Genomic DNA, 46,039 nt, shown 5'->3' on the forward strand with positions numbered 1-46,039 from the left:
TATTTATACATATATTATTGTAGTATTACGTTTTAATGGTGTTAAATGAAACTATATGGTGATATAAATATAAATGACTTACAACTATTAGGTAAAGGTACACAAGGAAAAGTATACAAAATAGATGAAAAAACATGTATTAAAGTTTTTAAAAGAAAAAATTATTGTGAAAATGAAGTATTTACTCTACTTATATCACAAAATGATAGTCATTTTCCTAGACTATATAGCTATGGAGATAATTATATTATAAGAGAATTAATAAATGGTATTGAATTAGATAGATATCTACTTAATAATTCACTTACACCTATATTATCTAATAAGATATTAGAATTATATGATTCTATGTATAGAATTGGATTTTCAAGATTAGATACAGCATTATTTCATATTTTTATAACTGATAATGACGAGATAAAACTTATAGACACAGCTAGAGCAATGAGTAAAAATGTAGTATACCCAACTTTAATTATTAATGGTCTAAATGATTTAGGATATAAAAATCAATTTTTAAACTATGTTAAAATTGTAAGACCTGATATTTTTAAAAAGTGGATTAATAATTTAAATAAGGAGAAATAATGAGATTTATTGTTTTTGGGGATTCAAAAGGTAAAGAAGATGGTATAAATAAAAAAATATTGCATTCATTGTTAAAGGAAAGCCGTAAGCTAATTCCTTCTGCTGATTTTATTGTTATATTAGGTGACTCTATAGCTGGTAGTACTGATTCTAATACTTTCTTAACTCAAGTTAATAATTTTAGAAATATAGTATCTAGTTATTATGAAAACACTCCCCTACTCCCTATAATAGTCAATCATGAAGAAAATGCTTGTTCAGAAAATAATAAAAGAAAATTAGTTTTGTCCATTCACCAGCTTTTCCTACAGGTGCTCACTTTGGCCATTGCCTTGATTTATACCCTGAATGTAGAAATTCTTTTTGGTCAATAGTTGACAAGTATGAAGTTAAAGTAGTCTTCTCATCTCATGAACATAATTATTCTCGTCGTATTATTTCTGGTAAAAATAATATTAATCAAATTATTTCTGGTGGTGGTGAAAAACTTAAAAGTAAGTATCATAGTAAAAATGGAGTTATTATACCTCCTATTGCTATACATCATTTTGTTGTAGTAGATTTGAATCCTAAATCTATTAAAATATCTGCCATTGATATAAAAAGGAAATTATTAGCTAAATTCATAATATAGAGACTTTAGTAATATAAAATCTTATTTAATTAATTTCTTCCTTTTCCCGTACTCATATTTCATAATTAACTTAAAATCGATATTTTAAAAAATTTTTCAATTTTTAAAATAAAGTAGCTAGAAAATTAAATTTTCTAGCTACTTTTATATCATTACTAGCGAACCAATTCTATTGCTACATCTTTATAAGCCCCTTCCCCTATGCATTCATCATTTTTATTTTCTTTTTAAATTAACTGCACAATATAAAGAAAATGCTACAATACAGCCAATTAAATATGAGCTATCATAAATCCATGCTAATCCACTAATGTATTTACAAATTAAAATAGCTAAAGATGTACAAATTAAGATACTTATAGCACGAATATTCCATCCATTATGGTAGTAATAATCTCCTTTATCTTGTATATAAAGATCCGCTACTTTTAATTTAGTTCTATATTGAACCCAATATGAGGCCATACATATACCTGTTATAGGCCCTAATAAAACAGCTAATGTTCCATTTATAAGATATACATAGCTATTCGGATTAGCTACAAGTTTCCATGGCATAAATACTAGCCCAATAAAACCTACAACAATTATTGCATTTTTATATTTTATATATTTACTAAATATAGTTGAAAAAATTACTCCAGCAGATGCAAGATTACAAGCAACATTAGTTGTTAAAGTTGCTAGTATTATAAATATTGAAAAAACAATAACAATAATTGGATTTGTAAATTGTGCTACTAATATGCTAGGATCCCAAAAAGCTTCACCAAAAGCAGCTTCTGACCCTGCTGTTCCACAAATACCTACAAATACTATAAATGCAGTCATAATAGGTGCTCCTATTAACTGTCCAATAGCTTGTGATTTTTGACTTTTTGCATGTCTAGTAAAATCTGAAAAATTTAATGCTATAGTTGAATCAAATGCTATCATAGCTGTTAATGATGGAAAGAATAACTTCCAAAACTCAGAAGTACTGCTTCCTGCAACCTCAGTGCTAAATATTCCGCTAAAACCTCCACAAACATATAAAGCCCATATAATAACTACTGCACTTAATATAATTAGTACTGGTGCTGAAAAATCTTCTAAATATTTAATAGCTTTTGAACCATGATATCCAATGTAAATATTAAATATCATAAAAATAACAAAACTTATAATTCCATGTATAGATAAATTACTCCACACTGGTACTATTACTCCAATAATTGAATCTAATGCAACTCCTCCTACCCAACTTTGAATTCCAAACCATAGACAACCCATGAATGCTCTTATTAAAGTAGGTATAGATGTTCCCTTCGGGCCAAATACCATTTTCGATAGTACAGGAAAACTAGCTCCATACTTTGTCCCAAAATGTCCTAATAGTATAGATGGAATCAACACTAATGTATGTCCAAAAACACAAACAAATAGTGCTTCATACCATGTCATTCCGATTGATAATAAGCTACTTGCCATCATATATACTGGAATTGATACTAAAATTCCAGTCCATAAATTTATATAATTTTTAGTAGACCAATCTCTTTCATTTTTAGGTATTGGTCTAGTATCATCTGTTAACATATTCTTAGATTGTTTTATTTTATTAATATCATTAGCATTTAATTCAACAAATTCAGTTTTGCTTCCAAAACTATTCTTTATATTCATTATACTCCTCCCCCTTAACCTAAATTATCAGAAAACTTTTTCTGATATTATAAATTTTTATTTAATTGCTCCTGTAATACCTTCTGCAAAATATTTTTGTAATACAAAGAAAATTATTATTGTTGGAATTGTACAAAGTAATACTCCCAGCATTAACATTCCATAGTCAGTAACATATCCTTCTGTAAGATTAGCTACTAACATTGGCATTGTAATACTATTTTTGTTAGTCATAATAACTTTAGGCCATAAATAACTATTCCATGCATTCATAAATGTAATTGTAAATGCTGCTGCATATGTTGATTTCATAGTAGGAAGAAACATTTTAAAAAATATTTGAATCTCATTTAATCCATCTAATCTAGCAGCCTCAATTATATCATGGGGAAATGAACGTGAACTTTGCCTAAATAACATAATTAAAAACGGTGTTGATATAGTAGGTAAAATAAAACCTAACGTAGAATTTAGTAATTTTGCTTTAGAAAACATTTGAAATAAAGGAATCATAATTGCAGCAAATGGAACCATCATTGCTAATAAGATTATACTCATAACTATATCTTTACCTTTATCATGATAAATTTCAAAACCATATCCAGCTAATGAGCATACTAATAAAGATAAAAATGTAAGGATTAGTGCATATTTGAATGAATTTATCATTGCAGAACTAACATCCTGAGATGCCAACAAATTTTTAAAATTTTCAAAAAAAGCACTGCCAGGTAATAATTTTCCTCTTGTAATATCTACACTTTTATTTGTTGATGCATTTATCATCCAGTACAATGGGAATACTGAAATTATTGACATTATTATTAAGAAAAAATATTGAAAAAACTTTTTAGTTTTACTAATCACGTTTATCACCTACTTTCATTTGGAAAAATGCTAATATTGCTACTAATATTAATATTAAATATGCCATTGCAGCTGAATATCCAAAATTAGGAACATATTTAAATGAAACATTATAGATATAATGGGACATTGTTATTGTGGCATTAGCAGGCCCTCCACCTGTCAAATTAACTGATTCATCAAATAACTGAAGAGTACCATTAGTAGACATAATTGCCGTAAGAAGTATAACTGGTTTAAGTAATGGAACTGTTATTTTCCAAAAAGATTGGAAAGGTGATGCCCCGTCTATTTTAGCAGCTTCGTAGACATTATAATCAATATTTTGTAATCCGGCTAAATAAAATACCATATTATAACCAGTCCATCTCCATATTAGTGCAATAATAATTATCGCACGTGCACTAGTAGGATTTGTCAAAAAATTATATCCAGTTTCTAAAATTCCAAACTTTATTAGAACTTGATTAACAAATCCATCTACAGCAAATAATGAACGAAAAATGATAGCATAAGAAACTAAAGATGTAGCACAAGGTAAAAATATTGCGGTTCTAAACAAGCCCTTAAATTTAAGATTTTTATTATTTAACATAGAAGCTAATATTAAAGCTAATATAAGCATAATAGGAACTTGTATAATCAAGTATATAAAATTATTACCTAAAGCTTGAATAAAAATTTTATCTTTAAACATTCTAGCATAATTGCTCAATCCAACCCATTTAATACTACTTCCTACTCCTGATTGAAAAGATAAAATTAAAGCTTTTATCATTGGATAAAAACTCATTATTACAATTAAAATTACTGCTGGAGTTAAAAATGCCCATCCAATTAAATTTTGTTTTTTACTAAGTTTAATTTTTTTTGATTTACTTATCAATATTCATTTCCCTCCCTTTTCACTTTGTAATTGCTATGTAGAAATAATACTTTATAATTTGGCTACATGAATATATTACCAATATTTTCATATAGCCACTTTAATTTTTATAATAAAAGTACTATTAATAACTACATATTTTTAATCTTTGTATATATTATTCTCCCATTGCAAATTTAACTGTATCTTCTGCATTGGCTAACTCTGAATCAATATCTGCACCAGATACAACATTAGTTATAGCCGTTGCAACAGCATCACGAGCTTCATAGTAATAAACCCCAGTATTATTGCTTGGAGTTTTAGCTGCAAAATCTAGAATAGTTGAATATATTTTTTGATTATTAAAGAAAGGCTGCTCTTCATCATAAACAGCAGAATCACCTGCTGGTAGATATGTTGCCATAGCTCCTGAACTTGGTAAAATAGTTTCATAGAAATCAACACTTCCAGCAAATGTTTTTGATAAGAAATCAACAGCTAAATCTATATTTTTGCAGTTTGATGTAATTGCCCAACTTGATCCACCATTATTAGAATAATTTGTTGCATCAGAAGTGCTTTCTAATTTAGGCATATTTGTAATTTCCCATAAAGAAGATTGATCTTCAGCTGTTTGAATAGATGCTAAAATCCAACAACCATTAATTGTACTTGCAACAGTATTATTAGTTAATGTTCCTATATATTGATCCCAATCATTAACTTGAATAAGTACACCACTATCAATTAAATCTCTATAAGTAGTAACAACTTCCTTTAAAACTTCATTATTCTTAATATTAGGTTGTCCATCTTCATTAAATAAACTTGCACCTGCAGATTGAAGCATCATCATAATTAAATCTGACTCCCCTGCTTGCATTGATAATAAAGGTTTTCCTGTCTTTTCTAAAACAACTTTACCTTTTTCAATATATTCTGACCAAGTGATATCAGTAAAATCATCAATAGTAAATCCAGCCTCTTCCAAAATATCAGTTCTCATGCAATTTACTACAGTTCCATTATCAAATGGTACACCATAATTTTTGTCATCAATTACTGAATAAGCTACTTTTGAATCACTGAAATCGTTATAATTTATGTTATAGTTAGTTAAATCAACAAATGCATCTGGATAAACCATAACATTTTTTTGAAAAGCATTGTCTTGCATTAACAATATATCTGGTAAAGTACTCAAATCACCTGATGTAGCTGCTGTAGTTAACTTCGTTTGAACATCTGCCCAAGGTGTTTCTACTATATTTAATACGAAATCTGGATTTTCTTTTTGATATTCCTTTTCAGCCTCTTCCATTGCGTAAATATTAAATGCTGGGTCCCAACACCAAACTGTAAGCTTATTACTATTGGAATCTGATGAAGTATTTTCTGTATTTGTAGATGTAGTATCTTTTGAATCTTCTGTAGTAGAACTACTACCACAAGATATAAGTGTGAAACTCATTATTGTTGAAAGAATAATTGATAATAATTTTTTTTTCATAAAAGACCTCCTAAAATAACTTATTAGCCTGCGTAATAAAAAATTATACAGACTAACATCTTCGGTATACGTTTTCAAAACTGTTTTGATTTTTCCTTAAAGGTAATTACCATAAATATAAACTTATTTATAATTACGTTTTTTCTAACATTAATATTCCAAAAAAATTATAAATTTACAATAAATATAGATAAATTATTTAAATTATTTAAATTATATACTATACATCATAGTAAGTTAAGAACATATAAATAAAATCCAAGTAGTAACAGTATTTTTTACTCTACTTGGATTTCTAATTACTATTTCTCTCTGTATTTTGATGGCGTACAACCATATATATTACGGAATGTTTTTGCAAAATAACTCATATCTTGAAAACCACAAATTATACCAATATCTACTATTTTCATATCTGTATTTGTCAATAACTCAGCAGCTTTTTTAATACGAAAAGATTTTAAATATTGTATCGGTGTAGTTCCAATAGTACTATGAAAACAACGAAGGCATTCACTTACACTTAAAGATACACTTTCAGCAATTTCATTAATAGTAATATTATCTGAATAGTGTTCTTCAATATATTGAAGCATATTTTTCATACGATGACTGTCTCGTAACTTCTTTGTTGAAGTATTTGATTCTATACAATCTAAATGTTTAGACATAAGATAAATGATTTTTGATAAAACATTACGAACTTCAAATTCATGTCCCTCCTCTTCATTAACACAAAGAAACCATGCTTCATCAATACTAGATAGTAAATCTTTTTGCCATTGTATTGAACAATCTAAAAACAATCCTTTAAAAGAAATATTATTTAAAATTGGATTTAAATATTTTGTCCAAAATATACTATTAGGACTACCACCAACTAAACGAGGATGAAATACAATAGAATGAAATCTACAGGTAGGACTTTCATAAATCCAACCACCATGAAGAACTCCTGTATTAATAAAAAAACCATTTCCTTCATTTACAATATATTTTTCACCATCTACTGCAATAATGGCACTACCTTCTGAAACAACAATCAATTCTAATTCTTCATGCCAATGCCAATCAACAGATTCTCTCTGTAAATCATCATGGTAACATGCTATAGGAAAGCTAGTAATTCCATGTTCAATTAATTCAAGACCTGTTTTATCTATTTTTGATATACATTCTGATAACGCCATAACTACTCCTTTTTGAAGATATTATCATATAAAAATGACTATTTTGTTTTAACAATTTTATTTTTTTGATGATATAATCATATCAAGATATAAAGGGGGAAGGCAATATGTTTAGTTTATTATTAGCAGTCATATATTTAGCTTTTATTAGTCTAGGACTGCCAGATTCATTATTAGGCTCTGTTTGGCCTACAATCTATCAGGAATTTAATGTACCTGTATCTTATGCAGGTGCAATTTTTATGATTATTTCTGCTGGTACAATTTTTTCTAGTTTACAAAGTGATCGTCTTACAAAATCATTAGGCACAGGTAAAGTTACAGCATTTAGTGTTCTAATGACAGCAGTAGCCTTGTTTGGCTTTTCCATAAGTCATTCTTATTGGATGTTAGTTTTATGGGCAATACCTTATGGACTTGGTGCAGGTAGTGTTGATGCTTCCTTAAATAATTATGTAGCACTCCATTATAAGAGTCATCATATGAGTTGGCTTCATTGCATGTGGGGTGTTGGTGCTAGTATAGGTCCATATATTATGAGTTTCGCATTAGTTAATGGACAAACTTGGAATATGGGATATCGTTATATATCTCTAATTCAAGTTGCTCTAACTATCATAATTATGTTAAGTTTGCCTCTTTGGAAAAAACGTCCTGTTATAAGTGATATACAAGAAGCTGAAAATGGAAAAGATAAAGTACTTACATTGAAAGAGATATTTAATATTCCTGGAGCTAAACAATTAATGCTTATGTTTTTCTGTTACTGTGCATTAGAACAAACAGCTGGGTTATGGGCTAGTAGTTACTTGGTATTACAACATGGATTTGATTTAGAAGTAGCAACAAGTTATGGAAGTCTATTTTTTATAGGTATTACAGTAGGACGAGCTATTAGTGGATTTATTACAATGAAGCTCAATGATAAACAAATGATTTATTTAGGACAAGGTTTAATTTTAATTGGTATTATACTTATGTGTTTACCACTTGGGCATCAAGTAGCTTTAATAGGCTTAGTTACTATTGGGCTTGGTTGCGCTCCAATATACCCATGCATTATTCATTCTACACCTAGCAATTTTGGAAAAGATAAGTCACAAGCAATTATAGGTGTACAAATGGCAAGTGCCTATGTTGGAAATTTATTAATGCCACCACTATTTGGTATTATTGCAAATCATATAAGTGCAATAGTTTTCCCAATATATTTACTATTAATTTTGATAGTTATGGTGGTAATGCATATTAAATTAAATAAAAGTGTATCGGAAAATATCTTAATAAATTAAAAAAAGATATACCTGGAGATGGATATTATGAAAGTTGCATAATTGGAATTGAAGGAAATCAAATTGAAATAACAATATAATTTAATTAAAAAAGTGCTAGATATATTAAAATATAAATACCTAGCACTTTTTATCTAATTATTATCTTATAGCATTTAATATAATACAGAAACTATACAGTTTGTGGAGATACATATTGTCTTTTTTGCAGTTCATCATCAAGTAAATACAATGCTGCTTGGTTATCTCCAACTCTTCTTACTTTTTTAAGTAAAGCATTAAAGTTATTTTCTTCTTCTACTTGTTCATCAATAAACCACTTAAGTAAACTAATTGTAGAATGTTCCCTCTCTTCATAAGCTATATCTGTTAATAAATATATTTTCTTTGTAACTAATTGCTCATGCTCATATCCCTTTTGGAACACATCAATGATTCCATCATATTCTATTTGTGGCTTATTTACTTGTTCTAATTCAATTGATCCATTTTTTTGATATACATAATCATATAATTTCATAGCATGATCTAATTCTTCTTTAGCTTGAACTCTAAAGAAATTAGCAAATCCACTTAAATCAATAGATTCACAATATCCAGCCATTGCAAGATATGTATAAGAAGAATAAAATTCAAAGTTAACTTGTTCATTAAGAGCTTTTAATAATTTTTCACTAAGCATTTCCTTAACTCCTCCTATATTAATATATAATTATATAATATATTAAATATTATGTTAATGGCAATAATTTGTTATTAATTTCATCAAAAATTTCCACTAATTGAATTTAATATTTTTAATTATTTACAAGAAATTTAGAATTAAATTAAGCTATTCTTTACTAAATAAATTTGTTAATTAATATTATTTTTATAATATTAATGGTAAAATATAAATAAATAGTAAATTATTGAGGTATATTATATTGAATGAAAATTATATATTAGAAATGAAAAATTTAAAGAAAAATTATGGTAGTAATGAAGTTCTTAAAGGTATAAACCTTAAGGTAAAAAAAGGCGAAATTATTGGATATATAGGTGCAAATGGTGCTGGCAAAAGTACTACTGTAAAAATTATATTAGGTCTAATTGAAGATTATGAAGGCGATGTAATATTATTTGGTGAAAATATAAAGGATGGAGATGGAGAATATAAAAAAAGAATAGGCTATGTCCCTGAAATTGCAGATCTTTATGAAAGCTTAACAGCTATGGAATATTTAACTTTCATTGGTCAGTTATATGGGGTAGAGGTAAATTCTCTTGAAAAAAGAGCAAAATCACTTATGGAGTTATTAGGAATATCACAATGTATTAATACAAGAATATCAGCTTGTTCTAAAGGTATGAAACAAAAGATACTCCTTATATCTAGCTTAATTCACAATCCTGATATTTTATTTTTGGACGAGCCTTTAAGTGGATTAGATGCAAATACAGTTATGATAGTTAAAGAGCTTATGTCATCTCTTGTAGCACAAGGGAAAACGATCTTTTACTCATCTCACATCATGGACGTAGTTGAGAAACTAAGTAATCGAATTGTACTTCTTAATAAGGGATCTATAGTTGCAGATGGTACCTTTGAAGAATTACAAAAAAGTAGTGATGAAGGAACTTTAGAAGAAATATTTAATCAATTAACAGGATTTAATAACCATAAAGAAATAGCTAATAAAATTACATCTTTAATTAGTGAGGTGTAGTTTTATGAATGAACATATATTTTTAAGAATATTAGATAAAATAAAATTACTATATATATCTATGGGTGTAGATTATGAAAAAATGAGGTTAATTTTGAAATATAAATTAACTATGGATAGTAGAAGAACTTCAACTTTAGTAAATGGAAATATTAATGAAGGAAAAGAAAAAAACTACTTTCTTATATCATTAATTATGTATGCTTTCATGGGACTGTTTATTGGACTAATAACTTTTATACCAATAAATAAAATGTATGTATATACAATAATTTTGGCTTTGTTTATGTTTTTAGTCTTAACTGTTTTTATTGCAGATTTTTCTACTGTATTACTTGATGTAAGAGATAGCAATTTAATTAAAATTACTGGGGTTAATAATAAAACATTAAATGCAGCAAAAATAACACATATTGTATATTATGTACTTATGATTTCAGTGGCTTTAGGATGGCTTGCTATAATAGGTGCTTTCGTTAATGGAATAGCAATAGGAATATTATTCTTATTAGATATTATAATAATTGATATATTTATGATAGTTATTACAGCCTTAGTATATTATTTTATACTTAAACACTTCAATGGAGAAAAGGTAAAAGACATCATAAATTTCGTACAAATAATATTAACGTCAACCATGGTTATAGGATATCAACTTATTCCAAGAATATTTGAATTTACTGATTTAAATATTTCATATACAGAAAAACTTTGGAACTTATTAGTTCCTCCAATGTGGTTTGCAGCCCCAATATATGCTTTAGATCAAGGTCAATTAACAAGTATATCATTATCATTGTTAGCTTTTTCTATATTTATACCATTAATTGCAATAGTAACTTATGTAAAGAAGAGTAAGCAATTTGAAAATTATCTATCAAAACTAAACGCCAATGATGGAAAAGAAAATAAAAAGAAAAAAGGATTGCTATATAAACTAGGATATATATTTTGTAAGAATAATGAAGAAAAAGCTATTTATAGCTTTAGTAGTTCACTAATAAAAAATGAAAGAGATTTTAAACTAAAATTATATCCCAATTTAGGATTTTCTCTTATTATGCCTTTCTTATTTATGTTCATAATTAATGATAGTCATAATATAGGAAGTTTCTCAGAGTGGAAAAATAGTATAGCAAACTCAAACTCTTATTTATATATTTACTTTTTTATTTTAATGTTTGGCAATACATTATCGCTTCTCCAATTTTCTAGTGATTATAAAGCTTCATGGTTATATATAAGTACACCTATTAAAAATAAATCTATAATATATAAAGGATGCTATAAAGCTGTTTTTATAAATTTATTATTACCACTATTTATGGTTCAATCAATAGCTTTTATATGGTTATTTGGTTTAAAAGTAATACCACATCTAATAGTTATACTTGCTTTTGCAACCTTAGTTATTCCAGTAGAACACTTTATTAGTAATTTTAAATTACCATTTAGTGTACAAGCAAATGTAGTAGATTCATCACAAAATCTTATTGTTTTCTTTATATCTTTTTGCATAGTTGGTTTAGGTGCATTAATACACTTTTTATTAAGTAAAAATACTTTTGCAATAGTAATATATAGTTTAATTTTAATTGTTTTGAATTTAGTTATTTGGAATAAGGCTATAATAGTTAAAGATAAAATATAGTTTAAGTATATACAAAATAGAAGTGAAGTTTCTTTCTTAATGAGGCTTCACTTCTTATATTTTATATTAAACAAAAGACATCAGAATTATCAAAATTTATTTAATAACCATTAATAACTATATATCATATTTAAATTTTAATTTACAGAAACTCTCATTTACTCTTTAATAGAAATTCCTTATGTAGCTTCCAAGTATTATCTTCCCATTTATAAATACAAATATTATCAAAGCTACAATTAAAATAACATGGTATTTTATTTACATATTCCCAAAGAGAATTAAAAATCTTCTGTATTCTTTTTGATGATAAAGTAACATGAAAAATTTTATCTTTCCCATCAGTTTCACTAAAATCTATATATGGTAACTTATTAAGTTCTTCTATCAATTTATCATGTATCTCTTTGGCTTTACTAGACATTATAACCTTCATATATATAACTCTATCATCAAAATGATCATATCCATCAATTATATAATTTGTAGAACTTTCATTACTACAAATATTTTTAATAACGTTTTCTAAATCACTAATATTACCATCATACTCAAAAGGTGATTTAATAGTAAAATGTGCTGGTAATTTAGATGATTTAGCTTTAATCATTTAATAAGAACTTTCTTAAAGTTCTTATTAGTATTTTCTTCTTATTTTTTACTTATATCTTTTAATAAAATATCTTGCTCTACCTAAGAAAATTAAAAAAGAGATATAATTCAACATTAGTATACCTATTAAAGTTAGATATACATAATTACAGTTAAATTATATCTCTCAATTTATATTAAATTTCTATTTCCTAAATATAACTATTTAAGCTTCTTCATTCATAATTCCAAGTTTATCAAAGATTATAAATGCTAAATTTAAAACAATTCCAACTACAGTTGCTAATCCCATTCCTGTTAACTCTATAACACCTATACTTAATTTTATACCACTTAATCCTACCATAAATATAACTGATGTAAGTATTAAATTTCTTGATTTTGAAAAGTCTACTTTGGCTTCTATAAAAGTTCTAAGCCCTGATGTTGCAATAGTTCCAAATAATAATAAGCTCACACCACCTATTACTGGAGTTGGTATTGTACTTATTATAGCTGAAAGCTTACCTGAAAATCCTAATATCATTGAAAATATTCCAGCACCACATATTACATATACACTATATACTTTTGTTAGTGCCATAACACCTATATTTTCACCATAAGTAGTTGTTGGTACTGAACCAAACATACCAGAAATCATAGTTGATAATCCATCTCCTAAAAGTGATCTATGAAGTCCTGGATCTTTTGATAAATCTCTACCTACTATACTACTAGTAACTTTTAAATGTCCTATATGTTCAGCTATTACTACAAATGTAGCTGGAAGTATAGTTAATATAGCTGTAATATCAAACTTAGCTATTTTTATTTGTGGTACTGTAAAAAATGATGCACTTCCTATAGCCCCAAAATCAACAAGCCCCATAAAGCAAGCTGTTATATATCCAACAACAACTCCTATTAAAATAGGTATTACTTTTAAAAATCCTCTTAATAATACACTACTTAATATAACTGATATAAGAGTAACCATTGATACTATAACCCAAGTTTTATTAAGCTCTGGTGAATTTGATCCTCCCACAGGAAAACCTGCCATATCAGCTGCTGTAGTTGCAAGTTCTAACCCTATAATAGTAACTATTGCTCCCATTGCTGCAGGTGGGAATAATTTATTAATCCAGCCTGTCCCTGTATAACCTACAATAATTGCTACTATTGAAAACACAAGTCCTGAAGCTACAAATCCTCCTTGTACAGTTTGAAAGTTATATCCTTCACTAAACAATAAAAATGTTGGGGTTAAAAAAGCAAAACTAGATCCCAAATATGATGGTATACCTTTCTTTGTAATAAATGCATAAAGCAAAGTACCTATTCCGTTAAAAAATAACACTGTTGTTGGGTCAATATTAAATAAAATAGGAACCAAAACAGATGATCCAAACATTGCAAATAAATGTTGTATACTTAATGGAATTGCTCTCTTCATTGGTACTTTCTCATTAACATCTACCATTAATACTTCATTTTCTGATATCTTTTCCATATTCCATTCTCCTTCTTAGTTTCTCTGAACTAAATTTAAAGTATTTTTTATACAATATATCATCTTTTATACCAAAATACAACATTTTTCTCTTAATTTATTAATTCAGAATAAATAAGTTATCTTTACTAACATATACCTTAATATTTTAAAATAATTTTACAAATTATTAATAATATTGTTATATTATTTATTAAAATATAATATTATTAGCTTCAATAAAAAACCTAATTACATTCTCATTGCAAGATGAGCTATACCTAATATTCCAGCATTATTACCTACTTTTGCCCTTTCAAATTTAATATCCCTATAATTAGGCATTATAAACTTACAAATATTCTCTTTAATATATTCTACTATATATTCTTGTTCCATAATTCCTCCACCTAATACTATAAGTGATGGATTAAATATATGAACTAAATTTACTAAACCAAATATTATTTCAAGAATCCATTGATCAACTATGTTTTTAACTTTTTCATTCTCATTAATAAGATCAAAAATTAATCTACCATCTACTTCAGTTAACCCTAATTCTTTTTTTACTTTTTCAACTAATGCTGTAGTAGATGCATAAGCTTCATAACATCCATTAGCCCCACAAGTACATACTTTGCCATGTGCATGAGTAATTATATGTCCAAATTCACCAGCAGAACCGTAGCCCCCTCTGTATATTTCTCCTTTTTCTACAATAGCACCGCCAATTCCAGTACCATATGCAATACATAAAAAACTTTTATTATTTAAGCCAGCTCCATAATAAGCTTCACCTATAGCTGCTGCATTTACATCATTTTCTACAACAGTTGGTATATTAAATTTTTCTTCTATTCTTTTTTTTATTTCCATTCCTGTCCATCCTGGAATATTATCTGAAGCAAATATTATTTTACCTTTAACATGATCTACTTGCCCTGCTGTACTTATCCCTATTCTATCTATATTTTCATATTGACTAATAATATTAAAAACTCTATTTATTAATGCTTGTCCCCCTTCCTGTGCCATAGTGGGTACTTCACTTTTATCAATAATTTCTCCTTTTTCATTGATAATACCTATTTTTATAGCTGTTCCTCCAATATCTAAAGCTAAAATTCTCATTTTTAACACCTCATATATACTTAAATACCAAAACAATTTTATAAATATAAAATATAGGTATAGACTTATCTATACCTATACCTTTATTTAAAGAGTATATTTTTCTATTGCACTAATAATTTTTTCATAAAGTGCCCTTACTCTTGGCATTTCACATTCATCTACAGGCTCTAATGGAAGTCTTGTTGTACCTATGTCAATACCCCTTAATTTAATAATCTCTTTTGCAACACCATAAAGAGATGGAAATGAAAGAAGTTCCTCTATTATTTCATTAATTGTAAATTGTACCTCTTTCGCTTTTTCTATGTCATTATTTGAAAAATATTCTTCAGCTTTCAAGAAAAGTTCTGGCATCACTCCATAAGTTCCTCCTATTCCTGAATCTGCTCCCATAATTCTTCCTGATATATATTGCTCATCAGGTCCGTTGAAAACTATTAGTCTTTCTCCCCCAATAGCTTTAAACCTTTGAATGTCATAAGTACTCATACTACTATTTTTTACTCCTATAACACTTGGGCAAGATAACATTTTCTTCAATAAATTATTTGATAATGAATATCCTGTAGTTTGAGGTATATTATAAATTATAAATGGAAGGTTTGTACTATTAATTATATTTTTCCAATGTAATTCAATACTTCTTTCTGGAAGTCCATAATAAACATTAGGAACCGCTGATAAGGCATGAGCTCCTTTTTCTTCTGCATGTTTAGCAAGTTCAACACTATCTCTAGTTGCTGCTGCTCCTACATGAACAATAATAGTTAGTTCCTTTCCTACCTCATCTATTACTGCTTCAAGTAGCTTTTTTCTTTCATCTACAGTTAATAAGAATCCTTCTCCTGAACTTCCACCAACATATAAACCCTTTACTCCTTTATTAGCATAAAATCTTGCTAACTTTTTAGTAGCATCTATACTTATATTTCCATCCTCATTAAAACAAGTATAAAATGCTATAAATATTCCCTTAAAATCTTCTTTACAAAAATCCATATTTCTACACCTTCTTCTTTTTTTTATCTCTATCCTTTTACAGCTCCCATAGCTATACCTTGAGTGAAATATTTTTGGAATGCTATAAATATTATTATCATAGGCAATGATGCTAGAGTTGCACCAGCCATAATTGATCCATAATTTGTTGTAAACTCTGATTGTAATAAGGCAACTCCTAAAGGTAAAGTAACCATATCCTTACTTCTTATAAGTATAAGTTGCATAAAATAATCATTCCAAGAGCTTATAAACGTAAATATAGCAAGTGCACCAATACCTGGTTTTACAAGGGGAATTACTATGTTACAAAAAATTCTAATTTCTGAACATCCATCTATTTTTGCAGCTTCTAAAAGTTCTCCTGGAATTCCTTGTGAAAATTGTTTCATCAAAAATACTCCAAATGGCCAAGCCACAGCTGGAAGTATTAATGCTTTATAGGAGTTAATCCAATTTAATTTAGCTAGTATTGTAAATAAAGGTATTAAAACAGCTTGTTTAGGTAATGCCATAGCTATTATAAATAACCAAAATATTATTCTTCTTCCTGGGAATCTTTTTTTTGCTAATACATATCCTCCCATAGTTGATGTTAAACATACTAATAACATTGTACAAAAAGAAATGAAAAAACTATTAAATGTCCACTTTAATAATGGTGACTTAGCTAAATCTATGAAGTTTTGGAAAGTAGCAGGTTTTGGAAACCATTGAGGTGGTATTTGTATTGTAGCACTTTGATTCTTAAAAGCACCTGTTAATATCCAATAAAATGGGAAAAGAAATAAGATACTTAATATTATTATAATTGTCATAAAAATTATATCTTTAGGTGATATTTTTTTTAGCTTATTCATAGATTTTCAACTCCTTTCTTTTAATAATCAACTTCTTCTCCAAAGAACTTGTATTGTACTATTGAAATTATCATTATTATTATTGCAAGAATAACTCCCATTGCTGAAGCTAAACCATATTTATTTAATGTAAATGCTCTTTCATATACTAAATACATAATAGTTGATGTAGAATATGCAGGACCACCTGAAGTTAAAAGTTGTATTATTGCAAATGTTTGGAATGAATTTATTGTTGAGATTATTACAATGTATAATGTAGTTGGCATTAAAAGAGGCCATGTAATTTTTCTAAACATCTGCCAAGATGTTGCTCCATCAATTTGAGCTGCTTCTAAATAAGATGTTGGAATATTTCCAAGTGATGCTACATATAAAATTATAGGTTGTCCTATTGATAAAGTTACTAAAACTACTATAATACATATCAATGCATACTTTGGATCTCCAAGCCATGTTTGTGGTTCAGCTCCAAAAAGACCAGTTATATAATTTAATATTCCATAATTAGGATGTAATATCCATCCCCAAACTACAGTTATACTAACTATTGATGAAACTGCTGGAAGATAGAATATCCCTCTAAATAATGATCTTAAAAAGGGATTTTTCTTATAGATTACTAATGATATAAACAATGACAAAACAATTACTACTGGTACTGTTCCAAGTACTATAACTAAGGTGTTTACTAATGATTTTATAAATATTTCATCAGATAATAAACTTTTATAATTACTTAGCCCTATAAAATCAAAGTTTCTAAGAGAGTAATCAAAGAAACTTATATATATACCTTTAATCATTGGGTAAATGACAAAATAGCCGAAAATAACTAAAATTGGCGCTAGAAATAAGTAAGCAGAAATCCATTCTTTTAACGCTAATTTATTAACTTTTTTACGCTTTTTTACTAAATTAGCCTCTATCTTCTGAGTATTTTGCATAATAAAACCTCCACTATTATTTATAAAAAATTAAATATAGTATGGAGTGATTTATCACTCCATACGTAATCCTATACATTCACTACTTATTTAAAGTTTCATTTGCCTTTTGAACAAAATCATCTAACCCATCTTTTGCAGTTGTATTTCCAAGTAAAACATTTTGAAGAGTTGGGAACCAATAAGTTCTCATTTCTGTAAAGCCTGGAACTGCATTATAATATGTGCCTATATATTTAATCATATTTTCGGCATACTTAAATTCTTCATTATCATATAAGTCTGTAACTGAATTTCTTACTGATAATCCTCCAGTAGCTATTAAATTAATTTTAAATGTATCTGGATCATTAGCTATAAAGTCAACTAATTTTTTAGCTGCATCAATCTTATCTGGATCATTATTATCAAATATAGCCATACCACCTATAAAAGCTTCTAATTTTGGTTCTACAGATGTACTTGGAGTTGGGAATGGAACTAACACCTCTTCAAAATCTCCAGCTTTCTTTGTAGAATTAGTTTTCATTAACACTGTTGAATAGATTATAGTTGATGCTGATTTTCCTTGTAGATACATATCCATAGCATCATTACTTGTTAAAGCTTCTGAACCTTTTGCTATATATCCTTCTTTAACTCCATTAACAACCCATTCAAGAGCCTTTACAGCCTCTGGACTATTTAGTGTATATTCTGTTAAATCATCTGATATTGTTTCTCCACCATATATATTAGATATTAAGGCTCTTGTAGCTTGGTCTCCACCACTTGATTTACTGAATAATGTCATAGGTGCAACATCTGGAATCTTCTCTTGTATTGCTTTTAAAAGAGCTGTCATATCATCAATTGTCCATAATCTATCTGGATTATCTAATGGAAGCATATCTGCAATACCAGCTTCTTCTAACATAGTTTTGTTAAATGACATCATAAAAGGTGCTGTATTTATAGGATACATATAGTAATTATCATCTAATTTGCAGGAATCTAAAATCGTTGAATTTACATCATCTTTAAAAGAATCTGTAAACATATCATCTAATGGTGCTAATACTCCACTTCTTGCATATTCAATAATTCTTCCTGGATAATCATAAATTAAATCTGGTGCAGAGTTAGATGCTATAGCTGTATTTATTTTTTGTGGTCCACTATTAAAGTCAATCATCTCTACATTTACTTTTATATTGGGATATTTTTTATTAAAGTCATCAATAATTTGTTGCTCAAATTTTCCAGGAGTATTGTCAATTGTGTCATAATTAGGATAATTCCACCATGTTATTTCAACTACTTTATCAGAGCCTTCTGATTTCTCATTTTTTGTTACTTCACTTTTTCCACATCCAACAAAAGCACTTGAAAATATTAATGTAGCAAGGCTTAAAGCCACTAAATTTTTAACTTTTCTCATTATTCTTCCCCCTATACTTATAAAATTTATTCTATTGTTTTATAAACGTTTTCATTAAATAGAACTTTTGATATATTCTACAAATTTTTTGGTAATTAATTGTGGTCTAGTTATAGCTCCCCCCACAACAATTGCCCAAGCTCCTGCTTCTAAACATTTCATAGCATTTTCAGGACTATCTATATTTCCTTCAGCAATAATAGGAATTTTTATAGACTCCCTTAAACTTTTAATTAATTCAATATCAGGTTTGGATCTATCTAATGTATAATCAGTATATCCACTAAGTGTTGTTGACACCATATCAAATCCTATTTTTTCAGCTTTTATTCCCTCTTCTAAATCAGATATATCAGCTAAAAGTAATCCATCATAGACTTCTCTTATTTCTTTAAAAAATTCTTCAAGTGATTTTCCATCTGGTCTTTCCCTTCTTGTAGCATCTACAGCAATTATCTCTGGTTTTATAGGTAAAAGCTCTTTTACTTCATTAATTGTAGGTGTTATATACACATTGCTTGTACCATAAACCCTCTTATAAATTGATATCATTGGTAAATTAACATTGTTTTTAATTTCTTTGCAATCTTCTGGTGAATTAGCTCTTATCCCTATTGCCCCACCCTCTAATGCAGCCTTAGCCATTCGCATCATTATATACGAACTATGTAAAGGCTCATCTTCAAGAGCTTGACAAGATACAATTAATCCTCCCTTAATTGCTTTTAGTACTTTCTCTGAATTATACACCTTATCCCTCCATCTTTTTAAAAATTAAATAAATACTTATTCGAAAACATTTTATATACATACTGTACCATATCTTCCAAATATTGTCTATACTTATTTATACTGTCTATACAATATTTATTTATTAAATTAAAAAATTATATTTAAAATAAAATTAAAGTGTATTTCTATTTATATATTTAGAATTACACTTTTACTTTTTTGTTAATCATTATTATTATTATTAAATAACACCATATTAAAGGTATATCTTTCAGAGTGATAAATTGTCTTAGTAAATTCAATAGGAGCTCCATCAATATTATACATAAGTCTTTCAGATACTAACCCTACACCTTTAGGCTTTCCTAATAACATTTCAGCCTGCTTTTTATTAAGAGGCATTGCCTTTAAACTTTGCTTCATATAATTAAAATGCATATTATACTCTTCTTTCATTATCTTATATAAGGAACAATGAACCATATTATACTTTATAAGATCTGGAAAAAACTTTTCAGGTAGATAACAATATTCTATTGCTATTGGTTCATTATCAGCTAGTCTAAGTCTATTTAAAAAATATATTTCTTCATTATCTTCTAATTCAAGTTTCTCTTTTATTTCATCAGTATTCTTAATTTTTTCAAATTTTATTAATATACTTCCTGGAGTAAAACCTCTTTTCATCATATCTTGACTAAAACTTTCAATATCAAGTTTTTTTTCTATTACTTCTTTTGATACAAAAGCTCCTTTTCCACGAATCTTATAAAGAACGCCCTTATTTACAAGATTAGATATAGCTTGTCTTATTGTCATTCTACTTACTCCATATAATTCAGTAAGTTCTCTTTCTGTTGGTAATGCCTCTCCTGGCAAATATTCTTTATTTTTAATTTTTTCCTTTATTGACTCTTCTAATTGAATATAAATCGGGACTGTTGAATTCTTATCCATAAATTAGAATACCTCCTATTTTTTAGCATTATATAATTATTATATATAACTATCTATAAATTATCTATACAATTAATTATTTATATATACAGTTTTTAAAATTTCTGTAAGTGGTACATTTTCAATACCTTATCCTAAACATAAAAATAGAGAGAAGCTTATACTCTTATATAAGCTTCTCTCTATATTCTAATTTTTTATTAAATACTAATTTATCAGCTAAAAGAGCTAATATAATTCCTACACATATATAACCCACTCTTTCTATAGCTGTTGTAATAGTTCCATTAGTTAATGAAACAGAAGCAACTACTGACATAGTTACACATATAATTTTATCTCTGTAGTTAGTTGTGTATGTATCTAAATAACCACCTAACAATACTATCAAACCTCTTATAGCACTATCTTTAATAACTGTAAATAATAACATTATTATAATTATTCCTATAACAGTTCCTTGTAAACGCTGTTTTGATCTTATTCTACAATGTTCCGAATATAATTCTGTTAATGAAAATATTGTATATACTATCCAACGTCCTTGAGCTAAATTAAAGTAATCTACTAGGAACACTGCTATAGTAGTAAGTAATGCTATTCTAATTGCATAAGCACCTCTTACATGATGAATATTAAATTTATTAAACAGCTTTACATATTCATTTTCTGTTTTATCTTCATTAAAGGAATTACTTTCATTATCTATAGTATTTTCTATCTTGCTATCTTCAACTTTATTATTCTTACTACCTTTATAAATTATAAGTTGAACTAACATTATTAAAAGAGCACCTGTTGCTAATCCTACTAATCTTTTTGTAAAATCACTACCAGTTACAGGAGTATATAACATGAATAAATATTGTAAACCAAATGGTACAACCATTACTTTATTTAATTTAGAAGTTAAAGAATAACCAATTAACAATAAAATACTAAAATTTAGAATTAAACCTAAATACATATTATGAGTTGCTATATTAGAAAAAACTCCAGAAATTAAATTAATAAAAAGTAACTTTATTAAATTACTAGATAAATTTTTAGTTAAATCCTCTTGCATTAATACTAATATAGATATTATTATAGTAACTCCAACTAGACTATTATTTGATCCAAATATAAATTTAAATCCATTAACAAACAATAAAATTACTAAAAATATTATAGTATTAGATATAATCTTCTTTTTCATAAAACGCCCTCCTTCTTTCTTTCGTTTTTCTAATTATTATTTAATAAATTTCTAAATATTTAATCTTAAACAACGAACAATATTATCATAAAAAAATAATAAAGGCAAATATAAAATTATTGTTAAAAATAATAAAAACCTATTGTCTTTTTTTGATTTTTCTTTACATTAATACTAATATCTCCAGGAATTCTTCCTACAATATACAAAAACCTCAAGGCCCCTATAATGGCTACTTGAGGTTTTAATTTATCTATTCTAAACTAAAATCTTTAATAAAAAACTTTTAATCTAAGAAATCATTTGAAATCATACGATTCTTGAAGTAATATTTTTTATCATGTTCATTAACTTCACGAAGTACTTTACATGGATTTCCTACAGCAACTACATTAGAAGGAATATCCTTTGTTACAATACTTCCTGCCCCAATTACAACATTATCACCGATTGTAATTCCTGGCAAAATAATTGCTCCAGCTCCAATCCAACAATTCTTCCCTATAGTAATAGACGCATTATATTGATAACCTTCTTTTCTAAGCTCTGGCAATATGGGATGTCCTGCTGTAGCTACAGTTACATTTGGTCCAAACATAGTATAATCTCCTACATAAATATGTGTATCATCTACTAATGTAAGATTAAAATTTGCATAAATATTCTTTCCAAAATGAACATGCTTACCACCAAAATTTGCATGAAATGGCGGTTCAATATAGCATCCTTCACCAATTTCAGCAAACATTTCTTTTAACATAGCTTTTCGCTTTTCTAATTCTGTAGGACGTGTCATATTAAAATCATATAATCGATCCAAATAACCTAATTGCTCTTTCATTAATTCTTCATTTCCTGGCAAATACAATTCTGTATTATGCATTTTTTCTTTTATATCCATTTTCTCTCTCCCTAATATGTTTCTTTAAAAAATTTCTTTTTTATACTATTAATTTAACATTGTTTTTTCTATAAAGCTATAACATAAAGATATATTTTTCTTTTAAACTAAAATAAAATCTAATTTTTTGCATAAAAAGAGACTTAGAATTACTCCTAAGCCTCTATTATCTTTATACTCTATACTAATTTTTGTTCAAATATATTATCTAAATTAACCTTCTTAATTCTATCATTAATTTCATCCTTATCAGTACTATAAAGACCTAACTCTTGCATTCTCTTAAAATAGCTAGCTCCAGCAAAAGTATATCTATCCTTTCTACCTTCCCTAGTTTCAACTTTTTCATTAGCAAAAGAAATTAAATCACCTATTGCTATTGATGATGGTAAAATTAATAATGGCATTCCCATCATTAACCTTACAGCATTATGACCTGCTAAGCTACCTGTACATATAGCTTCAGTATGACCAACAAATAATCCCGCTTTTTCACCTGCGCATAAAAGATTATCTACTCCAATAACTTTCATATCATTAGTCCTTGGTGCCACAGATAAATATCTTATAGAGTTTCCCTTACTTCCTGCATAAGGATCAACATACTTAGCATATTCAAGTCCTGGAACCTTTCTAAGCTTTTCAAGTGGATAATAAGTTGTCATAAGCTTAGCATGACCAGTATCAAGTAAAACTATATTCTCCGCAAATTCCTTAAGTGCATATTGTTGACATACCTTTGTGCTAAGTTTACCATAGTTTACATCTTCCTCAGGAACCTTTAAAACAACAACACCTGTTTTGTCTAATTGCTCTCTGATTTCATTAGATAAACTTTCCTTGGCAAGCTTACAAGATCCTGAAAATGCTCCAAGTGCATCTCCATTTCTTTCACCTTGAATATCTGAAACTCCACACCTTGCACTTATACTTAACCTTGGTCCAAAAGCAGGACAACGCAAGATACACATAGAACATCCGTTACCATATCTTAAACAATTACCCATAGGTCCTGTTGAACCAGTTGTCTCAATAAACACATCACCTTTAACGTAAGTGTCATCACTTAATAAAATTCCCCTTATTTTATTATTTTCAACATCAACATCTTTAACACGACTCTCTAAATGAAGGTGTATTCCTAATGATTTCAAATGATCTCTTACTACACCTTCAATAATATTAACATCATAAAGAGTTGCATGTTTATGACCAGGGAATTCTATATTAGCATGCCTTGCACATTTATCTGTTATTTCAATTAAGTCTCCTCCACCTAAAGCTATAAGTTCTTCTGATGCAGTATAACGTCCATTATTTCTCATTATACCGCCAACATTACCAAGCCCAAGTAAAAGGTCAGTCTTTTCATAGATATGGACATCTGCTCCAGCTTTCTTTGCTGTTATTGCAGCTGCACAGCCTGACCATCCTCCACCAACAACTACTACCTTCATATTAATCTCCTCCCCTCAAAAATACCTCTTGGACTAGCTTGTACTTTACAAAATCTCTTTACTCTATGCCCTGAGAATCTAGCTGTACAACTTCCACATACACCTTCTCCACAGCACATCTTAAAATTATTACAACATGATAAATCTATATCTTTTCTATCCAAAGAATCTAAAAAATCAATAACACTATAAGTTAATATATCTGCTCCAGCTATATGGATTAAAGATATATTATTATATTTAACAATAGATTTTATAGCAACCTTTCCCTCAGGTGATAACTCTCCTTTTTCTATTAAATTCATCTCCTGAGGTACTATATTTAATTTATCTAACCACTCCGAAACATATATTTCCTTAAAGGGTTGCTTATCTAATATAAGTGTTACTGTATTACCATTTTCGACCAATCTCTCAATTACCGGCATCATAGGGGCCATACCAATACCTCTGGCAATAACTAAAGCCTCATTATTTTTTTGTTTTCTTATGTTTTTTAATCCAAATACTCCGTTCCAATAAGGTCCTCTTATTGTTATATTTCCTCCAGACTCAATATTTAATAATTGCTTAGTCTTAATTCCTCTTATTTCTATCATGATAGAAATTATATCTTTTTCAATATCTGACTCTAAAATTGAAATAGGAACATCAAAATATACATTTTCTTCGCTTCTGATAAAAATGAAGCTACCAGGTCTTGCTAAATCTATTACAAGCTTATGTGGCGCTTCAAATTTAATTAATAATACATCATCTGGATATAATATCTTTTCACATACTCTACAAGTATACATTTTTCTTTGCTCTTTTGCCTTGTTTCCATTATCATGAAGTTCTTGATATATACATACTCCCTTCCAATTTAAACAATCGCAAAAATGACTTCCTTGCAATTGTGAACATAAAATACATTCACCACTCTCAGCTAAATGACATGGGCAAAATTCTGTCCCTGCATCTATACAATCAATTGTCTCCTTAAACATTTAGACTCCTAAAGTAATACTATACACTATATAGATTATTTCAAAAATTTCTTTTTGTTACTATAAGTCGTCTAATATATAAAATATTCTACTATTTTTTAATCAATAAATTTATTATATATTTAATAAACAATTATTCAGCTATTGAATATAATATATACATATAAAAAGTCACAACATATATAAAATAGTTTCCTATCTTATATATGTTGTGACTAAAATATATTTTTAATCTTCAGCTAATTTTCCGCTAACTACTCTTTCTTTGCTTTTCCAGAATAATATCGCTGATATTATTACTAATAAACAGAATCCTGCATATACCCAGAATAACTGATTACCCATACTACCAAATAAAATTATTAATGATCCTATTATAGCTAATATTGGATTTATTTTAGAATTCCAAATTCCTTTTATTTCACCATTTCTACCTAGTTGGAATACCTTAACGTATAAAATAATATATAAAGTATAACTCATTGTAATTGATATTTCTGATATATCTGAATTTGGAAGAATTCCAAATTTAGTTGTTATATAATGAACACCAAACCATACTAAAGATACTAAAAATGCAACTAAAGCAGAATTTACAGGCATTAATACTTTTTCATTTACTTTAGAAACAACCTCTGAATTAGGGAACATATTTCTTTTTGCTAAAGAATGTGGTAATCTTATCATTCCTAAAGTTAATCCATTAATTGTTCCCATTATAGATATTATTACAAACACTAATACTATTTTAGCTCCCCATGGCCCTAATAAACTATTAGCTGCTAAATCAACATGGGCATCACCAAGAGCCATAATTGTTTCTGGTCCTATGTAAATACTTATTCCAACAAAATATAATACATACATAGCTAAAATAAATATTGGTGCTATTATTAAAGCTTTTGGTAAATTTCTTTTTGAATCTTTTATTTCATGTCCTATAGATGTAGCAACTACCCATCCATCAAATGAAAAGGCAATTGGTGCTATAGCTGAAATCCATCCAACTGATTTCATTGATGTTACATGACTTAATGAAATGTTACTTACATCACCAAAAATTAACCCTGCAATTGCAATTAAAACTAATGGTACTAATTTTATGATAGTAGAAGCATTTTGAAATAATCCACCTAACTTTGCAGATAAGGTATTTATTATAAATAAGAATGCCATAATAGCAAATCCTATTAACATTTGTATCTCTAAGGTACCTTCTACCCCAAATAACATACATATATATATTCCTGCTACCCAAGAAACAACTGCTATTAAAGTAGGAAAATATAAAAATGTTTGGAACCATCCAAATGCACATGCTAATGATTTATTATAATTTTCTTCAGCATATGCTATTACTCCTCCTGATTGTGAGCTTCTAGATGCAAGTTGTGATATTGTTAAACTTCCAAATATTATTGCAATAGCCGCTATGCAAAATACTAATACTCCTAAAGCAATACTTCCCCCAGTAGCGACTAATATATTATCGCTTTTAAAGAATATCCCAGATCCTATAACTATACCAACTATCATAGTTATGGCTGTAAACAATCCATATTCGTTTTTCTTCATGTTTTTCCCCCCATTGTTCTTTCATAACTTTTCTTAAGAATAAATTTTTCACCTTTTATTTTCTATGAAAATAAAGGCGAATTCTTCTATTATTTTCTAGGTTTCTATAAATATATCATGAATTCGTTATTTAGTAAATATTGCATTGTATTTTTTTTATTTTGTTAATTTTATTTTAACATTTTTAACAAATTATTGAAATATTACTTAAAAATCTCCTCTCCCATTTGAACAAAACTTTGTAAGGCCATAAAGAATTTTATATCACATCTTTCACCACTATTTAGTATTTTTATAGCATCTTCTTTAGATAATAACATTGTTTCTATATCCTCATCTTCTTCTAAATTTTCGTCAGATATTTTCCCAGAACATGTACAATAAACTAAAGAAACTGATTCATCTGTCATTCCTGGTGATAAATATAATTTTTGTCCCATTTTATTTTCTATAACTTCTTCTAAATCTAATCCTGTTTCTTCCTTTAACTCTCTTTTTACTGTTGATATAATATCATCATTATTATCTATTAAACCCGCTGGTAATTCATAAACATAATTGTTTAAAGGAATTCTAAATTGTCTTATTGCAACTAATTTCTTTTCTTCCTTATGATAAGCTAATATAACAACTGCATCAACTTTATCCTCCTTCCCATTAAAGAATTGATCCTCTAATACTTCTTTACTTTTTCTAGTAGCAATAGTCCAAGTCTTTTTATTTCCACCTTTATTAATATAATTAGCATTATAAAGACTTAAAAATTTAGTTTGTGCTAATGCCTCTATATTTTGTACTTTATTTTTCATTTTAACATTCTCCTCCACTTTATCCTATAGCTATATTTTTTATATAATATTATTTAAAACTACTTTATCATTATAACTTATATATTTATATTTTATAATATAAATTTATACAATAAAAGAAAAAAGCACTAATAATTAGTGCTTCCTTTATTAACTATTTCTTCAAACTCATTTTCTGTTATGTCCTTATCACAAATCAATGCCTTTTTTAATAACTCTTCTCCCTGATTATTTAAGGCTACTTTTCCAATTATATCTCCAGAATTTTTATTTATTGTGTTGAAAACTTCTACTTCTATAGCGCCTTCACCTTTAAATCCATATTCAAAATCACAATCTTCAATAACACTTCCTAAGCTAATAAATTCTGATGATTTTGTAATATCCTTTATATTGTCATTCTTAAAACAATAGTTATCTGCAACATATTTATATATCTTTTCTGTAACATTCCATCTATCACTACAATTTAAGACAACTATAATTATATTTCTTCCTTCATGTTTCACTGAAGATACTAAGCATTTTCCTGCTTGACCTGTATATCCTGTTTTAACTCCATTTGCTTCTGGAATTTTGTATAAAATCTTGTTTATATTATTATAATCTCTTGTAAAATTTGAAGTATCTCTAGTTATGCTTTTTGTTCCACAAATTTGACAAAACAAATCACTTTCCATAGCTTTTGTAGTTAAAAGAGCTAAATCATATGCACATGTATAATGTTTAGGACTATCTAATCCATGAGGACTTTCAAAGTGTGAATTTATTAATCCTAAGCTAATAGCATAATCATTCATTATCTTAGAAAAACCTTCAATACTTCCTCCTATATCTTCAGCAATTGCTATAGCTGCATCATTACCTGATTTATACATCAATCCGTATAGCAACTCTCTTAATCTTATTTTTTCTCCTGCTACATATCCTACTTTTGACCCTCTAATAGATGCTGCATTTTTACTTATAGTAACTTCTCTATCTAAGTCTCCATGAGTTATTGCAACTAAAGCTGTAAGGATTTTTGTTGTGCTGGCCATTGGTACTATTTCGTCAGCATTTTGTTCAAATAAAACTTGCTTTGTTTTGCTATCTAACGCTATTGCGTTTCTTGCTGAGACTCTAATACTATTTAGTATATTGTTCATATCTACATCATCTATTTCATCATCTTCAAGTATCGCTATTTCATTATCATCTTCATCGTCAAAACATTGAGCATATACACAATTATTTAATAATTGAGAAATTATTAAAAATAAACTCAAAGTTATTCCTATAATTTTAAATTTCATCATTAGTATCACTCCTATTTTCTCCTTACACATGTAGTATTTTCATTTATAAAAATTTTAAACCTAAATAATAAATTTTTATGATTTATATTTTATTTTTGTGGCAATACTATAAAAAGCTAGGGGAGGTTAATTATGCTTTTTTTTATAATTATTGTTGTTTTAATATTAATTCTATTTATACCTATCCCTTTAAAGTTTAAGCTTCATTATTCTAAAGATAGGTATTACGTAAAATTTTATAATATTAATATAATATCTAATGATGGTGGTATACTAAAAAAAATTTTAGATAAAAAAGAAAAAAGAGAGAAAACTATAAAAGAACCAAAAACAAATAATTCGAAACCTAAAGATAATATAGATGTTGATTCTAAGGAAAAAAAATTAAATTTAAAACAACTTATAAAAACTCTTTATGTTGATCTAAAAAGAAATAAATTCAAACCATCAATAAAGTTTTCTACTGATACTATTTACTCTCTAGGAGATGCAAGCAGAACTGCTATATGTTTGGGTTTATTTTATAATATTAACCCAATTTTACTTTATATTTTTTCTATATTATTTAAAGTCAAATTATTAAAGAATGATTTTAAGCCAATATTTAAAGATGAAATACTATTTGAGTTTACAATAAGTAGTATAATTACCTTTAATTTAGCTCAAATTATTTATATATTCTTTATTATTTATAAATCTATTCGTAAAAATAGGAGGTGACTCCCTAAATATAGGGATTATTATGACTGATAAACATGAATTAGAAAACTTAATGAGAAGCACTATGGAAAACTTACGTGATATGATAGATGTTAATACTGTAATTGGAGATGTTGTAGAAACTAGCGATGGTACTTCAATCGTTCCAATTTCTAAAGTTTCTTTTGGTTTTGCATCTGGAGGAAGTGAGTTTGGTAATCATACTTCATTAAGAAGAGAAGATGAAAAATATCCTTTTGGTGGTGGATCTGGTGCTGGAGTTAGTGTTAAACCAATTGCTTTTTTAATTGTTAAGGATGGAATGGTAAGATTACAACCTGTTGATTATGATAACAGTGTTGATAGACTAGTTGATTCTATCCCACAAGTTCTTGAGATGGTAAAGGGATTCTTTACTGATAAAAAAGTCGATAACATCGATAATAACGATATATTATAAAAAAATATAGCTACTGAAAATTATTCAGTAGCTATATTTTTTATACTTCTTTATCTGATGCGACTTCTGCATCATTTATATAATTTTCATTATTTTCATCTTTTATTTCATCATTAACATCTTCAGAATTCATCTCTTTAAGAGCTTGATTTAAAACATCCATAGAACTTTTAGCCTCTTCATCACTATATAAATCAAGCGATGGCAACTCTTTTAATGTTTCTAATCCAAATTGTCTTAAAAATTCATCTGTAGTTCCATAAAGTATAGGTCTACCTGGAACTTCTAATCTTCCTATATCCTTTATCAGTCCCTTTTCAACAAGCTTTTGAATAGCTGATTCTGACTTAACACCTCTTATTTCATCTATATCAATACGTGTGATTGGTTGCTTATATGCTATAATTGCTAAACTTTCTATAGATGCTTGTGAAAGTGAATGTCTTTTATTCTTCTTTAATAACTTTTGAATATAATCTGAATTTTCACTTTTAGTAACTAGTTGATAAGCTCCATTTATGCTTATTAACCTAATTCCTCTACTTTCTTCTTCATATTCACTCATCATTTCTTTGATTATTTCTTCAACAACCTTATCTTTAATCTCTAAATTATTACTTAAATCCCTTAATGATAAAGGTTCCCCACTTACAAATAGCATTGATTCTATAGCTGATTTTATATTGGCTTTTCTAGATAGCTCTTTAAATTCATACTGCTTAACATCAATGTTACTCACTATCTCTCCTCCTCTTGATAAGTATATTTCCGAAACTCTCATCTTGATAAACGTTAATAGTTCTTATTTTTATAAGCTCAAGCAGTGCTAAAAATGTAACTACAGTTTCAAGTTTACAAGAGCTTTCTTTCATTAAGTCTTCGAATTCAATTACTTTATTGCAATTAACTCTCTCTAAGAGCTCGTTCATTTTATCTTCAACTTTATACTTATCTACGTATATTTTCTTTTGTACTACATTAAATTTATTTTGCTTTTCTCTATAATTTTCTAATATTTTATTATAAATATTATACAAATCTAATAATGTTATATTCTTAAATATGTCAACATTATTAACTGGTTCACTTTTAACTTCCTCAATTATTTCTGGCTTCTTACTATAAACATCGCCTTGATTTATATATCGCTCTTTAAAGAATTCAGATACTGATTTTATCTTCTTATACTCAATTAATTTTTCCATTAATCTCTTTTCAATATCTTCTTCATTTTCTTCCTCTTCTACTTTTATCTTAGGAAGAAGATTTTTTGATTTTATCTCTATTAATGTAGCTGCAACAACAATAAATTCTGATGTTATCTCAAGATCCATAACTTTTCTTGTATTAAGATACTCTAAATATTGATTTGTAACTTTATATATTTCTACATTATATATATCCATCTTATTCTTCTTTATAAGATGTAATAATAAATCAAAAGGTCCTTCAAAATCTGCCACTTTAATCTTTGGCAATTCCATTAATTCATCCCGCCTTTGTGTTTTTATTATGCTACTTTTAAGGGTTTCATAACTTATATAATAACAATTTTCTTTTAAAAGAACAAGCCTTAAAGATGCTCATGAAAATATATATCTTTAGGCTCATCTTGTAGTGTGTAATCCTCTACTAAAACGTAAAAATCATTATCAAAACATATCTTACCATAAATATTAATCCATTGCCCTTCTTCTAAATTAGATTCTATACCCTTTACTTTTATTTGTAGCTTTTCCTTATCAGCTTGACAACATTTTATCATTTGTCTAGTTATAATCTTAAAATCTGAACTATTTTCATCTTTATCAATATATCCTAAAAATAATATATTTTTTCCTTCATATTCATCTCTATGTTCTTCAATTTTATTTAATATATCATAATTTTCACTATTTATAATTATTGCATCAGTATGATTTTTAAGTAATAAATTCTCATTTATATCTTCATTTCCTTTTAACAATGGGAAAAGGTATAATAATATTACTCCAATACATAATGTAAATGTTAAAGGAATAAATTTATTTGTAGTTTCTACTCTCCTTTTTATTGTAAAAATTCTTCCAAATTGAAATACAGTAAAAACACTTAATATTATTATGCTCAAATAGAAATAAATAATCATATCACTACTTACAAAGTTAGTTATATTTCCACTTCTTATTAAAAATACTATAGATAAGTCTAATAATATTAATATAATAAACCATATTAACTCATCAATATTAAATTTCTTCATACACACCTCTTATATTAGTTAAAAACAAAAACTTAATCATCCAAATTTTTTAAATTATACTACTGCTAGACATATTCCAAATACAACTATGCAAATTATTAAAAGTAATTGTAATACAAACCTCTTTTTAAAAAAAACAAAAGATAATATTAAATTCTTTAAATCCATCATTGGTCCTAATATCAAAAATGCTATCACTCCTGCCACTCCAAAATTGTCCATAAATCCTTTTGCAACAAAGGCATCTGCTTCTGAACATAAAGATAATAAAAATCCTAATATCATCATTATTCCTATTCCAACTATCTTTCCTGATGTCATATTATTAATTAAACTGTCTTGAAGAAATACTACAAAAATACTTGAAAGAAGTGCACCAAAAATGAAATAAACACTAATATTTAAAAACTCATTAGAGGCATTTAAAACTAAATTTTTGATTTTTCCTTTTAATGAAATATAATAATTATTACTAAAAGTACAACAATCACAGTAAAGAGCAACCTCTTCACTTTTTAAAACTTCTGTATTTTTCTTTTTATCATAAATGAATCCAACAATCATTCCAACTATTAAAGCTCCTATTACTCCACCTATAGTTCTATATATAACAATATTAATATCATTAGGAAATGCATAATATGTAGACATAATTACAACAGGATTAACTATAGGAACTGATAACATAAATGTTATTCCAACTCCTATTGGTAATCCTTTTTTTATTAAACTTCTTGTAATTGGAACTATTGCACATTCACATACAGGAAAAAGTATTCCTGATATAGCTGCTATAAAATATGCTATGATACTATTTTTAGGAATTATTTTTTTTATTACTTCATCTGATACGTAAATTTGAATTAAAGCTGATAATACTGCTCCTATTAGTAGAAACGGTAATGCTTCAACAATAATCCCTAGGTAACTCCACATCCATGATTCAAATTTACTTATACTCACTTTCTCACCCGCTATCTTACTTTCTCATATACTCTATTAATTTTACCCTCATATTTCTTACTAACTTTTCTTCTAATAACTTACTATTTTCTAATGCTAAATTAAAACCATTATTGCTTTCTGCTTTTATTATTTGTGCCTTATGATTCAAACTCTCCAATAGTTTAATACCTTTTTCCAACTCTAAACTTTTTTCTATATTATAATTATTAATTACAATTACATCACTATTTTGTATAAATGGTAATAATATTTCTCCCATATTCATAACATAAAATTCAATGTTTCTTCCATCACAAACAAAATAAATAGTAGAAAGCTTTATCAGTTTCCCTGTTTCATTATCAAATACACACTTGTACAAATTCTCTAATGTATCAGTTCCGTTATATTCTATAATTATTCTATGGGGTTTATATTTTTTTACTATTTCATAAATTTCATTGTTAAGTCCTAAACTATCCCCCATAAAACTAATATGTTTTACACTTTGTCCATTTTCATTAAACTCATTTATTTGAGTCTTTCCACTTTCACAAGTAACAACAACTATTTTTTCTTTATCTGCAATAGTTTTATTTATTAACGAATTAATAAAGGCTGACTTACCAGCCCCTAAAAATCCAGTAACTACATCTATGCCAACCTTCATATCTCTACCTTCTTAACTAATTAAAATTTAAACTTTTACTTATAAGAAAAACTTCTTAATTTTCTCTTTATTTAAGTTAGTTCCTATAAATGAAATAACAGTTTCTCCTCTATACGCTATCTTTTGCATATTTATTTCAGATAAGGTGTAATCAAATTGTTCTTTACCATTTTTAGTATTAACAATCCCCTTTGCTCTAATTATTTCACCAAATTCAAAACTATTTTTTATAAAATTAAACTTACTTAGTAATTCTTCTCTAGATACATCTCTGTCTATTTTTAAAGCAAAGCTTTCAAATAAATTGTCTTCACTTTTTTCTTTTTTAATATTTCCAATATTAAGATTGCTCTTTCTAAAATTAACTTTTTCTTTTACATTAACTTTATCCTTAGACAGAAATACCTTTGGAATTAACTCCTCTGATTTTGTATTATCCCATTGTCTTCCCATTATTATTGCCCTAGAATTTAATTTATTGATTTCAATTTCTAATCTTCTCACTTCTTCATTACTAATATTTTGAGTTCTACTTAAAATTATAATATCTGCATTTTTTATTTGGTTAAGAAAAAAATTCTTAAAGTTAGTTAAGTACAAATCAAATTTTTCTGCATCTACTACAGTTATAGCTTTCTCTACTTCTGCTATACCCTTTAATTCTTTTTCAGTAAATACTTTTTTTATGTCACTTAATTTTGCAACTCCTGTTGGTTCAACTAATAATCTGTCTACATTGCAATTCTCCACAACATCTAATATTGATTCTTTGAAATCTCCAGTAACTTGACAACAAATACATCCTGCATTTATCTCTTTTACTAAAGTATTTGTTCTTTTTAAAACTGCACTATCAATACTTACTTCACCAAATTCATTTTCAATGATGGCAATTTTCTCTTTATAATATCCTTCTTCTATAAGCTTTTTAATTAATTGTGTTTTCCCAGCTCCAAGAAACCCTGAAAAAATCTCTACTTTAACACTCATAACTTATTACTTTCCCTTATTATTGTTCTCAAAAAATTCTATGATTTATATTTAATATTTATGCAAGTTTTATTTCCTAAGGAATGTTGAATATTAGATCTATTTTATACATATAATAATATTGTAAACGTATCACTCTCCTGTGAACGTTATACAATAAAAAGGAGCTGCTATTTAGCAACTCCTTTTTAATTTTATTTCATTATTCTTATTTGTGTAAAGCATCTAAAACTAATTGAGCTGTAGAAACATTGGTTGCAAGTGGTATTGCATATACATCACATAATCTTAGTAATGCATTAACATCTGGTTCATGTGGTTGTGATGTTAATGGATCTCTTAAGAATATAACTAAATCTAACTTTTGTTCTGAAACTAATGCTCCTATTTGTTGATCCCCACCAAGTGGACCACTTTTTAATCTATGAATCTCTAAATTAGTGTTTTCCATTATTCTTAAACCAGTAGTTCCTGTTGCATAAAGTTCTAATTTAGATAACCTTTCTTCATTTGCTTTTGCAAAATTAACCATTTCATCTTTTTTCTTATCATGTGCAATTAATGCTACTCTCATTTGTACTCTCTCCCTCTTCTATTAAACTTTATATAAATTTTAATTTATAAACTAATTATTTTTTTGAAACATATATATTATCTTTTATATAAAATCTCCATAAGAAATCTTTTGCCTCTTCAGCATAATCTATTCCTATTCTCTTACTTTCAACAATTTCAAAAGTTTCATTATTATCATCAGTAATATATACAGCTCCCTTTTCATAAAGCTTCACTGCATTTAAATCCTTATTTAGTAAATACGCTAAACATAACTTTGATGGACCATTGGTTAAATTTTTTGATTGAGCTTTTGTAAGTTTATCATATTTCTTATTATACCTAATATTTGAAATATAATCTAGTTCATTAATTGGTTCAATAGCTCGAATTAAAACAGCTTCAGCCACATCCTTTTTATTAGTAACAACATTAAAGCAATGATATAATCCATATATAAAATAAATATATGAAACCCCTGCATCTTCATATAATATTTCTGTACGCTTAGTTCTACGCCCATTATATGCATGGCAAGCTTTATCTATTGCTCCTATATAAGCTTCTGTTTCAACTATCTTTCCTTTTAAAACTTTCCCATCAACTTCTCTAACTAGTACTTTCCCAAGTAAATCTTGTGCAACATCTAGAGCACTTCTATTATAAAACTCTTTACTTATAATCATTTGTATCTCCTAAATTTAAATAAAGCTATATTATAATTAATAGTATTTCTTATAATAGCTATTAAAATACTTCTTTATTTAACCTTTGCACCACATTCACCACAGAATTTTGAATCACTTGCAATTGTTGCACCGCATTCACTACAGAATTTATTTTTCTTTTCTGTATTTTCAATAGTTATAACCTTTGTTCCGCAATTACTACAGAATTTTGCTCCTTCACTTAAGCTTTCACCACAATTTTTACAAGTATTCTTATTATTATTTACTGATGGACTTGATGTCATATTTTTCTTCATTTCATTCATCATTTGCATTCCCATTTGCATTCCCATACCAGCTTGAGCCATACTAGCCATACTGCTATTAGGATTTTTCTCCATAGCTTCAGTCATAGCTACATTTTGATAATGACCTATATTACCAACCATTCCATAAGCAGCATTTTTATTAATCATATTTTGTACTGAATCAGGATAGCTAAAGTTTTCAATATTTAATGTTGTTACAGTTAGACCTATCTTAATCATTTCCATATCTAAATCTGTTTTTATACCTTTTGCTATTTCAAAGGAGTTTGCTTGTAAATTAAACATATCCTTTCCTTCTTTAACAATCCACTTCATTAAAAGCTGATCAACTACAGCTAAAGCTCTTTGTTTTACATCATCTACAGTAAATTGACTTTTGATTCCTGCAATTTTATCAATTAAAACCATATGGTCACTTATTTTAACATTAAATGAACCAAAAGCTCTTATTGGAATTCCTCCTGGCATTCCTGGAGCTTGAATATTAATTGGACTTTTAGTACCCCACTTTACTAAAAACTCTTTAGTATTTATAAATAAAACCTCAGCCTTAAGCCCTGATTTAAAACCAAACTTAAATCCCTTTAATGTTGATAAAAATGGAATTATTTCTGTTTCAATTTCGTAATTACCCTCTTCAGTAAAAACACCTTCAACCTTTCCATTATGCATAAATATAGCATCTTGACCTGGTCTTATAATTAATCTACTATTCTTCTTTATTTCGTTATTTTTCCATTTCCAAAAAATAACGTCATTTCTAGTTTCATTCCATTCAATTACATCTAAAAACTGGTTACTAAATAAACCCATTACTCTTCCTCCTGCTATTTTGATAGCACTGTTTTATTATTTGTTTTCTTTTAATTTAGCTAATTCATCTTCAATTGCACTACTATTAGCACTCTTTAATGCCGCTAACTCATCTTCTACTGAAGAATTGTTAGTATTATATTTATTCATTAAATCATCTATGCTATCTGTTGGTTTTGAATTTAATTCAGCCATTGCATTAGCTTCATCTAACATTCTATTAGCCTTTTCTTCCATTCTACTAAAGGAATCTATACTTGAAGCAGAATTATTAATTGAAGAACCCATTTTATTTATTCTTTCTTGCATTTTTGCTGTTGCCATTTTTGCTTTAATAGTACTTCTTCTTTCATTAAGCTCTTCTATTTGCATATTTAACTTATTATACATTTGCTTCATCTTTTCGGAGTTAGCTTTTGCTGCTTCATATTTAGTATTAAGTGCTGTTAATTTTTCTGTTAATGATGCCTTTTTAGATAAAAATTGTCTTGCATCATCATCATTTCCTGCCTCTACAGCTCTTTTTGCATAATCTAACATCTTGTTTACATCACTTTGACATTCATCAACTTCTCTTTTTGCTCTAGTTTCTTCTGCCATAATAGATGCAGTTTCTGCTTTAACCTTATTTAAATCATCATTTAAATTCCTCATTAATTGATCTATCATTTTCACCGGATCTTCCGCCTTATCTAATAAAGCATTAATGTTAGATGACATTATGTCAGTAAATCTTTTTAATATTGACATATATACTCCTCCTAAATTCATTACCATTATTTATACAAATATATTTTATCATTATTTAATTCAAAACGAAATCCATTATTTTTTATTATATATAATTTTTAACTGTATATTAATAGAAAAAATGAGCTATTTTTTTATAGCTCTTATAATATTGCCCCATATAATTTATCTTCTTTTGTATATACTGTAACAGTAAATGTTCCTAATGGTCTAAAGTTTCCATTAGTAGCTGATAAATATCCTCTAAACTCTAATGTTACTTGATCCTCCAATTTTTCTTGTAAAATCACTTTATCTATTTTAAAGTAAATAGGATCATCTGTACCTACTGCAAATTGCTCTCCTAAAAATTGTACATTTTCCATAATTCTTTCTTTTTCTTCCCCTGAAATGAGTTCAACGTCATCACTTGTACTATCCCACTCACTTACAATAAAATCATATACACCTTGATTTTTAGCTAAATATTCTGTTAATAAATTTAATCCAAAATCTACTTCTTTATATTCACCTTCAACATATGGAATATCTCCATAATCATGATATATTAAATCTCCATCATTTAGCATATTTATATCTTTACTAGATTTATATATTTTTCCAAGTGCAGTAAATTGTGTATATACTTTAGGCTCTTCTACTACACTTTCAACTTCTACAACTTCATTATTTGTATTATCATTGCTATTTACATTATTGTTATTATTACTTGAACAACCAGTTAATAATCCTAACATAATAATGACGCATATTATTTTTTTATTCAAAATACTCACCTTCCCCCTTCCATTTTAATATAAAAAAAGAGATTAATCCATTATATAAATGTTTTAATCTCTTTAAATATGTTAATTTTCTTTAAACACCTTTTTTAAATAAATTTTTCATATTATCCTTTAAGTTATCTATGAATCCACCCTTTTCAACATCTCTATCACAGTATAGCTCAACTTCTCCAACCTTTTGATCATCTAGATATACTTCACATTTTCCTATAACTTCACCTTCTGTGTAGCTATCTTTCATTTCATCTAATACTATTTTGTTTATTGGTTCTCCATCGCTACCTTTTAAAGTGACAATGATTAAATCATCCTTTGCTTTTGCTATAAAGAATCTATCATTACTCTTTCCTAAATAAACAGTTTCTACATCATCATCTTTGTTAAATAATTTCTTTCCTTCATATTTAGAGAATCCATAGTTCATAAGCATACTTGCATCACGGTTTCTAACTTTGTATGTTGGAGCTCCCATTATTACTGCAAGCATTCTAACATTATTCCTAACTGCTGTAGCACTTATACAATATTTAGCTTCTTGTGTAAATCCAGTTTTTAATCCATCACATCCATCAAAGAAACGAACTAATTTATTATGATTTACTAGCTCTATTGGACTTTTTCTTCCTTCAGATATAGTTTCCATATATGTACCACTATATTTTAATATTGTAGGATGTTTTAGTAACTCTAATGACATTATAGAAATATCTCTTGCAGTTGTTACATGTCCTTCCTCTGGCAAGCCATTACAATTTTTAAATGTTGTATTTGTCATACCTAATTCTTTAGCACGTTCATTCATAGCCTTTACAAACTCATCTGTTGAACCGCTTAAAAATTCTGCCATAGCAACAGCAGCATCATTTCCTGATGCAATAGCTATACCTTTTAGTATTTCTTCTACTGTTCTAACTTCACCAACATCAAGAAGCATAGTGCTTCCACCCATTTTCTTTGCATTTTCACTACAAATAATCTTGTCATCCAAACTTATTTTTCCACTATCTACAGCTTCCATTGCAAGTAACATTGTCATTATCTTTGTAACAGATGCTGGTGCAAATTTTTCGTCTGGATTCTTTTCATACAATACTGCTCCACTTATAGGCTCAATAAGTAATGCAGATTTTGCATCTACATTCATTCCTTCCTCTAAACATGCAGTATAAACATCATTTGGATATTCTTCCTCTGAAGTTTCCTTAACTGCAGCAATTGGAATAACTGTATTTAAACATAATAAACATAAAAGAATAATAGAGATTTTGTTAAATATTTTCTTTTTCATTTGTTCTCCTCCTTTTAAGCTTATTATTTCCTAAAAAAATAAAAATATGATAAAAAGAATTTAACATTCTTTTTATCATATTTTATAAACATTACATTATTATAAAACTTATTTAGATTACCGGAATCCCCTCCAATAATTCTAACTTCAGCATAAAATCATTTAATAAAACTATCTTACTATATCATATATTAATGGTATATTTAAATCATAGCTATCTTCAATAACTATATTTTCTAAGATGCTTTTTCTAGCCTTTTCAATTTTATCCTCATTATTTGAATGTATGTATGCTAGAACATCTCCTTTATTAACCTTTTCGCCTCTTTTCTTATTTAAAACAATTCCTACAGCTAAATCAATTTCACTTTCTTTAGTTGCACGACCTGCTCCTAATTCCATTGCTATAAGACCAAATGCTTCCGCATGAATTTTTGTTATATAACCATCTACAGGTGAAGTAACTTTCTCTACATATTTTGCTTGAGGGAATTTGCTATAATCATCAATTGGGCTAATATCCCCACCTTGTGCCTTAACAAAGTCCTTAAGCTTTTCTAGACCTTTTCCATTTTCTATATTTTCCATAAGCATTTTTCTTGCTTCTTCTTCACTTTCTGCCATCTTAGCACAAAGTAACATATTTGAACCAATTGTTAATGTTAACTCTAAAAGATCTTTAGGCCCATTGCCTTTTAATAATTCTATAGCTTCTATAACTTCTAAGCTATTTCCAATAGCATATCCTAAAGGTTGATCCATATCAGATATAACTCCAATAGTTTCTCTTCCTAAATGTTTTCCTATATCAACCATTTCTTGTGCTAGTTCTTTAGCTGTTTCTGGTGTTTTCATAAATGCACCATCACCAACTTTAACATCTAAAACTATTGCATCTGCACCTGAAGCTAATTTCTTACTCATTATACTTGATGCAATTAATGACATATTATCAACTGTTGCAGTAACATCTCTTAATGCATATAATTTTTTATCTGCAGGAACTAAGTTTCCACTTTGTCCCATTATAGCAATATTTATTTTATTTACATTTTCCATAAACTGTTCTTCTGTTAGTTCAACTGAAAATCCTTTAAATGTTTCTAGCTTATCAATAGTTCCTCCAGTATGACCAAGTCCTCTTCCTGACATTTTTGCAACTGGAATTCCAAATGATGCTACTAAAGGAGTTAAACAAATTGAAGTTTTATCTCCAACTCCACCTGTAGAGTGCTTATCTACCTTTACACCTTTTATATTACTTAAATCTATTTTATCTCCAGACTCAACCATAGCATTAGTTAAATCTGCTGTTTCTCTCTTATTCATCTTATTGAAGAAAATTGCCATAAGCATTGCTGATGCTTGATAATCTGGGATTTCCCCTTTAGTAAATCCATCAACAAAAAAGTTTATTTCTTCTGTTGTTAATTCTTCACCTTTTCTTTTCTTCATAATTAAATCATACATTCTCATAAGTCTTTCCTCCTCTAGCTACTTTACTATATCATCCAAGAAACTTTTACCTACTAATTCATTTTGTACATTAAAGAAATCTAATATAGTTTTTCCTATATCCGCAAATGTTTCTCTTGTTCCAATGTTAACACCTGCTTTAACATTTTTACCATATACAAGAACTGGTATGTGTTCTCTTGAGTGATCTGTACTGCTAGTAGTTGGGTCGCAGCCGTGGTCTGCTGTAATTATAAGGATATCTTCTTCGCCCATTTTACTATAGATTTCTTGTAATCTATTATCAAAATCTTCAAGTGCTTTTCCATATCCAGCTGGATCATTTCTATGTCCATACAACATATCAAAGTCAACTAAATTTGTAAAGATAAGCCCTTCTTTTACAGTGTCCATATATTCTAAAGTCTTATCTACACCATCCATATTGCTCTTTGTATGAACTGCACTTGTAATACCCTTTTTATTATAAATATCTTCTATTTTACCAACAGCTGCAACTTCATAGTTTGCATCCTTTAAATATTCAAGCATAGTTTTATTAAATGGATCTAATGCATAATCCCTTCTGTTAGAAGTTCTTTTAAAGTTTGGAGCTTCACCAATGAAAGGTCTTGCAATAACTCTTCCTACTGCCCACTTATCAACAAGCATATTTCTCGCTATTTCACACATTTCATATAGCTTTTCAACTGGAATAACATCCTCATGTGCAGCAATTTGGAATACGCTATCTGCAGAAGTATATATAATAGGATATCCAGTTTTTACATGTTCTTCTCCTAGATCTTCAATTATTTGAGTTCCTGAAGCTACTATATTACCTAATATCCCTTCAACATTTGCTCTTTTCTTAAATTCATTTATTATATCATCAGAAAATCCTTGTGGATAAGTATTTAAAGGTTCTTCAAGTATAACTCCACTTATCTCCCAATGTCCTGTTACTGTATCTTTTCCTTTAGATGCTTCTTCACATCTACCAAATGCTCCTATTGCATTATCACATTTTTTAGGACCATTTACACCTTCTATATTACCTATTCCTAATTTCTCTAATTCATTTATTTCAAGACCGTTGCATGTTTTATATACATTGTCTAATGTATGACTTCCTTCATCACCATAACTTTTGGCATCTTTTAATTCTCCAACTCCAACACTATCTAATACTATTAATATAGCTCTTTTCATATTGTTTTCTCCTTTCGTATACAAAGCCCCTTTTCAAAGCCCTTAAGCTCTTGGATGGGAGTTCTTATAAACTAAGTTTATTTTATCATTATTTATTATCTCATAGTAAGTATCCATATAAGTTAATACTTGATTTCCTAAAAGCTTTTGAACTGCTCTTACATTTGCTCCATTTTGTAATAAATGTACAGCAAAAGAATGTCTAAAGGTATTTAAATTAACATCTTTATTTATTCCAGCTTTATGAGAATACTCTTTTACTATTCTCCAAACACCTTGCCTAGTTAATTGATTACCATTTAAATTTACAAATAAATTTGGTACTCCAGCTGAAGCAATTATATCTCTTATAGATAAATATTCCTTTAATGCAGCTTCTGCACTTCTACCTATTGGTATAAGTCTTTCATAATTTTTATTATCATGACATCTAACATAGAGTAAATCAAGGTTTACATCCTCTACTGATAGATTTATTATTTCAGAAACTTTCATACCAGTTGCATACATTAACTCTAATAAAGCATTGTCTCTTATGCCCTTATTACAATCTTTATCAACTATCTTAATTATCTTATCTACTTCTTCAACAGTTAATATTTCTGGAAGTTTTTTAGATTGGTCCGTACTCTTATAATATATCTTTGGTATATCTCTAATTATTTTTTGATCCTTTAAATAATTATAAAAACTTCTTAAACTAATAACAATTCTACTTATAGACCTTTCAGATTTTCCTTCTTCTAAAAGATGATCTATATAATTTTTAACTGTTACATTATCAGTTTCATCTAAATATATATCTTTACTATTTAGATATTTAATATACAAATTAACATCCGTTACATAAGCATAAACAGTATTATCACTTTTATGACTTTCAAGTAATGACTCCCTATATTCATTTACTATTTCTTTCATAATTCTCCCCATTCCCACCTTATTTATTATTATTCGACACTTGCTTTTAATTTCCTTTTATAATTATCTATTTATTAAACAACTTTATAAACATTTGTTACTACGAATTTAATGATATTTGGACAAATATATGCTTCAATAAAAGTACCGATAATAAATACACATGCAAATACCCCTATCTTTAAAATTAGTTCTCTCTCTACTATTGTATTTACTTTACCTTTATTAAAGAACCTTTCTTTAAGTTTTGTTGAAGAAAATTCAATTCCAACTATACTTAATGCAATAAAACAAGGAATATAAATAATATTCTGTGGTATTGTGGAGGCTAAAGCGAGCCATAATCCTTTTCCTTCAAAAGTTGAAATCAAAAAACTGAAAGTATATCCTAATGTAAACCCTTTAACAAGATCTACAAGTAAAATTATTGGCGTACCAAATATAGTAAATGATAATGCTATTATTATTGTTATAAGTATCAAATTTTTCTTAAGAACATTTAATAATAAAACCTTACTATTAACTGGTTCCTTAACAATACTTTCTGTAAATGTAGAAAAATAGCTTGTAAGATCACTAGCATCATTTGCATTCATATACTTTACTATATATGTACCTAAGGCTATTCCTACACAGAAAAATATAAAAACCATTAAATAAAAAAATTTATTTTCCTTTTTATTTAAATTTAATTTACCTATTATATTCATCGAAAACACCTCCATATTGTTATATCTTAATAATATGATGGTATTTTCAACTATATTCATAAGTGAATATATGTAAATTATAATTTTATATAATTTTTTTTATTTTTTGGATTTTTTCTTTTATTTCATTTAAATCTAAACCATAATTTTCTTCTAATATTTTTATAACTTTTTCAATATCTTCAATTTCATTTAACTTTTTTTCTTTTTTAACCTGCCCCCTTCCTAATCTATCACTTACAAACATTAAAATCATATCATTTAAATCTACTTCCTTTACTAATTCATTTGTTTTAGCAAAGGGTAAGTTTTTAATTATATAAAGATGATGCATATGATATTTTACTAAGTTCAAAACTTTTTTCTTTTCTTCATCTTTATAATCATAATATGTTAATAGCTTATCTGCTATTTTTTCTCCTTCAGTATCATGATTATATGATATTAATCTACCTTGTTTATTCTTTTTAGTTGTTGTACCTTTTCCTAAATCATGTAATAAAGCACCTAACATAAAACTTGCTTTATCATTTGTAAAATCTTTTATTTTAGATGCAGTGTCTACTACTTGCTTTAAATGATTCCATACATTACCTTCAGGATGGTATTGCTTATTTTGCTCTATTTTCTCTAGATTTATCAATACTTCTAAAGGAGTATTTTTTAGTGAATCTTTTATTTCTTCTAAGTAAATTGATGGTTTATCGCAAATAAGTAAATTTTCTTGTATTTCTTTTAATTTATTTACCTCCATGATTTTCTCCTTTTTAATATTTTTTCATATCTTCTTTTTATAATTAGTTTTCCTACATTATCGTATTTTAAAACAAATTATTTTTTATAATATTTTATTATTTTATTGTAATAATATATTTAATTTTAGGGCAATTTAAATATATTATTTATTTGAGGTGTAGTTATTTTGGAAGAATTATTTAATAAATATTTACCTATACTTATTCATTTATTTGAACTGATGGGAATTTTAATATTAACATTAGGAGTTTTCACAGCCTTTTATCACTATATTCAAAAAAGATTTTTTAAAAAGGATGTCAATATTAAATATGAATTTGCAGATGTTATGATTACAACTTTAGATTTTAAGTTAGCTGCAGAAATATTAAAAACTGTTACTATAAAAAGTATGGATGAACTTGTAATATTAGCCTCTGTATTTATTATAAGAATAATTATGACATTTG

47 protein-coding genes are annotated in these 46,039 nt (G+C 27.4%); 8 read left to right on the plus strand and 39 right to left on the minus strand.

All coding sequences use genetic code 11. The features are described from left to right. Positions 1-45 precede the first annotated feature (45 nt). Complete coding sequence (locus EJJ37_RS14895) at positions 46-588, plus strand: RIO2 family protein (protein WP_193553935.1); 543 nt, start codon at positions 46-48, stop codon at positions 586-588. Beyond that, the gene (locus EJJ37_RS20920) at positions 588-962 is read left to right on the plus strand and encodes a metallophosphoesterase family protein (protein ID WP_243124901.1); all 375 of its coding nucleotides are present in this window, start codon (positions 588-590) and stop codon (positions 960-962) included. The genes EJJ37_RS14895 and EJJ37_RS20920 overlap by 1 nt, the downstream gene beginning before the upstream one ends. A gap of 476 nt (positions 963-1,438) precedes the next feature. Here EJJ37_RS20920 and EJJ37_RS14905 read toward each other — a convergent pair whose 3' ends face one another. From EJJ37_RS14905 to EJJ37_RS14925, 5 genes are all read right to left on the minus strand, one after another. Continuing rightward, positions 1,439-2,887 (minus strand): NCS1 family nucleobase:cation symporter-1, encoded by a 1,449-nt coding sequence (locus EJJ37_RS14905; RefSeq protein WP_133016318.1) that lies wholly within the window; start codon positions 2,885-2,887, stop codon positions 1,439-1,441. 57 nt (positions 2,888-2,944) lie between these two features. Then, positions 2,945-3,754: a carbohydrate ABC transporter permease gene (locus tag EJJ37_RS14910; protein WP_420808545.1), complete on the minus strand. Its 810-nt coding sequence runs from the start codon at positions 3,752-3,754 to the stop codon at positions 2,945-2,947. Continuing rightward, positions 3,747-4,640, minus strand: a complete 894-nt coding sequence (locus EJJ37_RS14915; RefSeq protein WP_420808546.1) for a carbohydrate ABC transporter permease — start codon at positions 4,638-4,640, stop codon at positions 3,747-3,749. The genes EJJ37_RS14910 and EJJ37_RS14915 overlap by 8 nt, the downstream gene beginning before the upstream one ends. Positions 4,641-4,797: 157 nt before the next feature. Further along, positions 4,798-6,132, minus strand: coding sequence for an ABC transporter substrate-binding protein (locus EJJ37_RS14920; RefSeq protein ID WP_133016319.1), 1,335 nt, complete (start codon positions 6,130-6,132; stop codon positions 4,798-4,800). 302 nt (positions 6,133-6,434) lie between these two features. Then, entirely contained in the window at positions 6,435-7,322 is an 888-nt protein-coding gene (locus tag EJJ37_RS14925) for an AraC family transcriptional regulator (protein WP_133016320.1), read from the minus strand. Between the two features lie 107 nt (positions 7,323-7,429). Here EJJ37_RS14925 and EJJ37_RS14930 point away from each other — a divergent pair, with 107 nt between their 5' ends. Further along, positions 7,430-8,614: an MFS transporter gene (locus EJJ37_RS14930; RefSeq protein ID WP_133016321.1), complete on the plus strand. Its 1,185-nt coding sequence runs from the start codon at positions 7,430-7,432 to the stop codon at positions 8,612-8,614. A gap of 172 nt (positions 8,615-8,786) precedes the next feature. Here EJJ37_RS14930 and EJJ37_RS14940 read toward each other — a convergent pair whose 3' ends face one another. Then, entirely contained in the window at positions 8,787-9,296 is a 510-nt protein-coding gene (locus tag EJJ37_RS14940) for a ferritin (RefSeq protein ID WP_133016322.1), read from the minus strand. A 268-nt stretch (positions 9,297-9,564) separates the two neighbouring features. On the opposite strand from EJJ37_RS14940, the gene EJJ37_RS14945 reads away from it, so the two are divergent. Both EJJ37_RS14945 and EJJ37_RS14950 read left to right on the plus strand, forming a co-directional pair. Then, positions 9,565-10,323, plus strand: coding sequence for an ABC transporter ATP-binding protein (locus EJJ37_RS14945; protein WP_133016361.1), 759 nt, complete (start codon positions 9,565-9,567; stop codon positions 10,321-10,323). 4 nt (positions 10,324-10,327) lie between these two features. Continuing rightward, positions 10,328-11,977 carry an ABC transporter permease gene (locus tag EJJ37_RS14950; protein WP_133016323.1) on the plus strand — a complete coding sequence of 550 codons (1,650 nt, stop codon included), beginning with the start codon at positions 10,328-10,330 and terminating at the stop codon, positions 11,975-11,977. 154 nt (positions 11,978-12,131) lie between these two features. On the opposite strand, the gene EJJ37_RS14955 is transcribed toward EJJ37_RS14950, so the two are convergent. The 16 genes from EJJ37_RS14955 to EJJ37_RS15030 form a co-directional block, all read right to left on the minus strand. Next, positions 12,132-12,587, minus strand: coding sequence for a 2'-5' RNA ligase family protein (locus EJJ37_RS14955; protein ID WP_133016324.1), 456 nt, complete (start codon positions 12,585-12,587; stop codon positions 12,132-12,134). A 207-nt stretch (positions 12,588-12,794) separates the two neighbouring features. After that, entirely contained in the window at positions 12,795-14,084 is a 1,290-nt protein-coding gene (gene uraA, locus EJJ37_RS14960) for a uracil permease (protein ID WP_133016325.1), read from the minus strand. Between the two features lie 231 nt (positions 14,085-14,315). Then, complete coding sequence (locus tag EJJ37_RS14965; protein ID WP_133016326.1) at positions 14,316-15,197, minus strand: ROK family protein; 882 nt, start codon at positions 15,195-15,197, stop codon at positions 14,316-14,318. Between the two features lie 87 nt (positions 15,198-15,284). Further along, on the minus strand, positions 15,285-16,199 hold the full coding sequence (locus EJJ37_RS14970) for a dihydrodipicolinate synthase family protein (RefSeq protein WP_133016327.1): 915 nt from the start codon (positions 16,197-16,199) through the stop codon (positions 15,285-15,287). A gap of 29 nt (positions 16,200-16,228) precedes the next feature. Next, positions 16,229-17,059, minus strand: coding sequence for a carbohydrate ABC transporter permease (locus EJJ37_RS14975; protein ID WP_133016328.1), 831 nt, complete (start codon positions 17,057-17,059; stop codon positions 16,229-16,231). A gap of 20 nt (positions 17,060-17,079) precedes the next feature. After that, the gene (locus EJJ37_RS14980) at positions 17,080-18,006 is read right to left on the minus strand and encodes a carbohydrate ABC transporter permease (protein WP_133016329.1); all 927 of its coding nucleotides are present in this window, start codon (positions 18,004-18,006) and stop codon (positions 17,080-17,082) included. An 82-nt stretch (positions 18,007-18,088) separates the two neighbouring features. Further along, entirely contained in the window at positions 18,089-19,426 is a 1,338-nt protein-coding gene (locus tag EJJ37_RS14985) for an ABC transporter substrate-binding protein (protein ID WP_133016330.1), read from the minus strand. A 54-nt stretch (positions 19,427-19,480) separates the two neighbouring features. After that, on the minus strand, positions 19,481-20,176 hold the full coding sequence (locus EJJ37_RS14990; RefSeq protein ID WP_133016331.1) for an N-acetylmannosamine-6-phosphate 2-epimerase: 696 nt from the start codon (positions 20,174-20,176) through the stop codon (positions 19,481-19,483). A 204-nt stretch (positions 20,177-20,380) separates the two neighbouring features. Beyond that, positions 20,381-21,115, minus strand: a complete 735-nt coding sequence (locus EJJ37_RS14995; RefSeq protein ID WP_133016332.1) for a GntR family transcriptional regulator — start codon at positions 21,113-21,115, stop codon at positions 20,381-20,383. Between the two features lie 166 nt (positions 21,116-21,281). Then, complete coding sequence (locus EJJ37_RS15000; protein WP_133016333.1) at positions 21,282-22,313, minus strand: FUSC family protein; 1,032 nt, start codon at positions 22,311-22,313, stop codon at positions 21,282-21,284. A 286-nt stretch (positions 22,314-22,599) separates the two neighbouring features. Further along, complete coding sequence (locus EJJ37_RS15005; RefSeq protein WP_133016334.1) at positions 22,600-23,214, minus strand: sugar O-acetyltransferase; 615 nt, start codon at positions 23,212-23,214, stop codon at positions 22,600-22,602. A gap of 179 nt (positions 23,215-23,393) precedes the next feature. Then, a complete protein-coding gene (locus EJJ37_RS15010) occupies positions 23,394-24,671 on the minus strand; it encodes an FAD-dependent oxidoreductase (protein WP_133016335.1) in 1,278 nt (425 codons plus the stop codon). Next, positions 24,668-25,660 carry a sulfide/dihydroorotate dehydrogenase-like FAD/NAD-binding protein gene (locus EJJ37_RS15015; protein WP_133016336.1) on the minus strand — a complete coding sequence of 331 codons (993 nt, stop codon included), beginning with the start codon at positions 25,658-25,660 and terminating at the stop codon, positions 24,668-24,670. The genes EJJ37_RS15010 and EJJ37_RS15015 overlap by 4 nt, the downstream gene beginning before the upstream one ends. 228 nt (positions 25,661-25,888) lie before the next feature. Further along, positions 25,889-27,235, minus strand: coding sequence for an APC family permease (locus EJJ37_RS15020; protein WP_133016337.1), 1,347 nt, complete (start codon positions 27,233-27,235; stop codon positions 25,889-25,891). A 203-nt stretch (positions 27,236-27,438) separates the two neighbouring features. Further along, positions 27,439-28,044 carry an NUDIX hydrolase gene (locus tag EJJ37_RS15025; RefSeq protein ID WP_133016338.1) on the minus strand — a complete coding sequence of 202 codons (606 nt, stop codon included), beginning with the start codon at positions 28,042-28,044 and terminating at the stop codon, positions 27,439-27,441. A 128-nt stretch (positions 28,045-28,172) separates the two neighbouring features. Next, entirely contained in the window at positions 28,173-29,339 is a 1,167-nt protein-coding gene (locus EJJ37_RS15030) for a D-alanyl-D-alanine carboxypeptidase family protein (protein ID WP_133016362.1), read from the minus strand. Positions 29,340-29,474: 135 nt separating this feature from the next. Here EJJ37_RS15030 and EJJ37_RS15035 point away from each other — a divergent pair, with 135 nt between their 5' ends. Continuing rightward, positions 29,475-30,062 carry a DUF2953 domain-containing protein gene (locus EJJ37_RS15035; RefSeq protein ID WP_133016339.1) on the plus strand — a complete coding sequence of 196 codons (588 nt, stop codon included), beginning with the start codon at positions 29,475-29,477 and terminating at the stop codon, positions 30,060-30,062. Positions 30,063-30,084: 22 nt separating this feature from the next. Further along, positions 30,085-30,501 (plus strand): GerW family sporulation protein, encoded by a 417-nt coding sequence (gene ytfJ, locus EJJ37_RS15040; protein ID WP_133016340.1) that lies wholly within the window; start codon positions 30,085-30,087, stop codon positions 30,499-30,501. A 40-nt stretch (positions 30,502-30,541) separates the two neighbouring features. Here ytfJ and scpB read toward each other — a convergent pair whose 3' ends face one another. The 17 genes from scpB to EJJ37_RS15125 form a co-directional block, all read right to left on the minus strand. Beyond that, on the minus strand, positions 30,542-31,282 hold the full coding sequence (gene scpB / locus EJJ37_RS15045) for an SMC-Scp complex subunit ScpB (RefSeq protein ID WP_133016341.1): 741 nt from the start codon (positions 31,280-31,282) through the stop codon (positions 30,542-30,544). Further along, positions 31,233-31,985, minus strand: a complete 753-nt coding sequence (locus EJJ37_RS15050) for a segregation/condensation protein A (RefSeq protein ID WP_133016342.1) — start codon at positions 31,983-31,985, stop codon at positions 31,233-31,235. The genes scpB and EJJ37_RS15050 overlap by 50 nt, the downstream gene beginning before the upstream one ends. 89 nt (positions 31,986-32,074) lie before the next feature. Further along, entirely contained in the window at positions 32,075-32,743 is a 669-nt protein-coding gene (locus tag EJJ37_RS15055) for a TIGR03943 family putative permease subunit (RefSeq protein ID WP_133016343.1), read from the minus strand. Positions 32,744-32,797: 54 nt separating this feature from the next. Further along, entirely contained in the window at positions 32,798-33,706 is a 909-nt protein-coding gene (locus EJJ37_RS15060) for a permease (protein WP_133016344.1), read from the minus strand. A 16-nt stretch (positions 33,707-33,722) separates the two neighbouring features. Then, positions 33,723-34,358 carry a GTP-binding protein gene (locus tag EJJ37_RS15065; protein WP_133016345.1) on the minus strand — a complete coding sequence of 212 codons (636 nt, stop codon included), beginning with the start codon at positions 34,356-34,358 and terminating at the stop codon, positions 33,723-33,725. A gap of 39 nt (positions 34,359-34,397) precedes the next feature. Continuing rightward, on the minus strand, positions 34,398-35,348 hold the full coding sequence (locus tag EJJ37_RS15070) for a CobW family GTP-binding protein (protein ID WP_133016346.1): 951 nt from the start codon (positions 35,346-35,348) through the stop codon (positions 34,398-34,400). A 208-nt stretch (positions 35,349-35,556) separates the two neighbouring features. Next, complete coding sequence (locus EJJ37_RS15075) at positions 35,557-35,922, minus strand: methylglyoxal synthase (RefSeq protein WP_133016347.1); 366 nt, start codon at positions 35,920-35,922, stop codon at positions 35,557-35,559. Positions 35,923-35,977: 55 nt separating this feature from the next. After that, complete coding sequence (locus tag EJJ37_RS15080; protein ID WP_133016348.1) at positions 35,978-36,589, minus strand: DNA-3-methyladenine glycosylase; 612 nt, start codon at positions 36,587-36,589, stop codon at positions 35,978-35,980. A 74-nt stretch (positions 36,590-36,663) separates the two neighbouring features. Further along, positions 36,664-37,713, minus strand: coding sequence for an SPFH domain-containing protein (locus EJJ37_RS15085; protein WP_133016349.1), 1,050 nt, complete (start codon positions 37,711-37,713; stop codon positions 36,664-36,666). A 36-nt stretch (positions 37,714-37,749) separates the two neighbouring features. After that, positions 37,750-38,463 (minus strand): PspA/IM30 family protein, encoded by a 714-nt coding sequence (locus EJJ37_RS15090; protein WP_133016350.1) that lies wholly within the window; start codon positions 38,461-38,463, stop codon positions 37,750-37,752. Positions 38,464-38,606: 143 nt separating this feature from the next. Next, positions 38,607-39,230 carry a hypothetical protein gene (locus EJJ37_RS15095; RefSeq protein WP_133016351.1) on the minus strand — a complete coding sequence of 208 codons (624 nt, stop codon included), beginning with the start codon at positions 39,228-39,230 and terminating at the stop codon, positions 38,607-38,609. 91 nt (positions 39,231-39,321) lie between these two features. Next, positions 39,322-40,536 carry a D-alanyl-D-alanine carboxypeptidase family protein gene (locus tag EJJ37_RS15100; RefSeq protein WP_133016352.1) on the minus strand — a complete coding sequence of 405 codons (1,215 nt, stop codon included), beginning with the start codon at positions 40,534-40,536 and terminating at the stop codon, positions 39,322-39,324. A 171-nt stretch (positions 40,537-40,707) separates the two neighbouring features. Further along, a complete protein-coding gene (locus EJJ37_RS15105) occupies positions 40,708-42,012 on the minus strand; it encodes a pyrimidine-nucleoside phosphorylase (protein ID WP_133016353.1) in 1,305 nt (434 codons plus the stop codon). Between the two features lie 18 nt (positions 42,013-42,030). Continuing rightward, positions 42,031-43,203, minus strand: coding sequence for a phosphopentomutase (locus EJJ37_RS15110; protein WP_133016354.1), 1,173 nt, complete (start codon positions 43,201-43,203; stop codon positions 42,031-42,033). A gap of 42 nt (positions 43,204-43,245) precedes the next feature. Continuing rightward, the gene (locus EJJ37_RS15115) at positions 43,246-44,124 is read right to left on the minus strand and encodes a tyrosine-type recombinase/integrase (protein WP_133016355.1); all 879 of its coding nucleotides are present in this window, start codon (positions 44,122-44,124) and stop codon (positions 43,246-43,248) included. 74 nt (positions 44,125-44,198) lie between these two features. After that, on the minus strand, positions 44,199-44,834 hold the full coding sequence (gene spoIIM / locus EJJ37_RS15120) for a stage II sporulation protein M (RefSeq protein WP_133016356.1): 636 nt from the start codon (positions 44,832-44,834) through the stop codon (positions 44,199-44,201). An 85-nt stretch (positions 44,835-44,919) separates the two neighbouring features. Next, a complete protein-coding gene (locus EJJ37_RS15125) occupies positions 44,920-45,588 on the minus strand; it encodes an HD domain-containing protein (RefSeq protein ID WP_133016357.1) in 669 nt (222 codons plus the stop codon). Between the two features lie 168 nt (positions 45,589-45,756). Here EJJ37_RS15125 and EJJ37_RS15130 point away from each other — a divergent pair. Further along, positions 45,757-46,039, plus strand: a 283-nt coding sequence (locus tag EJJ37_RS15130) for a DUF1622 domain-containing protein (protein WP_338032277.1), incomplete at its 3' end; no start/stop codon positions are given.

It is taken from the genome of Clostridium cuniculi, from assembly GCF_004353185.1.
GTDB lineage: Bacteria > Bacillota > Clostridia > Clostridiales > Clostridiaceae > Clostridium > Clostridium cuniculi.

What these genes read in the sequence shown, in the direction of transcription:
- EJJ37_RS15085 (WP_133016349.1), bottom strand. Translation starts at nt 37,713, where the DNA reads ATGGGTTTATTTAGTAACCAGTTTTTAGATGTAATTGAATGGAATGAA.
- EJJ37_RS15035 (WP_133016339.1), top strand. Translation starts at nt 29,475, where the DNA reads ATGCTTTTTTTTATAATTATTGTTGTTTTAATATTAATTCTATTTATA.
- EJJ37_RS15070 (WP_133016346.1), bottom strand. Translation starts at nt 35,348, where the DNA reads ATGAGTGTTAAAGTAGAGATTTTTTCAGGGTTTCTTGGAGCTGGGAAA.
- EJJ37_RS14985 (WP_133016330.1), bottom strand. Translation starts at nt 19,426, where the DNA reads ATGAGAAAAGTTAAAAATTTAGTGGCTTTAAGCCTTGCTACATTAATA.
- EJJ37_RS14970 (WP_133016327.1), bottom strand. Translation starts at nt 16,199, where the DNA reads ATGGATTTTTGTAAAGAAGATTTTAAGGGAATATTTATAGCATTTTAT.
- EJJ37_RS14945 (WP_133016361.1), top strand. Translation starts at nt 9,565, where the DNA reads ATGAAAAATTTAAAGAAAAATTATGGTAGTAATGAAGTTCTTAAAGGT.
- EJJ37_RS15020 (WP_133016337.1), bottom strand. Translation starts at nt 27,235, where the DNA reads ATGAAGAAAAACGAATATGGATTGTTTACAGCCATAACTATGATAGTT.
- EJJ37_RS15000 (WP_133016333.1), bottom strand. Translation starts at nt 22,313, where the DNA reads ATGAAAAAGAAGATTATATCTAATACTATAATATTTTTAGTAATTTTA.
- EJJ37_RS14965 (WP_133016326.1), bottom strand. Translation starts at nt 15,197, where the DNA reads ATGAGAATTTTAGCTTTAGATATTGGAGGAACAGCTATAAAAATAGGT.
- EJJ37_RS15050 (WP_133016342.1), bottom strand. Translation starts at nt 31,985, where the DNA reads ATGGAATTGCCAAAGATTAAAGTGGCAGATTTTGAAGGACCTTTTGAT.
- uraA (WP_133016325.1), bottom strand. Translation starts at nt 14,084, where the DNA reads ATGGAAAAGATATCAGAAAATGAAGTATTAATGGTAGATGTTAATGAG.
- EJJ37_RS15075 (WP_133016347.1), bottom strand. Translation starts at nt 35,922, where the DNA reads ATGAGAGTAGCATTAATTGCACATGATAAGAAAAAAGATGAAATGGTT.
- ytfJ (WP_133016340.1), top strand. Translation starts at nt 30,085, where the DNA reads ATGACTGATAAACATGAATTAGAAAACTTAATGAGAAGCACTATGGAA.
- EJJ37_RS15015 (WP_133016336.1), bottom strand. Translation starts at nt 25,660, where the DNA reads ATGTTTAAGGAGACAATTGATTGTATAGATGCAGGGACAGAATTTTGC.
- EJJ37_RS15055 (WP_133016343.1), bottom strand. Translation starts at nt 32,743, where the DNA reads ATGAAGAAATTTAATATTGATGAGTTAATATGGTTTATTATATTAATA.
- EJJ37_RS15025 (WP_133016338.1), bottom strand. Translation starts at nt 28,044, where the DNA reads ATGAAAAATAAAGTACAAAATATAGAGGCATTAGCACAAACTAAATTT.
- EJJ37_RS15115 (WP_133016355.1), bottom strand. Translation starts at nt 44,124, where the DNA reads ATGAAAGAAATAGTAAATGAATATAGGGAGTCATTACTTGAAAGTCAT.
- EJJ37_RS14895 (WP_193553935.1), top strand. Translation starts at nt 46, where the DNA reads ATGAAACTATATGGTGATATAAATATAAATGACTTACAACTATTAGGT.
- EJJ37_RS15065 (WP_133016345.1), bottom strand. Translation starts at nt 34,358, where the DNA reads ATGAAGGTTGGCATAGATGTAGTTACTGGATTTTTAGGGGCTGGTAAG.
- EJJ37_RS15100 (WP_133016352.1), bottom strand. Translation starts at nt 40,536, where the DNA reads ATGAAAAAGAAAATATTTAACAAAATCTCTATTATTCTTTTATGTTTA.
- EJJ37_RS14955 (WP_133016324.1), bottom strand. Translation starts at nt 12,587, where the DNA reads ATGATTAAAGCTAAATCATCTAAATTACCAGCACATTTTACTATTAAA.
- EJJ37_RS14920 (WP_133016319.1), bottom strand. Translation starts at nt 6,132, where the DNA reads ATGAAAAAAAAATTATTATCAATTATTCTTTCAACAATAATGAGTTTC.
- EJJ37_RS15090 (WP_133016350.1), bottom strand. Translation starts at nt 38,463, where the DNA reads ATGTCAATATTAAAAAGATTTACTGACATAATGTCATCTAACATTAAT.
- EJJ37_RS14995 (WP_133016332.1), bottom strand. Translation starts at nt 21,115, where the DNA reads ATGGATAAGAATTCAACAGTCCCGATTTATATTCAATTAGAAGAGTCA.
- EJJ37_RS15010 (WP_133016335.1), bottom strand. Translation starts at nt 24,671, where the DNA reads ATGAAGGTAGTAGTTGTTGGTGGAGGATGGTCAGGCTGTGCAGCTGCA.
- EJJ37_RS15105 (WP_133016353.1), bottom strand. Translation starts at nt 42,012, where the DNA reads ATGAGAATGTATGATTTAATTATGAAGAAAAGAAAAGGTGAAGAATTA.
- spoIIM (WP_133016356.1), bottom strand. Translation starts at nt 44,834, where the DNA reads ATGAATATAATAGGTAAATTAAATTTAAATAAAAAGGAAAATAAATTT.
- EJJ37_RS14925 (WP_133016320.1), bottom strand. Translation starts at nt 7,322, where the DNA reads ATGGCGTTATCAGAATGTATATCAAAAATAGATAAAACAGGTCTTGAA.
- EJJ37_RS15110 (WP_133016354.1), bottom strand. Translation starts at nt 43,203, where the DNA reads ATGAAAAGAGCTATATTAATAGTATTAGATAGTGTTGGAGTTGGAGAA.
- EJJ37_RS14980 (WP_133016329.1), bottom strand. Translation starts at nt 18,006, where the DNA reads ATGCAAAATACTCAGAAGATAGAGGCTAATTTAGTAAAAAAGCGTAAA.
- EJJ37_RS15005 (WP_133016334.1), bottom strand. Translation starts at nt 23,214, where the DNA reads ATGGATATAAAAGAAAAAATGCATAATACAGAATTGTATTTGCCAGGA.
- EJJ37_RS14930 (WP_133016321.1), top strand. Translation starts at nt 7,430, where the DNA reads ATGTTTAGTTTATTATTAGCAGTCATATATTTAGCTTTTATTAGTCTA.
- EJJ37_RS15080 (WP_133016348.1), bottom strand. Translation starts at nt 36,589, where the DNA reads ATGATTATAAGTAAAGAGTTTTATAATAGAAGTGCTCTAGATGTTGCA.
- EJJ37_RS15125 (WP_133016357.1), bottom strand. Translation starts at nt 45,588, where the DNA reads ATGGAGGTAAATAAATTAAAAGAAATACAAGAAAATTTACTTATTTGC.
- EJJ37_RS15030 (WP_133016362.1), bottom strand. Translation starts at nt 29,339, where the DNA reads ATGAAATTTAAAATTATAGGAATAACTTTGAGTTTATTTTTAATAATT.
- EJJ37_RS14950 (WP_133016323.1), top strand. Translation starts at nt 10,328, where the DNA reads ATGAATGAACATATATTTTTAAGAATATTAGATAAAATAAAATTACTA.
- EJJ37_RS14940 (WP_133016322.1), bottom strand. Translation starts at nt 9,296, where the DNA reads ATGCTTAGTGAAAAATTATTAAAAGCTCTTAATGAACAAGTTAACTTT.
- EJJ37_RS20920 (WP_243124901.1), top strand. Translation starts at nt 588, where the DNA reads ATGAGATTTATTGTTTTTGGGGATTCAAAAGGTAAAGAAGATGGTATA.
- scpB (WP_133016341.1), bottom strand. Translation starts at nt 31,282, where the DNA reads ATGAGAGTTTCGGAAATATACTTATCAAGAGGAGGAGAGATAGTGAGT.
- EJJ37_RS14975 (WP_133016328.1), bottom strand. Translation starts at nt 17,059, where the DNA reads ATGAATAAGCTAAAAAAAATATCACCTAAAGATATAATTTTTATGACA.
- EJJ37_RS14905 (WP_133016318.1), bottom strand. Translation starts at nt 2,887, where the DNA reads ATGAATATAAAGAATAGTTTTGGAAGCAAAACTGAATTTGTTGAATTA.